Source organism: Dyadobacter sandarakinus, assembly GCF_016894445.1.
GTDB lineage: Bacteria > Bacteroidota > Bacteroidia > Cytophagales > Spirosomataceae > Dyadobacter > Dyadobacter sandarakinus.
In genome coordinates this window covers 2,541,563-2,599,233 of record NZ_CP056775.1, presented here as the reverse complement: position 1 = coordinate 2,599,233, position 57,671 = coordinate 2,541,563, and the positions used below count along the sequence as shown (strand labels likewise).

The window sequence follows — 57,671 nt, the reverse complement described above, 5'->3', positions numbered from 1 at the left end:
CTGAAAAGTGCGGCGGAGCTCCTGGCGGAAAACAAGTACAAGATCAACGAAGTGGCCGATATGGTTGGTTATAACATCCCGACCAACTTCTCCCGCGACTTTCAGAAACAATTTGGCGTGAGCCCGTCGGCCTATGTCAGCCAGCTGCACAAAGGCGTTACATAGGCCGGCAGATTTGTGTGAATCTTACCGCATGATCACAATGCCCTCATAGTCTTCCAGCTCGGAAAGGGAAAGTTTCAGGATGTTCTTTTCCCATTTGAACGGGACCGTCCGCTTGCTCTTCATGGCAAAAACTTTTGAAGGTTTGAAATCTGACTGGATCTCAAAGGTAAGGTCACGCACGGGCAGCGGTTCAAAGTACGTGTTGCCGCTGAAACCTGTCAGGTTGATGAGGTGAAGGATCAATCCCTCCATGGTCTGCTTCTGCTGATTTTCGGGTATATTCCGGGCAAACTCTTTCAAAATCACTTCCACCCTGGCGGGCGCATTGGTACGCAGCTGCCGGGATGCTTCGGGTATGATGTAGTCGATGACATCCAGGAGGATATTTTTATCCTGCTGGTAGCCGTGCATGTAGTACAACCTGCCCAGGTTCATTGGAAGAATGATCGCCTTGCTTTTCGGATGGTTTTTCAATCCCATCGCATAATAGCCCGTCGGCTCATGGCCGCCGATGATCTCGGGCGGACCCGGCCGACCTTTGCCCAGGATCGGCAGGAAGGTCTGGTCGGCGCCTTTCAGGTCGTACATGCCCAGGTTATATTTCCAGGAGATCATTTTTTGTTTTTCAAACCGTTTAAAGACACCCCTGTTGTCGGGCACCAGGTAATTACCGGCCCCGTCATAATCTTTCTTCTCAATTTTCGCCCCGAATACAGCTGCGAGCATTTCGGGATGGTCTGCCAGGGAACGGTTGGTGGCAATGAGGTGTGTACCATTGTCCAGAGCAGCTTTGATGGCCGTAAGCGAGGTGGAGTCGAGCGCTACAATCTCGGGCAGGATGATCGTCTGATAATCTTTGAGCCGCCCGGCCTGGTTGCCCAACTGGGTGTTTTCCATAATGTCAAACGGGATATGCGCCTCCCGGAGCATGAGCTGAATGCCGCGGTACTCCTGAGCCGGCTCGCCATGTGCCCATGAGCCTGGCGATACCACCAGGATCCGGGCTACCGACTTGTACTTACCATAGTATTGCTCGAATTTTTGATGATGTCCGTAAACCTTCTTAAAAACCGGGAAATTCCGCTCGTCTTCATACCCGCGCATATCGCCCATCATGCTCAGGTCGAGGCCCGATCCGTTGGCAATGTTTTCATAAAGCCTGATCTGCGCCTCCACCGGTTCCACCGCATTGTACCTCGATTGAAATGAAAGCTGCTGGATAGAACCATTGCTGATAATATGGTCGGGGTAGGAGTTGCTGGCATTGCCTACATTGTCCGAGGCCGTATATGGCCAGTAGGGCAGGGTGGTATTGCTTTGGGATTCATGGCGGATGATGTCCACGTACCGGTCCATGTAGGTGCAGATGGCTGTTTGAGGGTTTTTTGCCTTGACCATTTCATGCAGCTTTTTCGACCATTGTTCCACGCTGTGCTTTTTAAAGTCCAGGTACTTGCGGTAAACCGGGTCGGCACTGTTTTCTTCCAGCGGCAGTTTCAATCCGCCACTGTATGCGGCAAATGCTTTCTGGTCGTATTCATTCTGGTCAATGCCCTGGTACTTGTCTTCGTACGGATTGCGTACCTGGTACCCCGGCATATTGAGGAAAATGCCGTCTACCGGGAAGGTATCCATGATCTCTCCGATGATCCGGAATGCCCTGTCCTGTACATAGGGTGCATTGATGGAAACCACGTACATGTCCGTATTGATCATCCGTTCCCCTTTGGGCGAAAGGTAACACCAGTCCGGGTGGGCCTTGTAAATGCGCTCGTGCACCCGGCTGAAATCCACCCGCACGATCACCCTGATGTTGTGCTCATGGCATTTGGTGATTACATCTTTCAGCGTATTGGGTTTTGCATACGGGTTCTGATAGTGGAAATCGAGTTTGGTAGGATAAAATGCCATAATACCACCTGCATTGATAATCAATGTATTCGCTGAATATTCCCGGAGGTCGGCCAGGAGTGAATCTGCATTGAGGGTGGCCGCTTCATAGTCGGGCAGGTTGGTCTGGATCACGCGGAGGTTGTTTCTTTTCCACCAGAATCCGCCCTGATCCTGAGCCAGGGTGTGGAGGGTGCTGCCTATGAGGGCCAGCAGTGCAAGCAGTGTTTTTGTCATAAAATAATGGGGGAAATCCTGCATTTTTTTCATCATTAAAATAACCTCAGATATGGCCGGTCTGCCAGAGGAGAAAAGGGCCAGGGCACGGCGGCCAGTATCACGAGCAAAGCCAGCACGTACCAGCGCAGCATGGTTTGGTACTTCTGCCGGTCGGTATCCGCGCGCTTTGCCTTGGCAGAGCCGATCGAGAGCGCAACCACGGCCAGGAACATCAGGCCTGCATGTACGTAGCTGAAAAAGAATTGCTGGTTGCCCAGCCACACGGCATTGTTGCCCGCAGCTTTGATGGAAGTGACCGGACTCAGGGAATAAAGCACAAAGCCCAGCACCAGCTGGATCTCGGTGAGGGTAGCCGCCCAGTGCCGGATGGCATTTGCCCGGGTGGTAAAAGGCCGGTTGCCGGCAACACCCCACATTGCCGTGATCACAGCAGCCAGTAAACCAGCAAGTACCATCCAGCGGAAGCCGGAGTGAAGTGTGAGAATGATCGGGTACATAGCAGGGGATTAAGCGTTGTTTTTTCTTATCTTGGTTCCATATCAATGCTCATCAGGGTCCAAAGCTCACAGCTGAATACAGACGCCAATGAAACACCTCTCCATTGCATTATTCCTGCTGTTCAGCCAACTCGCCGCTCCGGCGCAAGATCGGAAACTCGACAGTATTAATCGGCTTATTACTACTGTAAAGTCGGATACGGCAAAAGTTAACCGGCTTTTGGACAAGATTGGCATTTTAAGTACGTCCAATCTGGATTCCGCTTTGGCGCTGAGCCTTTCTACCATTCAGTTTTCCCGGAAAATAAGCTACACTGCCGGCGAAGGCCGCGCCCGGATGCTCTCGGCAAATTATTACTCCTACAAGGGCGATTTTGAAGCTGCAAAAAATAACCTGCAACTGTCTGAAAAGATTTTTTCAGATCAGGAGAATCAGCAGCAGCTGCTCAAAGTGTACAATGCTTATGGTACCATGTACGGGATGCAGAGCAAGTATGACAGTTCTTTGTCTTTCCTGAAAAAAGCCCTCTCGATTGCAGAAGCCGAGAAGCAGGGCAACATGCTGAGCACGATCTATATGAACATCGGCATTTCTTACCAGATGCTTTCGGACCAGCCGCAGGCACTGGCTTACCAGCAAAAAGCATTGCGGATAGCGGAAGCCGAAAAAGACGTCACCCAGCAGGCTTACTGCCTCGTCAACATTGCCAATACCCTCCGGAATATCGGCGACGTGAAGCGTGCAGAGCAAAGTTTCGGGAAGGCCGTCAGCCTGGCCAGGCAGGCGGACATCAAAAATGTGGAGCTGTATGCCTATACGAATCTGGCCGCCCTTTTTACCGACCAGAAAACCGAGCAAAAAGCCTACGATTATGCCATGAAAGCTGCCGCCCTCGCCAGGCAAATGGGGGACACGGGCATTGAGGCCACCAGTCTTTCGCGTGCTGCCACCAACCTGGCCAGACAGAAAAAGTACGTGGATGCCGAAAAGCTTGCCAGGCAGGCGATCGGCATTGCGGACCGTTCGCAGCAGCCCCTCAATATCCACCAGACTTACTCGGCGATGGGTGTGATCCTCCGTATGCAGGAAAAATATGCGGCCGCCATCCCTTACTTTGAGCAAAGCTTCGAGGCCCTGAAGGATGCCGATATTTACGATGCACAAACCGGTGAAATGTATGCTGAACTCGCTCTTTGCTATGAAAAATCGGGCAACTATCGCAGAGCGCTTGCCGCACAAAAGGTAGCCGCCTCCATTGCCGACTCGGTGCGGGGAAAAGAAAATGTCCGCAAAACGACCGAGCTCAGCATGACCTATGCGTTTGAGAAACAGCAGCAGGCGCAGCAGGTGGAGCAGGAACGAAAAAACACCCTGGCCAAAACGCAGATGGCCACCCTCTCAACCGGCATCATCCTGATGTTTGCGCTGGCTTCCATGAGCTTTTATGCATACCGTACCAAACAAAAAGCCAACAACCTGCTTGAAGTGCAGAAAACCGCATTGCAGGAAACCCTTGAAAAACTGCGTACCACCCAGACCCAGCTGATACACGCTGAGAAAATGGCCTCCCTGGGTGAGCTTACTGCCGGCATAGCCCACGAAATACAGAATCCGCTGAATTTTGTGAACAACTTTTCGGAAGTAAGCATGGAGCTCGCCGAGGAAATGCAGCAGGAGCTGGAAAGCGGCAGTGTGGATGAAGCCAGGGCCATAGCCACCGACATCCGGGATAACCTGCAACGGATCATGCAGCATGGCAAGCGCGCCGACGGAATTGTAAAAGGAATGCTGGAACACTCCCGGAGCAGTACCGGCACAGCGCAGCCTACCGACATTCCGGCCCTGATTGAGGAATATCTCAAACTCGCCCTCCATGCATTCCGGGCCAGGGAGCAGGATTTTCAGCCGGAGATCCATATCGGGCAGGACCATAATACGGGTTTGGTGAATGCCTTTCCGCAGGACCTTGGACGCGTGCTGCTCAACTTGCTTAACAATGCATTTTACGCGGTCAACCAAAAACAAAAAGCCGGTCCCGACGGGTACCAGCCCGTTATTTCCATTCACACCCGCCGCGATGAAAAATTTGTGGAGATCAGTGTTCAGGATAATGGTACAGGTATTTCGGGGCAGTCGGTACAAAAGATTTTTCAGCCATTTTATACCACCAAGCCCACCGGCCAGGGTACGGGACTGGGCCTGTCCATCAGCTACGATATCATTACCAAAGGTCATGGGGGTACATTGGAAGTGAGCTCCATGCCGGGCGAAGGCAGCACTTTCGTGATCAGGCTGCCCGCCTGAAATTGCCCGTTTTGCAGGCTGTATGCCGGTAAGTGCATTCCAGGTTTGTCTTTTAAGCACAGCAGGTTCAGGTGCGCAGCCTGCCAGGTCAGCTATGGCCGGAATGTTTATGTAAAACAAAATTGAAATGACACGTCATGCAATGCTGCTGATTGCAGTACTCCTGTTGGGCTGCCCGCTGGCAGGCCGGGCACAAAACTATGATGAAAGTAAGGCAGGTACCTACGTGCTGCCCGAACTGCTGCAGACAGAAAGCAAGGAAAAAATAGACAATGCAAAGGACTGGGAGACCAAACGCAGGCCCGAGCTCCTGGCATTGTTTGAAGAACATGTTTACGGGCGCATGCCGGCTTCGTATGACAAGATCGGCTTCCGGCTTACCCGGGTTGATCCGGCTGCCATGCAGGGGAGGGCCATTCTTAAGGAAGTGGAGATCACGGTCACCGAGAAGTCCGATTCAGTAAAAATAAACCTGATCCTCTTTGTGCCTGCTGGCCGGAAAAAGCCGGCGCCTGCAATGCTGCTGATCAATAACCGGAGCAGGAGGAACACGCTCGCATCCCGCGACTCAGTCAGTGGTTTCTGGCCTGCCGAGCAGGTGATTGCAAGCGGGTATGCCATCGCTGCATTTCATTATAGCGATGCTGCGCCTGATAACAAGGACACTTACCAGCAGGGCGTTTTACGGCTTTATCCCGAGCTGGCCCGAGCCGACGACGGGATGAAAGCCGTAGGTGCGTGGGCATGGGCGGCAAGCAGGGCCATGGACTACCTCGTGACCGACAAAGACATTGATGCCCGCAAAGTAGGTGTAGTCGGACATTCCAGGGGAGGGAAGGCAACGCTTTGGGCAGCGGCACAGGATCAGCGTTTTGCAATTTGCTTTTCCAATTGTTCCGGCAATACAGGAGCAGCTTTGTCCAGGCGTAATTTCGGCGAAAGCGTTGCGGTTATCAACAGGCAGTTTCCACACTGGTTTAACAACAATTACAAGCAGTACAATGATAACGAACAGGCGCTGCCGGTAGACCAGCACATGCTGATCGCGCTAATGGCACCCCGGCCTGTGTACGCCACCAATGCTACCAAAGACTTGTGGGCTGATCCTACGGGCACTTTTCTGGCCATTAAACATGCCGAGCCTGTTTTTGCATTGTATAAACAACCGTCGCATCTGCCGGCTGTGCCGCCTGCACCTGATACACCTGTCACACGGCCGCCGCTCGGATACCATAACCGTACAGGCGTGCACGACCTTACCTTTTTTGATTGGGCACAATTTGTCCGGTTTGCCGATGCATACTATGCAAAGTGAGGGCGGGATCGAGCCTTTGTAACACCGGCTTCTCTCGGGGCGGGTATCGGAGTTTGCGAAAGAATGTGCCCGCAGCTTGATTTAGGCATATTGTTGTCGCATTTTGGGGGTGAAATTGATTGGAATGCATTTGAATCTGCTGAACAAAGCGCTGTTTTTTCTTACCTGTACTGCGCTGGTGGCTGTGTCGCCGGCCCGATCGCAGCCTGGCGACAGCATCACCATTGCGGCCGGGCCGGCGTATGATCAGGTGAGCCGCCTGCACCGCATATTTCTGGGCAGCCATCACCGGGCAGTATGGGGGGCGCCGGTGAAAATGCGTGTGCTGCATTTATCTTCAGAAAAAGGGGGGCTGAAGATCATTCAGCAGGGAGGCGGCAACCAGACCCGCTCCCTCCGGCTGCAGGATTCCTCCGGCCGGCAGTGGGTACTGCGTACTTTGCAGAAATACCCCGACCGCAAGCTGAGCAGCGAGCTGAAAAATACCCTTGCCAGCGACATTCTGAAAGACCAGGTCTCGGCCACGCATCCTTACAGCTCGCTTGTTGTACCGGTTCTGGCCGCAGCGCTGGGCATACCGCATGCTAATCCCGAGATCGTGTATGTAGCCCCGGACCCTGTACTGGGTGCATTGAATGCTGATTTTGCCGGTCAGACTTACCTGTTTGAAGAGCGTGCGCCTCTGGATGTTGACAAAACATATAATACAGTTGCGGTGCAGGAAAAGATACGGGACGATAACGACAACCGGATCGACGACCGGCTTGTGCTGCGTGCACGTCTGCTTGATATGCTGCTGGGCGACTGGGACAGGCATGAAGACCAGTGGCGGTGGGAGCGGATCAGGGCAAAAAAGGGAGATACTTACCTGCCCGTACCCCGCGACCGTGACCAGGTTTTTTATAAAACAAACGGTATTTTCCCCTTGTTGGTCTCGCACCAGTGGCTGCGTTCCAAGTTCCAGGCTTATGGGCCTGAGATACGCGATATCAAAGGATGGAACCTGCAGAACCAGTCTTTCGACCGATATTTCCTCAACCAGCTGGACGAAAGTGACTGGAAGTCGCAAATTACCCTGGTACAAAATACGCTGACGGACGAGCTGATCACCACCGCCGTAAAAAAGTTACCCGACACCATTTTCAGCATTTCGGGCCGTGAAATCATTAAAAACTTCATAGCAAGGCGAAATCACCTGCCGGTGCAGGCACTGGCATATTACAGGTTTTTGTCCAGGGATGTGGAGGTCCTGGCTACCGACAAGCATGATCATTTTGAAATACAAAACCATACAGACGGATCACTGACTGTGGCTGTAAACAAGATCAAAAAAGACGGAACCATTGATCATGCCACTTACAAGCGCACTTTTCATCCGGAAATCACCCGGGAAGTACACCTGTACGGATTTGGTAACAGCGACGTGTTTTCCATAACCGGCCAGCGGCCCTCGCCCATTACGGTACGTATCATTGCCGGCGGGGGACGCGACAGCGTGCATGTTGCGGCCGGGCTGGACAACAGGCGCCGGATCTACATTTACGATCGTAAAGGAAAAGACAACCATTTTCCATCCCCGTCCAATGCCCGGCTGAGGCTATCCGCTGATTCACTGGTGAATGAATTCGATGGCAGGAGTTTCAGGTACGACCGCTTTGCGCTAATCACTTCGGGAAGTTACGGGGTAGACAAAGGGGTGTCGCTGCAAGGCGGCTTTTCGTATGAAAAACATGGTTTTCGCAAAGTACCGTACGCATTCAGGCATGAGCTGGTGGCTGACTATTCCCTGGCGCGGGAATCGTTCCTGATTACCTACAATGGTGATTTCAAAAGCATTTGGGGAAAAAATAACCTGATGATCAATGCAAGGTCGCGCGGCCCGAATAACGTCAGCAACTTTTTCGGCATCGGCAACAACAGTGTTTTTGTAAATGAAGGAAACAAAAAAATTGACTATTACCGTAACCGGTACGAGTACGTGACAGCCGATGTGAGCCTCTACCGGGACTACGCCAACTGGCGCGTGAGCGGAGGGTTCGCCGGCCAGTTTTACGGAAGCAGCCGGAAAAACAACCTCAACAAGTTTCTGAATGCATACGATCAGGCAAACCCTGACGAAAAGGTTTTTACGGATAAAGGGTACGCCGGCACCCTGGCCAGTCTCACGCTTGATACACGTAACAAAGGCATTGTGCGTACTGACGGCATTTACTGGAATACTTCGGTAGCCGGGTACACGGGCATTGCCGGCAGCAGAAAAAGTTACCTGCACCTCACATCGGAGTTTGCCTTCACGCTTAATCCCGGACGTGACTCGGTATGGACGATCACCAATAAAACGGGAGGAGCAGCGGTTTTGGGCCAGGCTGCATTTTTCCAGAAGGTAAAACTGGGTGGCCTGGCTAACCTGCGCGGCTATAATACCGGCCGGTTTACGGGCGGAACCATGGTGTACAACAACCTTGAAATGCGGCTCCGACTTTTTGATTTCCGCTCGTACCTGCTGCCGGGTTCCATTGGTTTAATCGGATTCGGGGATCTCGGACGGGTATGGGCTCAGGGCGAAGATTCCCGGAGGATACATGCCGGGTATGGCGGCGGGTTCTACTTCATTCCGGCCCGGCTACTGGTGCTGGAAGCCGTACTGGGCGTATCCCGTGAGCGAAGCATTGCATACATTTCGCTGGGCATGCGTTTGAATTAAAGCATACAAACACATCCGAAGCTTGGGCAGGCCGGTTTATCCGGCTAGTCCCTCAGGTTCCTGGCTTGCGCCACTTCTCCTGCACGCACTTCCGACACCTTACCGAACTTGCCGCGCACAAAGGTGCTCACCGCCGCAAGCTGGGCATCGGTCAGAAAGCTGAATGCCGGCATCGCTTCACCCGTCGCTGCCTGCGATCCTTTCAGAATAAACCGGAGCAGCTCCGTTTTATCCCCGGCCACCAGCCTGGAAGCCACCAGTGACGGGAACGAACCCCGCACGCCCTGACCGTCAGCCTTGTGGCACGATTCACAAAAGCTGGCATACAATGCAGCCGCATCTCCGCTTCCGTTGTTTTGTTCTTTTTTAACAATTCTCGCTGCTTTCGGGATGGTACCGGAGCGGCGGATTTGGATAATGCGGTCGTCGGCCTGGGCAGGAAAGCCGGCAGGCGGGTTCCAGTCACGGTTGCTGGTGGAAATGTAGATATCGCCTGAGGGTGAAACGCACACATCGCGGAGCCGCCCAAACTTTTTACTGAATACCACCTGCTCGCCGGTGACTTTTTCCTGCTTACTGTCCAGGCGCAACACGCGCAGGCTCTGGTCTTTCAAGGTTGTCAGCAGCAATGCATTGTTCCATTCCGGGATATTGCCCCGGTAGTAGTCCATCCCTGCAGGGGCAATGGTGGGTGTCCAGGCTTTTACCGGCGCAACAGCCGAATCGGGGCAGTTGCGTTGCTCTTCGGGCAGGTCGCAAAAACCTGCAATCGCGGGCCATCCGTAACTTTTCCGCTTTTGTGCCAGATTCACCTCATCGTCCGTGGCATCGCCATGCTCGGCAATAAAAAGCTTTCCGCCGGCCGTATAGGTCAGTCCCTGCGGCACTCGGAAGCCCATGGCCCAGGCGGCACTGCCGGGATACGGATTATCCTCCGGAATGCTGCCGTCAAGGTTGAGGCGGAGTACTTTTCCGTTTGCAAATGCCGGGTTCTGAATCGTTTCATGTTTTTTCAGGTCGCCCGTCGCCCAGAGAATTTTCCTGTCTTTACTGATCACCAGCCTCGAACCATTATGGCCGAGGTAGCCGGGAATCTGGTACAGCAGCTTTGGTGCCACCAGTGTTTTTCCATTATACGTATAGCGCACGAGTTTCGAGACAATCACCGAGTCGGGCTGCATGTGGCTGTAGTTGATAAAAACGTGCGGGTGCTTCTGCCAGTCAGGATGGAGGACCATACTCATCAGGCCCAGACGCTTGCGGTAGTAATCGTGTATTTGCAAGATATCGACGATTTGCCCGGTTGCTGGATTGAGCCTGCTCACTTTTCCATCCTGATCCGAAAACCAGATCCATTGATCCGGTCCCCAGGCCATATCCCACACGGCATTCAGGTGCGAGGCTATCGTTTCCAGTTTGAGCACTGTTGAGTCGAGCTCGTATCTTTCACTTTCAGATGTTGCAGGAAGGTCGTCCCGGAATGTGCGGTGCCCTGCTGAAAAAGTGCAGGTTGCAAAGATCCCGGCTGCGGCGCAAATACTCCCGATCAGTCTTTTCATCGGCCCGGCTTTTCTTCAAAATACTCATAAAAAACATTCGGGAGCTGGCTTCCAAGCAGCAGCCAGTCTTTTGCGACGGGCGCCTTTTTCAATCCTTCGACCCATTCATAATTCAGCTCGTACACCGCTGCTTCAATGCCGAAACGCTCCATAAAACCCTCACCCAATGTGCCCGGGTTCCGAAAACCCGGCCTGGTTGAGCCTTCCGTAAACCAGGTATGTTTCCGCAGCAGCGAGTCCAGCTTAGCCATGTTCATGAGGTACTTTTTGATGTCCCCGTCGGGCCGGCTCACGTGCAGGTTGCCTCCATTGTCATTATGTACATCCAGGGCGAGGTCGGGCTTTCTGTTTGTGCTCACCATCATGCGCAGCCACTTTTCAAGATAAAAGTTTTCCGGCGCAACCAGCGAGTCGGCGGGTTTGTCCCACTTGCGGTTCAAGTCATATCCGTTTGCATTGAAACGTGTCTTGCCGCGGGCTACACCGTCTTTGTTGGCCATCGGCAAAATGTACACACAGTATCTTTTGAGCCACTTTCTTGCTTCCGCATCATTTTGCAAAAGACGGTCTACGAAACCTTCGAGCGTCCAGTTGCCACCTGCCTCGAATGCATGCGCCCGGCCCCGGAGAAAAAGCTTTTTGGTGGCTTTTTCATTTCCGATGGTAATAATTTCCAGTGAGCGGCCCTCCGAGGTTTGCCCAATCCGACTGACTTTGACCAGCTTATTGTTTTTAATTCTGGCCAGAAACCGATCCAGATCACTGATCCGGTAAGGCTCAATGCTGGCAATGTACACGCTGGGTCCGGACATCTTCAGTTTGATCTGCAGTCGGTTATCGGGTAGGAATTCCGCCGGGCGCGTTTCCCAGGTTTTGTTATCAAAAGAAACCACAACAGGCGATTGCTTCGAGATCGGGCTTGCGTGGGTATTGTTCCAGATGTTGTCAAAGTTTTGCAGGATGATGGTCACGTCCGTGCCTGTTTGCGCCTCCACTTGAAAGTGCCAGTGGTTATTGGCGCGGTTTTGCGCAAAGCGCTCGTGATCGTATATCAGGCTGCCAATTACCCGGCCTTCGGCATCTGTGTCCCAGTTCATGGGCGAAGCGTTTTCAAAGCCCGTGTTAATAAATACTTTGGGTGCAGCTACCGTGTCGGCCGGCGCGGTCCGGGCGGCTTTCCCCGCATGGTCAGCCAAGGAAAACCGACCGGAAAAGGCCATCAAAACCAGCAGCAGTATGCGGAGTAGTGCATTACTGTTCATCATATCAGTTTTTGTTTTTTTATAAATCATCAGAAAGTATAGCCCGGATTTTGCCTGATGCCCGCGGGGTTTACATCGATCTGCGTTTGGGGAATGGGAAAAACAGCATTGAAGTCGGCTACGACCGGCGCTTTGAAATGCGCGTTCATCACGGCCACTTCACGGCCGGTGCGCACAAGGTCAAACCAGCGGTGACCTTCAAAAGCCAGCTCCACCTGCCGCTCGTGCTCCACAGCCAGGGCGAACGCACTTTTTGAAAGTCCTGCCGGCAATACTGCCAGCTTCGCGCGTTTTCTGACGGCGTTTATGGCTGCGTATGCTTCGGCGGTAGGCCCGTTACTTACTTCATTGGCCGCCTCGGCGTACATCAGGAGTACGTCTGCATACCTGATTACCACCCAGTTGTTGTCTGCATCAGCTTCGGCAAAAGGCGTGTCGCGGTACTTCAGGGTATAGGGATCGGCCACAAATTTGCCCGTGATATTGTCGGTGTAACCCTCTGCGAGTGAAGCCGCTTTCCTGGTATCTGCCGGCTCATATGCATTGATCAGGTCGGTTGTGGGAATGTTGCGCCCGCTTGCAAACCCGACCTGGATGACGGAACTTCCGGAGTTGCGCGGGGCAAAGTTGTTGTAAAAACTGCTTCCCGTGCCCGTGCCGCCTTTTTTAAACTGTACCTCGAAAATCGATTCTTCATTGTTGGCATTCGCTGCGGGCCACAGTGCGGCATAATCATCCAGCAGCTTGTAGGTACCCTGATTGATCACTTCTTTGAGCGTTGCGCTCGCTTTGGTATAATCATGCGTAGTCAGGTACACTTTTCCGAGCAGCGACTGTGCGGCGCCCCGGGTTGCCCGGCCTACATCCGCGCCGGTGTAGGAAGCCGGCAGTTTGACAGCTGCATCCGCCAGGTCGGCGATGATCTGTGCATATACTTCCGCCTGCGGCATGCGCGCCTGTCCGTAACCTTCGTCTACCGATTTGGTCTCCGACAAAACCAGCGGCACATCACCGAAGGTACGTACCATGTTGAAGTACATCAATGCACGCAGGAACTTCGCTTCCCCTATAAACCGCTGGCGCAGGGCATCGTCCATCTGTGCATTCCCGATGTGGTCCAGCACAGCATTGCAGGCCAGTATCCCCCGGTAGGTATCCACCCACATCAGCCTGATGATTTCGTTGGTTGACGACATTTTAAACTGGTCGAGCTCCGCGTCGGGCAGGTTGCCGCCACCTTCCCAGTTCATGGTATTGTCCGACCGGACTTCGGACACGTTGTAGTAGGCATAGCCATATTCGCCAGGTGCGGCGAGCATGCCGTAGGCGGCCGTCAGTGCAGCCTGCATGTCCGCTGCATTTCTGTAAAAGTTACCTACGTTGGCCGCATCTTTGGGTGACAGGTCGAGGAAATCGGAGCAGCCGGCCGACAGGGCGACCAGGGAAGCAAGTGCTATATTTTTGAGTTTCATGGGTCAGGTGCAGGGTTTGGTTAAAAGGTCAGGTTTACGCCCAGGGTGTAGGTTCGGGCAAGCGGGTAGCCGTTAAAATCCACGCCGGGTGTCAGTGAGCTGCTGCCGTTCAGGCTCTGCTCGGGATTGTAGCCCCTGTATTTGGTAAATGTGAATGCATTCTGAACAGAAAGCGTCACACTGGCCTGCTGCATAAAAACCGATCTGGAAGCTTTTTCCGGCAGGGCGTATCGTAGGTTGATGTTGCGTATTCGGAAGAACGATGCGTCTTCCACAAGCAGGCTGGATACGTAGCTTACATTACCGCCGGTGGGTGCCACGTTGGCGCGGGGCGTACGGCCGTCGCCGGGGTTTTCGGGAGACTGCCAGCGGCCCAGCACATCTTTTCTGCTGTAACTTCCATTCACCAGCCCGATGTTCCGCCGTGCACCGTTGAGCAGCTGAACCCCCTCCACGCCGTCGGCCAGGATGCTGAGATTGAACCTGCCGTAGCTGAGGTTATTGGTGATGCCATAGAAAAAGTCAGGGCTGTTGTTACCGATGATCGTTACATCACTCGGCGTGATCACACCGTCGCCGTCGATGTCGCGGAATTTAAGATCGCCCGGACGCGAACCCGTACTTCCCTGTACGACGGGGCTGTTTTTTACATCCTCCGCATCGCGGTACACACCGATGGCATCGTAACCCCAGAAGCTGCCGATGGGCGAGCCGATTTTAGTAATATGTGTATTGGGACTGAATGACGGGCTTTTTGAGATGATTGCATTACCCGATGGACCGAGTTTGACTACTTTATTTTTGTTAAAAGAAATATTGAAGTTCGTTGACCATTTGAATGCACCCGTCAGGTTTTTGGAACTCACGCTGAACTCCCATCCGCGGTTGTTGAGCTTGCCGATATTTTGCAATGCAGTTTCGTAGCCGGTGGAGGCAGGTACCGGCACATTCAGCAGCAGGTCGGTGGTGTTTTTATTATAATAATCAATGGTAAATGTCAGCCTGTTGCGCAGTAAACCGAAGTCGAGGCCAATATCCAGCTGGTGCATGACCTCCCAGCCAAGCTGTTCATTGCTGATCGATCCGGGGTACAATCCGTAGGCTACTGCGCCTGTACCCGCACCCAGGCTGTACCGGCGGTTGGCAAGCAGCCCGATGTGGTTGTAATTCCCAATCGTGTTGTTACCCGCCAGACCGTAGCTGGCACGCACTTTCAGGGCGGATACTGCCTGCTGGCCCTTCATGAAGTTTTCCTCCGACAAGTACCAGCCTACTGATGCCGAGGGGAAGGTACCCCACTTGTTCTGCGCGCCAAAGCGGGAGGAACCATCACGGCGGACGGTAGCCGAAAGCAGGTATTTTCCAGCATAGGTGTAGTTGACGCGCCCCAGGTATGAGAGCAAAGACCATTCCGAAATGCCTGTACCGCCGGAAGTTACCTGGCCTGCATTCAATGTCGGTACCAGGTCGGTCGGGAAATTGGTGGCCGCCAGCGAAGTGTATTCAGATTTGGCTTTCTGGGAGGTGAAGCCGGCCAGCAGGTCAAACTCGTGCTTTTCCGCGAATGTATGCTTGTAGGTCAGGATATTTTCATTGAGCCAGTTGAGATCGCGACCATTTGTTGCACTGGCACGGGCCTGTACCGGTGCAGGAACACCGTTCCAGCCCAGGTCGGAAGGATAGTAGGCACTCTCCCGCGAGTCTGCATAATCCAGTCCGAATGAAGTACGGAATTTAAGCCCGCTGAGGATGTCGAGCTCGGCATATACATTGCCCAGTGTGCGGAAAAACGACTTTTTGTCCTTGATCTTACTGGCAATCGCCACCGGATTGTCAATCACCCCAATATTGTAGGGCGACGGTCCGAGGAGTGTGGTAAAGGAACCATCCGGATTATAAACCGGGACGGTAGGAGGGAGTGAGAGGGCCGAACCAAGAATACCCCCCGTAAAAACCTGATCTTCCACGGGCAGCAGCTTGTTGGATGAAAACGAAGGTGAAAGGTTCAGGCCGATCTTGACATGTCTGGAAGCACGGTGGTCTACATTGACGCGCGCCGAGTAGCGGTCGAAGCCTGTGTTCATGACAATCCCATCCTGCCGGAAATAGGCACCCGACATAAACAACTGCGTTTTGTCGTTTCCGCCCGAAACAGAGAGCTGGTAGTTCTGAATGGGAGCCGTTACAAAAACCTCGTCCTGCCAGTCGGTCCCTTTGCCGAGCGACTGCGGATTCTGGAACATTTCGGGGATCTGCAGGTTGGCCGGGCGGGCACTGTTCGGGTCGCTTGCATTGCCACCGCGGTCTGTCCAGGCATTGTTGCGGGCTTCGGTATTGTAAATCGCATATTCCTGCGCATTCAGCATGTCTATTTTATTTGCCACTTCCTGTACCCCGAAGTAGGCGTCCAGCTGCGCGGTCGACTTGCCCGATTTGCCGCGCTTGGTCGTTACCAGTACCACACCGTTGCTGCCCCGGGAACCGTAAATGGCAGCGGCAGAGGCATCTTTCAGGATTTCAATGGATTCGATATCACTCGGATTGATGGTCGACAATGCATTGAAGCTGCTGTTGAAATCTGCCGAAACCGGGAAGCCGTCAATTACATACAGGGGTTCGTTGCCTGCGCCTATGGAACCGGTACCGCGTACCCGTACGGAAACACCGCCGCCCGGCGCGCCTTTGGTCTGCGCAACATTCACACCCGCAATCTGACCGCCCAGCGCCTGGTCGAGGCTGGTAATCGGCTGGCTTGCCACATTCTTCATCGGAAGCGAGCCCACTGATCCTGTAATGCTGCTCTTGGTCTGAGTACCATAGCCAACCACCACCACATCATTCAGCGATTTGGTATCGACTGCCATAGCAAAAGTGATCTCCTGCCGGTTGCCCACCGCAATTTCCTGGCTTTTATATCCCACAAAGCTGGCGATCAGGATGAGCTCGCCCGGTGCTGCCGCATCCGGCAGGCTCAGGCTGAATTCTCCGTTTGCGTCCGTAGTGGTACCAGTTTGTGAGTTCTTTACCAGGATACTTACACCGGGAAAGCCGCTCCCGTTCTCGTCGGTCACCTTTCCGCGCACGATCCGCTCCGCACCGGGCGCCGGGCCTTCAATGCTGCGGTAGTTGAGCAGCGGGCCGGGTTTGATCTCGGGGGTTTTTACAGGCTGAACATGCTCATTGGGCAGTGTCCTGTTGCTAACCTTTTTCAGGACGATATTTTGATTGAAGATCTTGTAAGAAACCGGCATATCGCGAAAAATTTCGCCCAATGCATGGTCTATATCCGCATTTTTAACGCGCACAGATACTTTCTGCGATGCCGGCAGATCCAGCCTGTCGTAGAGGAAAAGGTAGCTCGTCTGCTTTTCGATGGTTTTCAGCACATGCGAAAGCGGAACATTCCTGGCATGCAGTGAGATCTTCTGACTGAATCCGTCGGCGGCGACGTGTGCGAGTGTTACCAGCAGCAGGAGCATTATCCGGGTCATTGCCATCAGTATTTTTGCAGCAAGATAAGGCCGCTTACAGCCTGCAGAGCAGGGTAAGTAGTTGTTTTTCATAAAAATTAAGGTTTAGGAATCGTTTAACGCAATGCTATATACGCTCTCAGGGCTCCACCATGATCTGCTTGTCCTGCAACCGGCAATTCACCCCTGCAAAGCGGAGCATACCGGTGATTTCGGATAAGTTGACCTGGCGTGAAATACGGCCGGTAAACTGTTTCAGCGGAATTTTGCCCTCATAGCTGATCTGTACATCATACCAGCGCGACAGCTGCCGCATGACTTCTTCCACACCCGCATCCTGAAAGTAGAACTCGCCATTTTTCCAGGCCAGCGCTTCTTCCACGGGCGTGTACCTGGTTTTGATCTGTCCCGAAGAAAGTACTGCCGCCTGCTGTCCGGGTTTCAGCTGGGCTTTCCTGCCTACGTGCCTGATCGAGACGGAGCCTTCCACGAGAGTGGTTTTCGAGATACCTTCCTCGGGATAGGCCATGATATTGAATGTCGTACCGAGTACCAGTACTTCCGACTGGTTGAAACTGACCCTGAAAGGCTTGGATTTATCCTTCGCCACTTCAAAGTATGCTTCACCTGTAATTTCAACCTTCCGCTCTTTTCCGGCAAATACGGACGGGAACCGGATGGAGGATGACGCATTGAGCCAAACCTTGCTGCCGTCGGGCAGCTGCACCTGGTACTGTCCGCCTTTGGGGGTCGCGATTTTGTTCATGCTCAGCTTATCGGAGCTGCCCGTCGTTCCGGCATGGTAAACGAATATACCATCCTGCGCCTTGCTGATCTCGGCATTGCCCTGCCGGGCCACAAAGCCGCTTTTTACTTTATCAAGCGCAATTGCCGAACCATCGGATAAGGTGAGAAGTGCCTTGTTACCACCTGGTTTTACGTCAGTAACCCTGGCTACGCGCAGCTCGCCGGTGACCGGATTTTCACTTTTCCGCACATGATACCACAGGCCCAAACCGGTGAGTACGAGCATTGCAGCAGCAGCATACCTGGCCCAGTTTAGGTTGAAAACCTTTGCGGAGGAAGCAGGTTTTTGCCGGGAAGCCTGCAAAATGGAATCCAGGATAGCATTGCTTTTCTCATTTGAAAAAAGCTCGCTGCTTTCCTGCGGATTCATCCAGCTGTCTTTCAGCCATTCTTCAAGAAGCGCATCGTACTTTCCCGTACGCACCAGGGACATAAACTCCTCCTGCTCAGCCGCCGAGGCTGTTCCCTGGTAATAGCGATTAAAGAGATGCTGTAACCGGTCTTCGGGCTTGTTCATGCGGACAGTGACTGGTGAATTTCACTGTCAGGACAAAACGGCCTTGTAAAAAGGGGGTATTGTTTGAAGATTATTTTGTAAAAAAATATTGGGCAACAATCAGGCAGCTCATTACCAGCTTTTTACGGATATATGAAGAGATAGACTTCGTGGCAATCTGAAGGTATTTTTTGACACTCTCTTTCGAGAGGTCCAGCTGCATTGCGATCTCTGCATACGAAAGCCGCTCATGCCGGCTGAGGAGGTATACCTGCTTTTGACGGGGCGGCAGCTGATCAATCGCTTCGTCGATGAGCAGGTAGCGGTGATCTTCCTCGCTGACCTCGGCGACCATGGTTTCGAGGTGGAGGTCTACATCTTCAATCCTGGCACTTTCATGCGCTGCTTTTTTCAGACAATTCAGCGCCGCATTCCTGGAAATGACATAGAGGTAAACCGGAAAGTTGTCCACGGTCGCCAGCAGCTCCCGGTTCATCCAGATTTTTAAAAACACATCCTGCACCACCTCCTCAGCCAGATCTTCCGAGCGGGTGATTTTATAAATGTGCAGCCCGAGCCGCTGGTGATAGTGATTGAAAAGCGCCGCAAATGCACGCTCGTCTCCGCGGGAAACCTGCTTCAAAATCTCGCTTTCCCGATGCATAGCAATGAGGTAGGACATTCTGGTGGCTGGCGTATGGTTATTTTGAAAGATCGGGTCAGTCCGGGAAGTTAAATAAAGAGCAGTGATTTTCCATTCTACTGCATAACCGGTGCCGGTATAAATCAATGCCTCTCCCGTTTCCGGAAGAGGCATTGCATATGATCGCAAGGCGATTTTACCGTGCAGCACTCAATAAGGTTTTGCCTCGCGTGACACAGCCTCGGCCTGTTCCACAGCCTTGTGCGAGTCGGTAGAACCGATCGGACCCGGATCGATGGTCTGTGAAGCCGCCGCCTGAAGACCTTCGGCCACCCTTCTTCCGTACTCCTCGTCGCACTGCGTAAACAGCTCAACCATCTTGTCCTGAATGTGCTTTTTGGCAGGGGCCAGCGTATTAACCAGGTTGGTAATCAGGTCGTCCCGTTCCCAGTCTTCGAAATTCCGGTAGGTATCGCCTGCCTGTTTGAAGTTGTTCTGGCGGCTGATTTTTTCCCTCACCAGTGCAGCCTGGTACATAGGCGTATGCTCCTGGCCGGTTCTGGGTGCCTCTTTCAGTCCGCCCATGGTTGACGGTTCATAGTTCACATGCGGGTTCAGACCTTCCACAATGTCCTGGCGATAGGCCATTTGCCCATCGCGCTGGTTGGAGGCCACGGCCTGTTTCGGCGCATTGATCGGCAACTGCAGGTAGTTGGTACCCACCCGGTAACGTTGCGTATCCGAATAGGCGAACGTACGTCCCTGCAGCATTTTATCATCTGAAAAGTCCAGACCATCCACCAGTACGCCCGTACCGAATGCAGCCTGTTCAACCTCTGCAAAGTAATTGACAGGGTTTCTGTCCAGTGTCATTTTTCCGACGGGCAAGAATGGAAACTGGTCTACCGGCCATAATTTGGTATCATCCAGCGGATCAAAATCAAGCTCAGGATGCTCTCCGTCGGGCATCAGCTGCACACACAGTTCCCACTGCGGAAACGCTCCGCGCTCAATGGCTTCGTACAGGTCCTGGGTTGCGTGGTTAAAATTCTTGCCCTGGATCTCCTCGGCCTGCTGCTGGGTGAGGTTACGGATTCCCTGCAAGGGTTCCCAGTGGTACTTCACAAGCATTGCCTCGCCGTCTGCATTGACCCATTTATAGGTATTCACACCCGAGCCCTGCATCTGGCGGTAGTTGGCAGGAATTCCCCAGGGTGAGAACAGGAACGTGATCATGTGCATAGCTTCGGGCGTACCGCTGATGAAGTCGAAAATACGCTCCCCATCCTGGATATTGGTCACAGGATCTGGCTTGAAGGCGTGTACCAGGTCGGGGAACTTCATGGCATCCCGGATAAAGAATACTTTCAGGTTATTACCCACCAGATCCCAGTTACCGTCTTCGGTGTACATTTTCACTGCAAAACCACGCGGATCGCGCAGGGTTTCGGGTGAGTGCCCGCCGTGGATCACACTGGAAAACCGTACGAATAGGGGCGTCTTTTTACCGGTTTCAGTAAACACTTTTGCCCTTGTATATCTGGATACGGGTTCCCCGTTGATTGTTCCGTAAGCTTCAAAATGGCCGTGGGCGCCTGCACCCCTCGCGTGCACCACCCGCTCAGGAATGCGCTCCCGGTCGAAATGAGACATTTTTTCAAGAAAGTGGTAGTTCTCCATGGTGACAGGTCCACGGTTTCCCACGGTACGGGTATTCTGGTTGTCATAAACCGGATGTCCCTGCCGGGTCGTCAGAATGTCTGAACCCTGAACCTGGGGATTTTGTCCGTCAGCAGGGATCGTCTGCGACTTTCCGTTGCCGTTTGATTCTTGACTCATGATGAATGTAGTTTGGTGAATTAGAAAAGCTGAGCCTGTTCAACCTAATATCAGGTCGCGTTTGCTGATGTACTTTCAGGCACCCTGACCGAAAAAGCCGTGCCAAACAGACTGTTTCCAAAAGGCGTAAACAAGTAGAATATATTCGCTCCGACAGAAATTAAATGAAAATCCGATCATAATCATGCAAGACGGCACTGATCAGGATGTTACCCCATTTCCGGACAACCTGAATTCCCCCGTCAGAAGTGAAATGAATACAATGCAAAGCATGCTGCCTGGTGGCACTTTCTGACTTAGCGGTTTGTAGATTCGCGCACAATGAGCTCGCAGGAAAGGGTGAGTTCTTCGGGTGTGAAATTGCTTTTGCGGATGTGTTTGAGCAGCAGCTGGCAGGCCGTTTTCCCGATTTCGCAGGCAGGCTCTGCGATGGTCGAGAGGGAAGGGGAAATGATTTCCGAAATCGGGTCATTGGTAAACCCGATCACACCCACTTCTCTGCCCACTGTAATGCCGCGTTTTTTCAAAGCCTGTATTGCACCAATCCCTTTGCGGTCGTTGACGGCAAAAATGGCGTCGGGCTTTTCCCCCGGATTGTCAAAAAGCCGCGCTACATCGCGCTCACCGTCCTGCTGCGAAAATCCGGAATGTACGAGCAGCTCCGGAATTGCCGGCAGATCATGTTTTTCAAGTGCTTTATAGTAGCCGCTCAGCCGGTTTTCGGTCAGGAGCAGCTGCTTGCTGCTGGTGATATGGGCAATTTTGCGGTAGCCCCGTTCAATCAGGTGCTCTACCGCGGTGAAGGCTCCATTGTAATCGTCCTGCATGACCTTGGAGGTGCGGACCGATCTGGCAACCCGGTCGAAAAAAACCACCGGAAGACCGTCCCCGATCATTTCCTCGAAGTGCGGGTAATCATTTTCGCGGGGGGCCACACAAGCGAGAATGCCGTCCAGACTACTGCCCGAAAGGTTTTGTGCGATCTTCATTTCAACCTCGGGGAGGTCATTTGTAATATATAGTACAATATTGAAATTACTCTCCCAGGCCACTTCCTGAATACCGGTGATGACCGACGAAAAATAGTAATTGGTAATAGTAGGTATGATCACGCCGATATTATGGGTGCTCTGCTGTACAAGCCCCGTCGCGTTGAAATTGGGCTTGTAGTTCATCTGGCGGGCTACTTCCAGCACACTTTCACGGGTAGCAGCACTCACGTCATATTTATCCCGCAGTGCCCGCGATACCGTCGCCACGGAAATATTCAGTGCTTTTGCAATGTCCTTGATGGTGGTGTAACGTTTGCGCACGGGTCTGGTGGGTTTTAAATGAAGCCTTTTTACAAGATAAGCTGCTGCCGGGACGATTTACCGGGTTCTGCGCTGTTTTCCGCCTTTTCTTTCCGGAATTTCATCAAAACTAGTTTGAAAACGTTATCGTAAACGTTCTCGCTACTATTCTTTTCGTAAACGTTGGGTACGTACACGAAAGCTCGTTAAATTGCTGAAAGGCCTAATTTAATATGGTTAAGGTTCTTTTTGCCGGTATTGTATTCCAGTTTTTACATCACTAACGGAATTCACCGGTTTGTTAGCTGCATCGCAGCAGTACCAATTTAAGCATCACCTAAACATCCTTATATGATTCTTCAGCTACCTTTTATCCGGGCGGTTTCGGCCTGCTTACTGCTTTTCGCCCTGTATCTTCCGGCTCGCGCACAGCGCCTCAGCGAGGTGCACGGCACCGTCCTCGACAGTCTGGCCCAGACCGGCCTGCCCGGCGTCACGGTTATCGTCAAGGGTACCCAGCGGGGTACCACTACCAATGCAGGCGGCCAGTACAGCATTGAGGCTGCGTCTACCGATACCTTATCGTTCAGCTTTGTAGGATACGGCCTGAAAGAAATGCTGGTAGGGAACAAAACGACCATTGACATTGCATTGCAGCCCAGTGAAAATGCCCTCAACGAGCTGGTGGTCGTAGGGTATGGTACCATGAAAAAGAGCGATCTCACGGGTGCAGTGATCCGGCTGGATGCCAAAACTTTCAAAAACCAGCCCATGACCCAGCTGTCGGACATGCTCACCGGCACTGTTGCGGGTTTCAACGCCAACCAGAATCCCAGTGCCGCGGGCGGAAGCAGCCTGCAGGTGCGTGGTCCCAAATCGCTGAATGCCTCTACCAACCCGATGGTGGTTGTGGACGGGGTGATTTTCAACGGGAGCATTGCTGATATCAACCCGGGCGATATTGAAACCATGGACATCCTGAAAGACGCAAGCTCTGCGGCCGTGTTCGGCGCGCGGGCAGCGGGTGGGGTGATTTTGATTACCACTAAAAAAGGCACTACCGGCAAGCCGGTGATCAGTGTGTCGGCTAATGTGGGGGTAGCCACCACAACCGATGAATTCAAGGCATTTGATAAGGATGGCTACCTGGTTTTCAGGCGGGATGTGCTCCGTGCCACCAATCCCGACCGGCCCGGTTTCTACTACGATAATCCTTCCCAGCTGCCTTCGGGCGTGAGCATCGACCAGTGGCGGCAGGCCAGTAACAATCCGCAGGCGGACAATACCCAGGAGTGGCTGAGCCGGCTGCGGTTTTTTCCCATTGAAACACAAAACTACCTGGCCGGCAAAACGGTAGACTGGTATAAGGAAGTAATGCAAACAGGCCTGCGGCAAAACTATGACGTGAGCATTGGGGGAGGAGCCAAAAACATCACCTACTACTGGTCGCTCGGTTACCAGAACAATGAAGGTGTGATCCGGGGTGACAAGTTCGGGACGATCCGCTCGCGCCTCAATGTGGATTTCAAAGTAACCGACTGGCTGAACGTGGGCGCCAATACCCAGTTTGCCGACCGGGACGAAAGCACGGTGCCGGCCAACCTGGGGGCCATGTACCAGATGAGCCCTTATGGCTCCATGTTCGACGACGCGGGCAAGATTATGTGGTACCCCAATTCTTTTACCTCGGTAAACCCGCTGATCAACTATTATGGTCAGGACCGCTTCCGCAAGATCAACAGTCTTTTTACCTCCATTTACGGCAAGCTCAAACTTCCTTTCGGGTTCGACTACAAGCTGTCGTACCAGCCGCGCTATGAAGTGATCAAAGATTATAATTTCTGGTCGTCGGCTACGCTGGAAGGCGGGGCTACCCGTACCAACGGATACGGTCTGCGGGAGGATACCTCGACTTTTGAATTTATACTGGACAACCTGCTGCACTGGAACCGGGAATTTGGCGTACATCATTTTGACGTTACGCTGCTTTACAGCGCCGAGCGCAACCGCGGCTGGTCATCGACTATGACCAACCAGGGCTTTGTACCCAATCAGAACCTGGGCTCGCATGGGCTTCAGTATGGAACAAGTCCCTCGGTTACCACCGACGACACCCAGCTGACGGGTGATGCAGCGATGGCAAGGCTGAATTATACCTTGTTTGACAAATACCTGCTGACGGCCTCCATCCGGCGCGACGGCTTCTCGGCTTTCGGTACGAAGCAGCCGAGGGCATTCTTTCCGGCTGCGGCACTGGCCTGGAAAATTTCGGAGGAAAAGTTTTTTAACCTCGATTTCGTGAGCCAGATGAAGCTGCGCCTCTCGTATGGGGTCAATGGAAACAGGGACATCGGGGCGTATTCGGCTCTGGCACAGCTCACATCCACCCAGTACTACAATGGGACCGGGGTGCAGGTGGGGGTATTCCCGACCACCCTCGCCAATCCCAACCTGATCTGGGAACGCACGGAATCCATCAATGTAGGCGCAGACATGAGCTTCCTGAAAAACCGGCTTGATGTAAGCGTGGAGTACTACGACATGACCACCTCCAACCTGCTCATGCGCCGACTCCTGCCGGAAATTACGGGTTTCAAGAACATTACAACCAACCTGGGTGAGTTGGGCAACAAGGGATTTGAGATGACGGTGAATACGGTAAATACCGACAGGCCAAACTTCACCTGGCGGTCAGGAGTTGTATTTTCATTTAACCGTAACAAAATAAAAAGGCTTTTCGGTGATTACAGCGACCAGGTAGTTGATGGTAAAACTGTCCGTACGGAGCTCCCGGATTATACCAACCAGTGGTTTCCCGGCCAGGCGCTGGACAGGATCTGGAATTATAACATCACGGGGATCTGGCAAACAAGCGAAAAAGATGCAGCGGCGGTTTACAAGCTGTCTCCCGGTGATTTCAAGGCCACCGATGTGGACGGGAACGGCAAGTATGAGGCTATCCAGGACAAGCAGTTTATCGGGTACCGGCAGCCGCGCTTTCGCATCGGTTTCCGGAATGAATTTACATTTTTTAAAAACCTGACGGCAACCGTGTTCCTGCGGAGTGAGCTGGGTCACAAAGCTCCGTTTGCCGAGGGGCTCCGTACCGGCGGATCGGATACTTACGACCGGAGGAATACCAACGATTTCGCCTACTGGACACCCGAAAACGGGATCAATGATTATCCTCGCCTGAATAACAATACCAATGTTTTTGGCGGAGGGATTCAATTTTACAAGCCGCTTTCGTTTGTGCGGTTGCAGGACGTGAATGTGGGCTACTCGCTGCCTGCGGCTTTGGCTTCCAAGCTCAGGCTGGACAACCTGCGGATCTTTGCGTCGGCCAGAAACCTGCTCACTTTTACAAAATGGCCCGGGTGGGATCCCGAATCATGGGACGAAGACGGCCTGAATGTGCCTATGCCCAAAAACTTCACCATCGGCCTCAACCTTTCCCTTTAACATGCATATCAAAGAAACCGTCATGAAACGTCCGCTTCTTACCATACCTGTTCTGCTGCTCCTGCTGCTGGCCTCCGTGTCGTGCGATAAGGACTGGCTCAAACCGCAGCCGCTCAGCTTTTTCAGTCCAGAGAATGTATTTACCGATAAAGCCGGGTATGAGTCTTTGCTGATCACCATGCGCAAGGATCTGAAAAATGAAAATACCGGTACCATGCCGAACCTCGTGATGGAGTTTGCTGCCTCCGACCTGGCTTCACCCTGGTCGCAGCTGGACTTCTATAATCTCACACCCAATACCGACCAGTACTATCGTTTTCTGACCATGTTCACGCAGATATACGGGTCTGTGAAAAATGCGAATGTATTGATTTCCAGGATCGACGATATTCAGTGGGCATCAGAAGCGGAACGCAATGCGATCCTGGCAGAGGCTTTGTGGCACCGGGCGTACTGGTACTACCGGCTGGTGAATTCGTACGGGGATGTACCTTTTATCAATGAGGAAATTGAAGGTGCCAAACTTGATTTCCGCTCGCACAGCCGCTGGACGATCCTGAGCAAGATCCAGGCAGACCTGGAATATGCTGCGCAGTGGCTGCCCGTAACAGCTGGTCCGGGTGTAATTTCAAAAGGTGCGGTCGGGCATTTGCTTACGAAGGTTTACCTGGCAAACCTCGAATTTGATAAAGCGATTGCATCTGCTACCGAGGTGATCAACGGGCCTTATGCGCTCGTAACCCAGCGGTTTGGCATTGATGCGGCCAAAGCGTACCGGAATGTGATCTGGGATTTGCACCGCTCCAAAAATTTCAGCAGCAGCCAGAATACCGAAACCATCCTGGCCTCCATTGACCGGTACGAAGCGCCTCCCGGGGCACGTTCGGCAGGCTTGTATACGATGCGGATGTACAATGCGCAATGGTTTCAGCCGCAGGTGCTCGACAGTCAGGGCAAGCCGGGTATGGTGGCAAGCGGACCTATGTACGATTCCCTGGGACGCGGCAATGCCAATGTGCGGCTGACAGGCTACTACCAGTACGACATCTGGGCATACAAAGGGCAAACGTGGAGGAACACGCAGGACCTGCGCCGGGCCGATATCAACTGGGTGGATATCCACGAGCTGAAATACAACAATCCGGCGTCGGCAGATTTTGGCAAACCTTTGAACATCAACTTCCTGGCTGCCAAAGTGGACACCTTCAAGCATGTATATGCCATGCCGCATTACATTATGTACAATCCGCAGGATGATCCCGGAGCAGTACCCATGGGCGGGAATGGTGACTGGTACATTTTCAGACTGGCAGATACCTACCTGCTGAGGGCGGAAGCTTATTTCTGGAAAAACCAGACTGCACTGGCCGCCGCAGACATTAACAAAGTGAGGCAACGGGCCAATGCATTGCCGATTGCGCCAGCAGAAGTCACCATCGACTTTATCATGAATGAGCGCGGCCGCGAGCTATTTGCGGAGGAACCCCGGCATTCGGAGCTTGTCCGCGTGTCCTATATACTGGCAAAACTGGGCACCGGCGGTTACAGCCTCACGAATTTCAGTGAAAAGAACTTCTTCTTTGACCGGGTCAGCCGCTATAACAATACGTACGAGAAGAAAATACAACTGCTCGGAAACACAGCGAATATGGCGCCTTTTCACGTGCTGTGGCCCATTCCGTCCAATGTGATTACAGCCAACACGCAGGGCGTCATCAACCAGAATGCCGGCTACGACGGGGCTGACCGGAATGTCCCACCTTTGACGGTGATTGAGTAAACCTGACTTCCGGGAGCAGCCAGCCCGGTAAGCCCGTCCTCATGGACGGGCTTACCGGGCTTTTTTTGTTTTAGGTAAAATAGGATGTACGGGCTGCATGTGGCAATACTACCGTTTGATCATTCAAAGCAGCAGCTTGCACATTTTATTTTACATGTATTACTAAAATTAGTTACTGTTGGAAGTCGCATCTTTTACAATGAACAATCTTTTCCTATATTTCAAAAATCAATTCCTATGCGCATACTTTTTGATATTCAATTGATTGTGACAGGGTTGTGGGATTTGTGAAAAATGTGGCGCACTGTCAGGTGCTGTTGCGGTCTAGAAGTAATTGTGTTTGATCATAGGATGTCGTTTATGGCTCAGGAAGAAAAACCAGGCGAAAAAGCAACTCATCTGATGCGTTTCAGGGAACTGGACGCACTGAGAGGCATGGCTGCCATAGCCGTGGTGATATTCCATTTCACCATGAACGACAATGCAAAGCTGCTTGGGTGGGACTTCAGATATGGGGTCACTGCGGTTGATATATTCTTTATGATCAGCGGATTTGTCATTTATCTGATGACAAACAGGATCAGGTCGTGGCAGGAATTTCTCGTTTTCCGTTTTGCCAGATTGTACCCGGCATTCTGGTACTGCCTGCTGATTACTTCGGCTTTTGTCCTCATTTACAATCCGCGCAACTTCGATCCCGTGCAGGTACTTGCCAATACGACCATGTTTCCGGTGTATTTCGGGATTGAAAACCTGGACGGTTCCTATTGGACGCTGCTGGTTGAGCTGGTGTTTTACCTCTGGCTTTTTCTCATTTTCCTTTTCGACCGGAAGAACGATGTCGAGCATGTGGGCGCGTTTACGTTAGGCGCAATCCTGCTGTTTCACGCACTTCACTTTCTGTACCCGGTGTTTTATGAAGTGGCTGTCCGTAAAGTAGAGCTGCTCAACCACTTTCCGCTTTTTTATGCGGGCATCCTTTTTTGTCTGCTCACGATCCGGAATTCCCGATCACCCAAAACATTTGCGCTGATCCTGGTGGCCCTGCTTTCGGCTTGTTACCTCCACGATAAAGGCGGCCGCTCCATGTACCACATATCTGCCCGGGAGCATTACCTGATTCTCGGCGGCTATTTTACGATCTTCTTCCTTTTTGTTTTTAACAAATTGTCATTTATCAATAATCCCATACTGCTCTTTCTGGGCCGGATATCCTATTGTCTGTACCTGATCCACCAGTACATTGGGCAGCAGCTTATTTCAACCCTCTACCAGCGGTTTGATATGGACGCAAATCTTGCTTTGAGCATTGCCGTGGTAATCTGCATTGTGCTGGCGCAGCTGATTACAACCTTCGTGGAGATCCCGGCCAACCGCTATATCCGCTGGCTGTTCAAGTCCTGGGACGAGCGCAGGCACGATCGCGGCAAGCGCGGGCTCATTATTCAGTGAGCTTTCGGAGTGCTTAACAATACCTTAACATTGGAGAAATATGGGAGTAATGTGACCGTCATAGTTTTGTGTCGAAATTTTGACACCTTATATGAAGATCACTTTATCCATTCTCCTCCTGGCTTTTACCTCCCTGGGTATGGCCATCGCCGGTCCCGGCACCGTTCGCGGTACAATTAAAGATGCAAAGACCAAAGATCCGCTCATAGGCGCGACGGTACTGGTGGAAGGTACTGAAATCGGCGCAGCAGCCGAAGTGGACGGCAGTTTTGTCCTCAACAATGTTCCTGCCGGTACGCACAAGGTTATTATTTCATTTGTTTCCTACAAAACCAAAGAGATTCCCGAAGTACGCGTGGAATCGGGCAATACGACGGTCATTGAAACCGAGCTTGATGAAGAAGGTACCGCATTGCAGGAAGTAGTGGTGCGGGGTGCCAAAGCAACCAACACCGAGGTGGCGGTCATCAGCGAAATCAAGCAGATGAAGCCGATTGCGGTAGGTATCTCGGCCCAGCAGATCCAGAAATCGCAGGATCGTGACGCTGCGGCGGCTATCCGTCGGGTACCCGGCGTGAGCATTGTGGAAAACCGTTTCGTGATGATCCGTGGACTGGGTTCACGCTATAATTCGGTTCTGATCAATGATGTAATTACGCCATCGTCTGAGGTAGACACCCGCTCATTTTCATTTGACCTCGTCCCCAGCAATATTATCGACCGGATGATCGTGTACAAATCGGGCTCAGCAGAGTCACCGGGTGATTTTGCAGGCGGTATTATCAAGATTTATACAAAAAGACGCCCCGACCAGAACTTTACGGAAGTAGCGCTCACAGGAGGCTACCGTGCCAATACCACTTTCCAGAATGTGACTACGCATGAAAGAAGCGGGCTTAATTTCCTAGGCTTGTGGGGTGCAGACCAGACTTTGTCAAGTGCATTCCCGAAGAGATCGGCGGATTTCAATACACTCAGCAACGTAGAGCGTGCGGATTTCGGACGTCTTCTTCCCAATTCCTGGGCAACCAGGCAAACCACCGCATCGCCCGACCTGCGCCTGGCAGTAAACCTGGGCCGTCGCTTTGAAATCGGCAATGTGGACGTGAGCAACCTGACCAACATCAACTACTCGCTTACCAACCAGTACTCCGAAATCGCCCTGAAATTGTACCAAAATGGTGATGTGGCCAATGATGTGTTCGAAAGATACACGGATGCGAACTATGCACGCCAGTCGCGCATTGGTGTGCTGCACAACTGGACTTTCCGCTTTTCACCGGTTTTTAACCTGGAATGGAAGACTTTGTTCAACCAGCTCGGCAACACTGAAACCGTCGTACGCGACGGCCAGCGCGTGGTGGACGGCTATGATGTAAGAAACTATTCGGAGCGGTTTGAAAACCGGAGTATCGTAACTACCCAGGTTTCCGGTGAGCACAAGCTTTCGGATCTTACCAAACTGAACTGGATCACAGGCTTCGGATACACAGGCCGCTGGGAACCGGATTGGAAACGTATCCGCTTCCAGCGTCTCACACCGACAGGTTCGGAGGCCCCGGCTGCGTTCCAGGCAGTAGCACCAAATGATCCCAACCCGATCGACCTGGGCCGCTTTTTCTCAAAATTGAACGAGCGCGTACTGACGCTTGCAGTAAATGGTGAGCATGCACTGGGTAACCCTGCCGACAGGGAGCCTAACCGGATCCGCTTCGGGGTATATGGTGAGCGCAAGGACCGCGACTACTCGGCACGTTTTTACGGGTACAACAGTGTAGGAAATGCTTCGGCGATCCTGCGCGGCGACCTGGGGACTATTTTTTCACCACAAAACCTGACAGGAAGAACCGGCGGGCTGACCATTAAGGATGGTACCAAAGATCTTGATTCATACCAGGGGATCAACAATTACTATGCGGCTTACCTGAGCGGTGATGTGAATTTTGGTTCGAAAGCAATTATGACCGTCGGTTTCCGCGGCGAATTCAACAACCAGCAGCTGCACTCTTATGTAGTTAACGAGAAAAAAGAACTGGTTAACAACAAACTCTTTATCCCGCTGCCTTCGCTGAACTTTACCTACAAGGTGTCGGAAAAACAGAACCTGAGGCTTGCCTTCTCGTCGACATTGAACCGGGCTGAGTTCCGCGAGCTGGCGCCATTTACCTACTTTGACTTTAATTTACAGGCAGATATCCGCGGGAACACTGCACTCAAAACAGCTAAAATTCAGAACCTGGATGCAAAATGGGAGTATTACCCGTCTCCAAATGAGCTGATTTCTGTAACCGGATTTTATAAGTATTTCAAAAATCCGATCGAGACCTTCCTGCTGCCGACGGGTAACGGACTGGCTTACACCTTTATCAATGCAAACAATTCCACGAACTACGGTCTGGAACTTGAAGTCAGGAAAGGCTTCCCGAATGCAAGCAGCACGTTCCTTCAGAACCTGAGCGTAGTAGGTAATGCTTCCATCATTGCGAGCAGCGTAAACCTGGGGCAGTTTGTTCAGGGGCCCGACCTGAGCGGTAACAATGTGACTTACGACCTCACGGGAGTTACTGATACCAAACGTCCGATGGCAAATCAGTCGCCGTACCTGGTGAATGCTGGCCTGTACTATGCGGGACAGAGCGACTGGTCTTTCAATGTACTTTACAATGTATTTGGTCAGCGCATTTTTGCAGTGGGTAACCTGGAGAACCCTACGGTTTACGAAATGCCACGCAATGTGGTAGACCTCAACATCAGCAAGAAATTCAAGAACAACCTTGAAGTACGGCTCGGCATCCAAGATCTGCTGAACCAGCCGGTTCGCTTCTCGCAGGACTTCAACCGGGATGGTAAGGTAGGTAAGGATGTGACTTCACGCGCTGCCAATGCTGACCAGGATATCCGCAAGTTCAGAAGAGGAAGCTACTTCACACTCACGGCAGCCTACGTGTTCGGCAAGCGTACCATCATCCCTTAATACGACGATTCACCACTAGCTGAATATAAATCTTTCTTATTAAACAACCAGATTATGAACTTGTTAAAACACAAGCATTACCTTCTTCTGCTGATGTTGCTCGGTGTGTTCGCCATGGTGACTTCCTGCAAAAATGATGATGAACCTACACCGGCTGAGCCTGTACTTGCCATTACCACGCTGACCCCGGCAACTGGTCTTCCCGGCACGAAGGTGGTTATTACAGGTACCAAATTTGATGCAACTGCTGCCAACAATAAAGTAAAGTTCAATAATGTGGATGCGACTGTTACGGCTGCAACGACCACGGCTCTTGAAGTGACTGTTCCTGCGAATGCTACAACAGGGAAAGTAACGGTAACGGTAGGTTCGTCTACCGCAACGAGTGCGCAGGACTTTACAATTTCCTCCCGTGCCACACAGGATGTGGTAGGCGAAATCACTGCCAATACAACCTGGACGAAGGATAAGGTTTATATCCTGAAGGGTTTTGTATATGTAAATTCCGGCGTCACCCTGACCATTCAGCCCGGAACGATCATCAAAGGTGCCCCGAAAGAGCAGGATCCACTTGCATCCGGCCAGGGTGGTACGCTGATCATTGAAGCAGGTGCCAAAATCAGTGCTGCGGGTACCGCCACTGAGCCCATCGTATTTACATCCCTGAAAGATGCAGGAAGCCGCAGCTATGGAGACTGGGGTGGTGTGGTACTGATTGGAAAAGCACCTCACAACCGTCCCGGTGCAACAGCACCCGAAGGCGGCATCCGCGGCGGAAAAGATAAAGCAGGTCTTGGAACCGCCGGTATCGCTGACGATAATTCAGGAACACTTCAGTATGTACGTATAGAGTTTGCAGGTATCGCCCTCAGCAATACGGCCAACTCTGAGATAAATGGTCTTACGCTTTATGCAGTAGGTTCAGGAACTACGATTGACCACGTGCAGGTATCCTACAGCGGCGACGACTCTTACGAATGGTTTGGTGGAACCGTGAATGCAAAATACCTGGTTGCTTACCGTGGATTTGATGATGACTGGGATACGGACTGGGGCTTCACTGGAAAAGTGCAGTATGCATTGTCCCTGCGTGACCCAGAGTACTCCGATCAGTCCGGATCGAATGGTTTTGAGTCCGACAACTTTAATGGAAACGGTGAGCCTGCTACCGGCCCGAATGCTGGTATGCCTTTGACAGCGCCTGTATTTGCAAACGTAAGTAACTTTGTTTTCGGCGGTACCCCTAATACCAATACCAACTCAGGCAGCGGTCCTTACCAGTCGGCTATGCACCTTCGCCGAAACACCGATATCAGCATTTACAACACCTTGTTGGTAGGCTATCCCGAAGGATTTCGTCTGGATGGTGCCAATACACTGGCGCATGCAACTGCCGGAACGCTTGATCTGAAAGGAATTGTCCTGGCAAATGTGACAACACCCGTACGTGGCGACCGCGCTGCGACCGGCGTGTCCGATGAGCAGGCTACGGCTTACTTCGGAGCAGCTGCCCGCAAAAACACGATTGTTACTACCCTTGCTGACCTGATGCTGAATGCTAACAACTTCAACCTGGCTGGTCCGTCGTTCCTGCCGCAAACAGGTTCACCGGTGCTGACAGGTGCTGTATGGGAAGGCAAAGGTGCTGATGCATTCTTTACAAAAGAAACTTTCCGCGGTGCTTTCGGAACTACCGACTGGACGCAGGGCTGGACCAACTTCGATCCGCAGAATACGCAATACAAATAAACAAGAACTTATAATTGGTGTCAGAATTAGAAAGACCGGAGGCATTTGCTTCCGGTCTTTTTTTGTTTAAATGGGGTAAAATGTGGTTTCTTGCAGCGTCAATCAACTGGTACTATAAAAACAAGCATACATGATTTCAATGCGTCGTGCGTCCGGCTTTCTGCTGATCATTTTCCTTCAAATGGCACCAGCAGCATTTGCGCAAAAATTTACTTTCAAAAACCCGATCCTTGAAAATGGGGCAGATCCCTGGATGACGAAAAAGGACAGCCTGTTTTACTACTGTTACAGCGAAGGCAATGCCGTGCGCGTGCGCGCAGCCAGGTTTGCCCACGACATGGATGAGGGACGCGAAATTACATCATGGTCGCCGCCGGAGGGTAAGGCATACTCCAAAGAGCTGTGGGCTCCTGAGCTGCACTTCCTGCAAGGCAAATGGTACATCTACGTCGCAGCAGACAATGGACAGAACGAGCATCACCGCATGTACGTGCTCCAATCCAGGACGGCAGAGATCAGCTCCGGGTTTGAGATGGCAGGGGAGCTTCAGACCGAAAAATGGGCGATTGACGGAACACCCCTGGAACTGGGCGGCAAGCTGTACTTTATCTGGTCGGGATGGGCAGGAGATGCGAACGAGGCACAGAACCTGTATATCGCACCCATGCAGTCGCCGGTGCAGGTCAGCGCAGGCCGCGTACTGATTTCCAAGCCAGAGTATGAATGGGAAAAGCGGGGTTCAGGAAATGGTTTGCCTACAATCAATGAGGGACCGCAGGTGCTGCAGCACGATGGCAAAACCTTTGTGATCTACTCCGCTGCGGGCAGCTGGTCGGACTATTACTGCCTCGGACAACTGCAACTGACCGGCACTGATCCGATGGACCCCGCAAGCTGGACTAAAAAGCCAGAGCCTGCATTTGAAAGTGCGCGGCGGGTGTACAGCCCCGGCCATGCGTCGTTTCTGAACATTAAAGGACAAGACTGGATCATATATCACTCAGCCAAAACCAAAGGTTCGGGCTGGAAGCGGAAGGTGAACATGCAGCCATTCAGCTGGAAACATGGCGAGCCCCACTTTGGAAAACCGGTTCGCGTGAAGAAGAAGCTCATAATCAGTTACTAACAACTAATATACGGCTGCGTGCCGGATTTCCTAATTATAATTAGTCCAGATAATGAATTTTGACCTATTTTTGTGAACGATAAACGAACATAGGCTAAAACATCTGTTAAACGTGTCTCTCAAAAAAGCGGTTGGTTTTCTCCATCTCTGGCTCGGCCTGATTTCCGGTATCATCGTTTTTATTATTGCCATTACAGGCTGTATGTACGCCTTTCAGGCAGAGATACAGGATGCTACCCAGCCCTACCGCTTTGTGGCCGCTGAGAACCGCAACTTTCTGCCACCATCCAAAATCAGGGGGATTGCAGACGCAGCTTTGCCTGGCCGGCATTTGCATGCTGTTTTGTACGAAAGCAAGACCGATGCAGTGCAGGCGATTTACTACCAGTTTGAGGAGTATTACAATGTAGTGTATATCAATCCGTACTCGGGTAAAGTGTTGGAGGTAAAGGATATGGAGGCGGGTTTCTTTCCCTTTATCCTTGACGGCCACTTTTACCTTTGGCTGCCGCACGAAATCGGTCAGCCGATCGTAGCGGGCGCGACGCTTGTGTTTTTTGCGATGATGATCAGCGGCATCGTACTCTGGTGGCCCAAAAACAAGGCGGCAGCCAGGCAGCGCTTCTCGATCAAGTGGGATGCGCGCTGGCGCAGAAAAAATTACGACCTGCATAATGTACTTGGTTTTTATGCATCGTGGCTGGGGATCATCTTTGCGGTTACCGGGCTCGTATGGGGCTACCAGTGGTTTTCGAGTGCCTGGTATGCCACCACTACCGGCGGTAAGGAGTTCGTTCCGTACTATGATCCGGGTTCTGATACTACTGCTCAGGCCAGCCTTGCCGTACCGGCCATCGACCAGATATGGCTGCGTATGCTGAAAGAACATCCCGATGCGGAGTCCATTGAAGTGCACATTCCGGACACTAAATCGGCTTCCGTCAATGCCAATATCAACCCTGATGCGTCCACCTACTGGCAGATCGACTACCGGTATTTTGACCAGTATACCCTGAAAGAACTTCCCGTAAAGCACGTATGGAACCGCTTTGACAAAGCTGGGCTGGGTGACAAGATCATGCGCGCCAACTATGATATCCATGTAGGCGCCATACTCGGGCTGCCGGGGAAAATACTGGCGTTTTTTGCAAGTCTGATCATCGCCTCCCTGCCCATTACAGGGTTTTACATCTGGTGGGGCCGGCGCAACAAGGAGAAGAAAGTTATGCATTCGCTTGTCAAAAATCCTGTCCGCGCGAAGCCTGTTCTGGCTCGCTCCTGAAAATTTACTTTGTAGAAATTATTGGACAAATGCAATGATTTGGTGTGCAGCGCCATGTCTTTGCAGGTATAGTTCAATATGCCGGTTTCGCAGTTGAAAATTTTCTCCAAAATCTTTAAAACCAATCAATCTTTTTCCTGATAGTCAGCGTAGATATGGGCAAATCATTATTTGCTCAATAAAACTTCTAATACGACTACCGTGATGGAAAAAAACTTACTGACAAATGCCGGTCCTGTGCTGGAAAAAGTAAACAGACGTTACTTTTTAAGATCAGCAGGAGTTGCCGCAGCTACAGGGGCGTTCATTATGTCCTGCACACTTGAAGATCACGAGGTTGACAGCCAGGTAGTGGATCTGGGAACCGGAGATGTCGGTATCCTCAACTATGCCTACGCGCTGGAACAACTGGAAGCTGCCTTCTACACTCAAGTTATTGCAACCCCTTACTCCGGCATGACTGCCGAAGAGAAAACAATCCTGACGGACATCATGTACCATGAAATCATCCACCGTCAGTTTTTCAAAGCAGCACTGGGCGGTGCTGCGATCAAGGGCCTGACCCCCAACTTTGCCGGCATTAATTTCTCAGACCGAGCGAGTGTACTGGGTGCAGCGAAGATTTTTGAAGATACCGGCGTATCTGCCTACAATGGTGCCGGTAACCTGATTACCGATGTTAATTATCTGTTGGTTGCAGGTAAAATCGTGTCTGTGGAAGCACGTCACGCCTCAGCGATCCGCGATTTGCTGAACCCTAACTCTGCCGACTTCGCAGGCGACGATATCATCGACGCAAACGGATTGGATCTTGCTTCGAAGCCGGGTGTAATCCTGCCAGCGGTACAGCCATTTGTGGTTAACAAAATCAGCGGAAGCGGCCTTCCTCAATAATCATTAACCTTTTAACATCGGAACAAAATGAATTTCTTCAATATACTTGATAGTCTTGAAAAATTTGACGGCGATGCAGTTGGCCGGATTGAGCACGCATCACGTCGTTTTTTCCTGAACCGCGTAAGCCGTAAAATGGCTACTATGGCTGCTCCGGCCGTGCTGGCAACTGTGGTGAACAAAGCCTACGCACAATCCGACGCCGCGATCAACGTACTAAACTATGCGCTCACGCTGGAATACCTGGAAGATGAATTTTATCAACTTGGAAACGCAGCTACCGGTCTGATCCCGGATATGTACAAGCGTGTGTTCACACAAATCGGCAAGCACGAAACCCAGCACGTTGCATTTCTGAAAACGGCATTAGGTGCAAAAGCAGTAGCCAAGCCTACATTTGATTTTACCGCAGGCGGCACGCTGGCTCCATTTACCAACTTTGATACCTTCGTTTTCCTTTCGCATGCATTTGAAGATACCGGTGTGAGGGCTTACAAAGGCCAGGCAGGTAACCTGCAGGCGGCACAGGACAAGCCGTATCTTCAGGCTGCCTTGCAGATCCACTCGATTGAGGCGCGCCATGCATCCATTTCAAGAAGGATTCTGGGTAAAATCAGAAATAATGCAGCGATCAAAGGCTGGATTACTTTGGACGAAGGTTCTCCTGAGGCAGTTTATAAAGGTTCAACCAGCGAGTCGACGGTTGTACAGGCAGGTATTAATCTGGTCGGACTGGATGGTCTGGAAGGAATTCCAAGCGATGCAGTATTCAAGGCAGCAACAGAAGCGTTCGACGAAATATTGACTATGGACGAAGTACTGGCAATTGCCACTCCGTTCATCAAAAAGTAAGAAGTTTAATTGGTGTAGAGTGAGTATGGTTGTGAAAGGGTGGCTTGTTTTTACAGGCCACCCTCATTTTTTTACCAGCCTATGCCGTAATCTTCTCCATGGTTGCTGGAACCTCCCCAAAAGCTTCCGTGCTGCCAGTCAAAATAAATGGCGTTGATGGGCCCGCTGGTGCGCGGCTGGTACGAGAGCTTGTAACCCATGCGCGAAAGTTCCTTACGTGTCCAGTCCGGCATGGACTCGTTGAGGATCAGTCCGCCGGGATCTTTCTCATGTGCTCCGAAACTGGCGTACATCTGCAGCGTTTTAAAGCTGGGAGCCTCCGTAGCTTCCTGTACCGTCATACCAAATTCCACCATGTTCAGAAAAAACTGAAGCAGGAGCTGGTCCTGCTCGTCACCCGCCTGCTTGGCAAATGAAACAAATGGTTTCCCGTCTTTCAGCGCCAGGCTGGGCGTAAGTGTTACCCGCGGGCGCTTGCCGGGCTCTACTACATTGAATGGGTTTTCGCGCGCATCCAGCACGAAAGACTGCATCCGCTGGCTCATACCAACCCCTGTGTTCCCCGCAATGCAAGCAGGTATCCAGCCCCCGCTGGGTGTGATGCTGACTACCCATCCCTCTTCGTCAGCAGCCTCTACCGAGGTCGTGCCGGCTGTAAATTCTTCCATAAACTTGTCGTTCAAACCATCGGCATTGCGGTGCACCGACGCCTGAAAGTTACCCCAGGTTTTCAGCTGCTCGGTATAGGGGTTCTTTTTGCCTTCAAACGGATAAGGATCTCCGGGCAGGGTCCTGGTATCATTACGTTCCCAGTTGATCTGTTTAATGCGCTCTTTGGCGTAGGCTTTTGACATAAGTCCCTGCATGGGCTCCTCCGGCTGAAATGCCGGGTCGCCATAGTAAAAGTCGCGGTCGGCAAAAGCGAGGTTCATAACCTGGTACAAAGTATGCACATACCTGGACGAGTTGTAGCCCATGCCTTTAAGATCAAAGTTTTCGAGCATGTTGAGCGCCTGCAGCATCACCGGACCCTGTGTCCATTGCTGCATTTTGTACACGTCGATACCGCGGTACGTGGTCATCAGCGGCTCCTCGATCTTCACCTTCCAGCCCGCCAAGTCCTGCTCGGTAATAAGGCCGCCCTGTTCCTGGCAGCTGCGTGCAATTTCCCGGGCAATGTCACCTTTATAAAACCGGTCATATGCCGCATAGATCGCCTCCTTCCGGTTTTTGCCTTTTTTCAAAGCTTGCTGCTCGGCATCTACCAGCTTTTGCAGCGTCGTATGCAGATCTTTCTGTACAAAGATTTCGCCTGCATCGGGAGCTTCCCGCTGCTGTCCCAGGTGCGGCAGAAACACCTTTGTAGAGTAGGGCCACTTTTTGATCTCATCTTTTCCACGCTCGATGGCATTGGCCGTCTGGGCTTCGATAGGGTAACCTTCGGCCATCTGCATGGCAGGTGCGAGTACATCTTTGAGACTCATTGTGCCATACTCGGCCAGCATGGTCATCAGTCCGCCCGCAGTTCCCGGTGTTGTGGCAGCGAGCGGCCCGTACTCGGGTGGATATTTCATGCCTTTGTTTTTGAAAAAGTCGGCCGTGGCGCCCGTCGGGGCCACACCCATTGCATTAATTGCGATGACCTTTTTTGTTTTCGGGTTGTAGATCAATGCCTGCGTTTCTCCGCCCCAGCTCAGCACGTCCCACATGGTGCAGGTAGCAGCGAGCATGGCGCACGAAGCATCCACAGCATTGCCGCCTTTGCCGAAAATGAGCGCACCCGCGGTAGCTGCCAGTGGTTTTCCCGTGATGCCCATCCAGTGCTTCCCATGCAGCGGCGGCTTTTGGGTGGTTACCGGGAAGTTGTTGAAAGATTGGGCGGACAAGCTGCTCTGCACGGCAGTCAAAAGTAATGCGGTAAGTAGATGTTTTATTTTCATCAGGTATTGGGTTAAAGGAATGTTTTTCGGTGCCGGTATGATACGGGTATTTATTTAAATTTAGGTAAAAACCCTTTGCGATGAAATATGCATGGATATTCCAAATAATTCTTAATTTGAGGTGGACTAAAATATGACGTCATGGCCAGATTTCGAAACCTGTCTTCCAATTTCCGCGTAAGCACCATGGTGGAGGAGGGGACCCTCACTTTCTTTCTTGATGGGACTGCGGTGATTTCTGCCCGTGATTCCATCGACAGCATTGAGCGGGTACTGCCGGCGGGCAACCACGAGTACCAGTGGCAGGTGAATGGCAAAGACGGCATCACGCGGTATTCGGTGCGGGTGACCAGCAATGGCGTACCGGTACCCGGCAGCAATGTAAGCCCGCGGACGCTGAAGGGCGGTGACACGGATTTCAGCGGGGGAGAGTTTCAGGTCAACCAGCAGCTTGTATGAAAAGTAAATTTCTACTCAATAGTTTACTGGTACTGGCTTTAATCCCGGCAGTCGTGCGGGCACAGGAGCAACAGGATTTCTCCCGTGAAAAGACGGAAATTACGCGCAAAAGCACCGAAGAAAAACTTCAGTCCAACAATGTTACGGCTACCTCCGCGGCCACCAGCAACTTGTCTTCGGTCAGCGTTACATCCCTGTTTTCGGATACGCAGGCGGAGGCCAGGTTTGCGTTCAATGCAGGCAAGAGCTTGTTTAGCATTGGTCTCGCCCAGTCATTTTCGAGCCAGCCGGCATCCGTGGTCCTGCTGGATCAGGATGGAATTACGACCGGTACAACGCTATCCGTAATCTGGCAGACGAATTTGGGGAAGATGCCCATTCCGGACATGTTGCCGATCAGGAATATGCGTAAATACATGGAGTTGAAAGATCAGGTGCGCGCAAGAAAAAACATCCCCGCCGAAGATGATGTCACTTTCCTGGATATGTACGACGAGGACCGTCTGGCATTGATCAACGCAGGAGCTATTGAGCTTGATGCGTTCAAAACACCCTGGTTGTTGTCCGTAAAGCTGAGTGCGACCAGGTCCAGCTTTGACTATATCACTGACTCTTTGTCAATGCGGCCGCTTAATGATCAGAAGGTTGGGAAAACAGTGGGTTTGTCTTTATCTAAATTCAAAAGCCTCGACCTTTTTTATGCATTTACGTACAATCTCTGGGTAGATTACGCCAGCGGCGACGAGGTACTGAACTATACTTTTCCCGTAGGTACGGGCGGGTTGGCATTCAACAAAGACGTGACCATAGGCACACCGTCCCGCATCATCGACTCCCGCCTGAAAGCGGAGATACGGAGGTTGTTCCGGAGCCGGAATGTTCCTTTTCTGGGTATAAATCCATCCGTATCGTGGCTTGTCAGGCAGGAGCGGGTTAACATCGATTTGCCGGTTTACTTTTTGACAAAACGGGAAAACGGAGAATTCAATGGATTGCAGGCTGGTATTAAGGTGGGCTATACCAGCGCGACGGACAGTACATTCTTCCATGATATCTTTAATCTCAAATCAGAGAAGATGTACTTTGGCCTTTTTATCACCAAACCTTTCTCCATTAGACAATAGCTAGCACATTTCGCCGAAAATAGAAGTTTGTACCAGGCGTTTGGCGGGCATACCGAGCAATGGAAACTTTGCCACTGTCTCAAATGGTGAACCTTTTACGAGAGATCTCCTGAGCAGCAGCATTTCATTTACCTTGAATTCCATATTGAACTCCCGATTGTACCAGTCGCGGGTAGCCAGCGACATCTGGCTTTCAGTCATATTTCTGGCGATGGTATAATTCGGATCTGTACAGAAGCGATTTTCTGCAGGAGCCCACTTCCGCACATGTTCTCCGGCTTCGCGCTTCAGTATTTTCACCATATCCAGCACCGACTGTGACGCGGTGTCTTCAAGATCAATATAAAAAGTCCCGTTTTCGTACTTGGCATAGCGGGTAAGCTGCATGGTAAATGGAGAAACCTGCCCGGCCACCTTGCCGAATGCCTTAATCATGGGATCGACCTTGTTTTCATGCATGATGCAGTCAAAAAGTGTCAGGTGTGCTTTACGCTTTGCTGCATTCCGGCAGCCATAATTATCCTCAAAATACCTTTTTACATTATGAATGACTGCTTCGGTCACCGTGTCGCAGGAAAATACAAGCTGATATTCGAACATATGGTGACGTATGTTCGTGAGGGTGTTCAAATGATTGTTGTTGACATGTACGCTCTTCATAGTTGCCTGAACCTTAAAGTGTAATATGAAAGTAAATTTATCAATGTAATTTTAAATATCAAAATATTGATCCTATTGATATCAAAAATATTGACGTACATTACGGTGATTATTCATAGAATCCCTGGTTGCGCCCGCAACTTGGATTTCGGTCACTCGCAGGGGCAGGTACAGGTGAGCGGAAGGCCAGCAGGTGACCTGCGGCATGAAGCTGATTTTAGATATAAAGAATTTGTTCGTCAGCAGAAAGTGACGGAATGGTAGCGAATGAAGTACCCGAAGCGTGCAGGGCTTTGGTCAGGAAAGCGAAAGAATAGTGATGCTGTACAAAGCGGTAATGGCAGCTACGGGCAGGTATCTCGCCCTAGTCAGCGCCTGTTTGGAAAATAATAAATAGCAATGCATTCAGAACCAGGCTCCCAATGCAAATTCATTGCCGGAAACACCAAGGAAAGGAAGTCGCTCGACAACTTCGTATTTGCCGTTTTTGGAGGATTTTTTCAGCAGTACAATTTCATCCGACTGAAAGCGAGCGTCGAAAGGTTCATTTTCCCACTGCGGCCAGCCCGTGCGAACCTGCTCCCACAAATAGCTGAATGAAAAACGAAGGCCCGGATTAAGGCCGAGCGTAGCTTCAAGCTGGTATGGTCTCCACTGATCGGCCCTCCTGAAATGATCCATCCTGTCTGCTGTTGGTTTGAAATACGCTTCTAAACAAATCTAATAAATGTAAGATCATAAACAAACTTAAACCGGCCCATGAGCTGCTAACCTCCCTGCAAAAATAAAATGCGTCTCAGCCATGCATTTCATACAGTTGGATCTGTCTTTGGGGTGGAGTAAAAAGTATGAGGTATTTCCAAAAGGTAGTAAGTACAAAAACAAGAAAAGCGCCGGAAATACATTCCGGCGCCTGTGCGTGTGTGTTTTTTAATGATCAGATCTTGAAGCCAAGTGTGGCCCGCAAGATGTTATTTTTGATATCACTGTTTTTAAACAGGTTGCTCATTCCCCACTCGTGAGACAGGTCAATGGTAATAAAACCGAATTCAAGACCAATACCTCCGTTCAAACCGTAGGAGTATTCTTCCAGGTTATCTTTGCGGAACCGGCTGTCAACACCTTTGTCCACGGCAAGCAGGTAATTACCAACCACACCGCCTTTGATGTTAAACTTGAAGAATGCTCCCTGTTCTTTGGTCAGGTACACACCGATCATCAAAGGTACTTTCAGCATGTGAATGCGCGGGCCGTGCAGCAGGGGAGCATTACCCAGACTGTCTTCACTGGTAACCTCCGTAGTCGAGCTGAAATAATGCGCACCCGGCTGAATGAAGAACCGGCGCACATGGATCCTGAAATCCAGACCGGCATTCCATCCCGAGCGGCCTTCGGCAGTTCCGTCTTTCAGGTTTGCATCAAAGTTTGAAGCATGGATACCCGCCATAGGAATCACCCAAATACCTGATTTCCGTCTTGTTCTTTCGCCAAAACGCTCTTTGAACGTCAGGTGATCCTCGGAGTAACCTTGTGGTGCAGGACCGGTAGGGTAGGCGCTTGCATCCGGTCTGTGCTGGTAGTTGTTCACCTGCTGACCGCGTCTTTCTCTCTGCCAGTTTTTGTAATCTTCAAATTCCTGGCGATCCTGAGGCGACATATTGAAGTTCTGACCGCCGGCCATATTCGGGCGCTGTCCTTCCTTATTATAGTCAGACGGTACGATGATGTTGTTGATGATGATCGCAGGCTGTCCGGATTGCTGCCCGAATGACTTGTAAGTTTGTTCTACCACGCGATTTGCAATCATGTCGGCATTTTCGGTGCCGTTTGCAGAGTAATTGCGGGTTTGTACCTGATTATTGGAAGGTTGCTGGTAATTCTGCTGCTGATCCTGGTTTTGATACACCGGCTGCTGCTGGCCTTGTGGCTGGTAAACGGGTTGCTGCTGTTGCTGCTGAGCATACTGTTGCTGAGCTGGCTGCTGCTGCTGTGCCTGTTGCTGGTAAGATTGCTGTGTATTCTGCTGCTGGGAAGGTACGGTAACTGCCGCGGTCTGCGTGCCTGCTGCACCGGAAGTGGATCCGCCTGCTGCACTGAAAGCAGTACCCTGCATGCCATTCAGTTTTTGCTCTTCTTCTGAAATCTTGCTTTCCAGAGATGCAATGTCCTTCTGGAGATCTACCTGGCTATCCAGTGCTTTTCTTGCAGACTTCGCATCACGCTGGGCTGCCTTAGCCTTTTTGTTGGCATCGTTCGCCAGCTTTTTATCCTGCGGATTGCCGGTCAGCTGGGTGGCGGCGATGGTATTGGCGCTGGCAGATTGCTGTGACTTGGCAGATGCCTCCGCTGCCTCTTTTTCTTTCTCTCCAAGCTTGGTTCGTAGTTTCGCCAGTTCGGATTTGTGCTCGTTCAGCTTTTCGCTGAGTTCAATAACTTCTTTTTGTCGCTGCAGATTGTTAATCGAGTCCTGCGATACAACCTGAGCAGACAGCGATAAAGAAGCCAGCGTCATGATGAATGTGTATCGAATGTAATGCATTATGGTTTTTGTTTAGTTGATGCGTATGATCGTTAAAGGATCATGCCAAAGGCGAAAAACGCCTAAAAAGTCATTTTGGCAAGACTTTTGTTGATTTCAGACCAATAACAATCGCTTCTCCTATGAATTCTTCTGAACAAAAAGACTTTGAAAATGTAAGTCCCACCATTGATGATATCGAGGCCACAGCCGCACAGTTGCAGAAAGACTATGCAGAAAAATCAGCTACCCGGCAGGAGGATGCTTTTGAGGAGGGATACCATGAAGCATTGCGCATTTTGGTACACCGGGTACAGCAGTACACAGACATCTCTCCGGCACTGAAATCAGATGCGGGAAAAGCAGTGGCAGTGATGGCAGTTAATTACCTCAATGGGGAGTGTAGTCGAGAAGCCTTGCTGGCAGGCGCGGAGCGTCTGCTTTGAAAAATGTAACCCGGCGTACCTCCGGATACTCTTTTATTTCAGGCCGGAGCTGTCCGGATTCTTACCTGCATTTATGAAAAACTGGCAGGTACGTAAATGTTTGAAATGTTCAATTCACCACCACTATAAACACAAAAAAATAAAGCCGCGTAAAAGAGCTTCTACGTGGCTTATAAATGTATTTCTCAGTAACTTAGCGGAATTTGTTTATACAAAAAAAAATTGTTAAAACACTAAAATCAGAACCTAAATACTCGTACGTTTACAATGTTTTACGCTTGTCAATCGCGAAGTTGACGCGTTTAATAGTCATGAATGTAGGAAGAGGAGATCTTTTTAAGGTCTCCCCTTTTTTTTGCTTAGTGGGTTAAGACTAACCTGATATGCAAAATATTTATGCCCTTCGATCTTCCTGCCCCCAATTCCTTCAAAATTAATGCCTATTTAGTTGATAGTAAGTGACATAGCTATTATGCATATCCCTGCAATCTTGGACTGAGCCATAACAAAGTTGTAGGATTAGGTTTCATATTGGGGTATTTTTCAACGTTCATCTGCTTATTCCATTGGATTTGTGCACTAGTAAAAGTGCTTTATAATCCATTAAAGCGGCACTTTGGGCTATTTTGCCACTGCTGCACTTCGTTGTAAAAATCTTACCGTTAAATCATCGTTCCATGAAACCGCAGCTTTCCAGAGTAAGGTGGTACCGCATTATTCCTATTGTATTTATTACCTATAGTCTGGCTTACCTGGACCGGGCCAATTTCGGGTTTGCAGTAGCCGGAGGGATGGCTGATGACCTGCATATTACGCCGAGTACTTCAACCTTGCTGAGCTCCCTGTTTTTTCTTGGATATTTCTTTTTTCAAATTCCCGGAGCACAGTATGCAGCGCACCGCACAGCCAAAAAACTGATTTTCATTTCCCTGATTTTGTGGGGAGCACTGGCTACTGCGACCGGCCTGGTACACAACACCACTACGCTGATAATTATACGTTTTATGCTGGGTGTGGTGGAAAGTGCCGTCATGCCTGCCATGCTGATCCTGCTGAGCCAGTGGTTTACCAAAGAAGAACGCTCGCGGGCTAATACTTTCCTGATTTTGGGCAACCCCGTCACCGTACTGTGGATGTCGGTTCTCTCTGGCTACCTGATCGACTCCATGGGCTGGCGGTGGATGTTTATCCTGCAGGGAGCACCGGGAATTCTGTGGGCATTCATATGGTGGAAAATGATCGACGAGCGGCCCAAGGAGGCGAATTGGCTGTCGGAACAGGAGAAGATGGACATTGAGGAACAACTCGCAGGGGAGCAGGTGGGGATCAAACCCGTGAAGAACTACGCAGAAGCATTCCGGTCGCGAAAGGTGATCCTGCTTAGTCTTCAGTATTTGCTATGGAGTGTGGGCGTTTACGGATTTGTGATGTGGCTCCCCTCGATCATCAAGGCAGCACCCGACATGAATATGGTGACCACGGGCTGGCTTTCGGCTGTGCCTTACCTGCTGGCTGCTACGGGTATGCTGGCCGCTTCTTATTTTTCTGACAAAATGGGCAACCGAAAAGTGTTCATCTGGCCTTGCCTGCTGGTTGCAGCCATCTGTTTGTACGGCACCGTCCTTCTGGGACCGGATCATTTCTGGTTTTCCTACGTGTTGCTTGTGATTGCGGGCGGTGCTCTGTATACTCCCTACGGACCGTTTTTCGCAGCTGTCGCTGACATCCTGCCCAAAAATGTAATGGGCGGGGCAATCGGGCTGATCAACAGCCTGGGCGCATTGGGTTCTTTCGCGGGTTCTTACCTGGTAGGCTATCTCAATGGTGTTACAGGCAACTTTAATGCATCGTACGTGCTGATGTCCGTAGCGCTCGTACTCTCTACGGTAATCACCCTGATCGTCATTCCTTCACCCCGGAAAGTACAGCCGGCTCACGCGGACTAACTGTTTGCACCTGAAAGAGTCAATTTTATTTCTTATTCCTGTTTGCAGCACGGGATGAGCAAATGCAGAGACAGTAGGGTAGGTCAGGCGTGGGCGGGTGCATGTTCTACTTGCACCAAAGAGCAGCTTTTACAGAATACCTTCTTCACAATGTTTTTGCAAAATACAGGATACCCTCATGAGGATTAACATTGTAGGCCGGTATCTCCTGGAAACTAAAGGACCTGTAAAGGTTGACAGCAGCGGGCATTTTTGGCCCAAGCGTATCGAGCTTAACGGTTTTGTATCCCAGCTTTCTGGCAATATCAATCAATGCAGTCATGAGCGCGTTGCCCAGCTTCAGCCCGCGGAATTCAGGGCGGATATACATGCGCTTGATCTCGCAGGTCTCATCGTTTTCAATCTGCCGGAGGCCTGCAACACCGGCAGACTGGCCACTTACCTGCACGATGAGCAATGCGCCGCGTGGCGGCCCGTACATCTGGGGCAGGATCGTCAGCTCATTGTCGAAATTCTGGAACGAAAGGGTGAAATCAAGCGAGTCGGCGTACTCGGCAAACAGGCATGCGGCTGTGGCATAGTCTGCATCCGTACTGGCCTGCACGATTTCAAATGGAGTACTACTAAGGGACATTTTGCAAAATTGTGAAAAAAAAAATGAGCAGGCGGTCGGCCTCTTCATGCAGAAACCTGAATGCTGCTGCCGACCACCTGTGCGAAAATGGTACTACTTCTTAAAAATGCGGTATAGTCTTCCCTGATCGGTTACTGCATACAGCGCACCATCCTTTCCCTCCGTAACATCCCGGAAACGTTGATTTTCGTCTGCAAGCAGTCTTTCTTCACCCACTACCTTGTTGTTTTCAATCACGAGGCGCACAATGTGCATGCCACTCAGACTGCCGATGAAAAGGTTATTTTTCCACTCGGGTATGCTGTCACTGCCATAAAACGTGATCCCGCTCGGTGATACCACCGGATCCCAGTAATATACTGGCTGTTCCAGACCTTCCTTCTGCTGGATGGCACCGCCCACTTTTTTACCACTGTACTCAATGCCGTAGGTGATGGTCGGCCAGCCGTAATTTTTACCGGGCTCAATGCGGTTGAGCTCGTCACCACCCCTCGGGCCAAATTCCACCTCCCATAAATCACCCGTAACCGGATGAAAAGCAAGTCCCTGAACGTTGCGGTGCCCCAATGAATACAGCTCCGGCCTGGCGTCACCTTTCCCTTCGAACGGGTTACCTGCTGCCGGTTTACCATCCTTGGTAATACGCACGATTTTGCCGAGGGCAGAGTTCAGGTGCTGGGCCTGAGGCCTGCTGATCGTGTCCGAGCGTTCACCGGTACTGACGATCAGATTATCATTTTTATCAATCAAAATACGCCCGCCGTAATGCAGCGTACTCGGAAATGCAGGAGTGGCTCGGTAAATAACCTGCGCTCCCTCAATCGTTTTTTCGTCAGCCGAAAGTTTCCCTTTGGCCACCGCAGTGAGCGTACCTTTCGGCTGATTGTCAGAAAATACCCAGTAAACCATGCGGTTTTTATCAAAATCAGGATCTACCCGGATGCCCAGCAAGCCACCCTGACCATCACTGTTGACCGCCGGAATGCCCGTGATAGGCGCACTTACCTCGCCGGTAGGCTTGGCAATGCGCATGGTGCCCGCCTTTTCCGTGATGAGCAGCCGGCCATCAGGAAGGCTGGTGATGCCCCAGGGATTTTTCAGGTCGCTGAAAAGCACCTTACCCTCATAATTAGTTTCTGACTTAATACCACCAATGCGGGTCTGGCCGGCAAAAGCGGGTTTGTACTCCGAGTTTGCCGCTTTGGTTTCAACGGGAGCAAGGGTACTGTCGGCTTTGGCAGCCTGTGAGCCGTCGGTAGCCTTTTTTTCGCAGGCAGCCAGTGCAAAGGCGGCACCCGCCAGGGTCAGAAGAATTCGCTTTGTCATTGTGTAAAGGTTTGTGATGTTAAAAAAACAGAAAAGGGATGCCTGCGTGCTATTCCGGTAAAATCCGGTACCCGGGATCCCGGCTGGCCGCTGCATTCCCGTTTGTTAAATGTACAAAGAAAGCCGCCCGGAGCCACAAGGACAAACGGGCAGCTTTCTTTGTAACTGCGGAATTTCTGAACTTCTATGATCCGGGAGTTGAATACTGCTCTGCGTCGTAGCCCTGACAATCCGCCCCGGATCCCGGCTAGTTCCCGGTTTTCTTTTTTTCGCCCTGCGGTGCCTGCTGCTTGGCAGAGCCGGTTGCTTTGCTGCTGCTGCCCGATGTGGCGGCATCTGATTTTCCCTGTTTTGCACCGGTGCTTTGAGGATTCAGGCCGCTGGTGCTTTTAGGCTCAATGTGGGTTGGCGGACTGCCCGGCGTAGCCTGGCTCTTGATGCTTCTGGATCCGTCTCCGTTACCGGAAAGCGGACTTTTTTGCGGATTTTTGACACTGGCGTCCGCACCGGCGTTTTTAGTGGTGCCTTGTTTGGATTTGTCCTGGCCCGCGGTCGATTGGGCATACAGGGAGCTTCCTGCCAGTAGCAGCAAGGCAGCTACGAATGTTGTCAGCTTTTTCATAGATTCTAAAATGTTGATGAAAATAAATTCACAGGCAATCCATCCAAAGAGGATTCATTGTTTGTGGCCTGGTTTATAAAAATTCCGTTCCACAGTCATCCTGTTTACCAATACCTTCGAAAGATCCGCTCCGGCACGATCAAACCGCCAGTTCCTTCGACTTCAAGAAGCCGCTTGTGAAATAGGATGAGCGGTTTCTTCCCTTGCACGCCTGAGTTGAAATAGCAACTTTTTAAAAATGTTTCCGCCTTATACCAGTATCTTCCCCAACCTTGTGTCTAATAGTGAACATACGCTCATTTTAAATACTCAACAACTAGTTACCTATGAGACGATCTCTGCTTCGCTTACAAATTTTAATTATCTGCCTTGGCTTGTCAGCAAGTCTGTTTGCACAGCCGACTATTCAATGGGACAAAACCATTGGCGGAAACAATCAAGACCGCCTGAATTCAGTCCAGCAAACCCTTGACGGCGGATACATCCTTGGCGGAACTTCTTTCAGCGGAGTTTCGGGGGAGAAGTCCGAATCGGCGCGTGGTCTTGGGGACTATTGGATCGTCAAACTAGCCGCCGACGGAACCAAGCAATGGGATCGGACCTTCGGCGGGACCGGGAGAGAGACTTTTTACGCGATCCGTCAGGCAAGCGATGGCAGTTACTTCGTTGCCGGGCAATCATACTCTGATATCAGCGGGGATAAAACGGATGCCAGTAATGGAGCAGGCGATCTCTGGATTATCAATCTGGCCGCTAACGGTACAACTAAATGGCAAAAAACGATTGGTACGGAAAATAATGAGTTCTTGAGTGATATGGAGGTTACTCCCGATGGAGGACTGGCAATCGCTGCGGCTTCTTCTCCAATTGGCCCTACAGGCTCCGGCAATAACCACGGGTGGTTTGTAAAACTGAGTGCATCCGGCGACCTGGAATGGACCAGAGACTACTATGTTAACTTTAATACCATGCGCCTAGCAGCCGTGACGCTTGTTCCCGGGGGAGGTTACTTGCTTGGTGCGGATACCAGCGGTGGAGAAGACATTGGTGGTGCCTATTATCTGATCAGGGTATCCGCTGAGGGTACTACACTTTGGACCAAAGAAATAAGGGGCGTTAATGGTGGTAATAATGGTAACAGCGCACTCCGGTCTATTCTTGCTACTCCGGATGGCGGGTTCCTGGTGGGCGGACTTTCCCGCGACCAGGCAGGAAATGATAAATCCGAAGATAGTTACTATGGCGACTATTGGGTAGTGAAAATCACTGCAAATGGAGTCATCGAATGGGACAACACAATTCAGGCAAACGATTTCGAACGATTTGCAGGTATGCAATTGAGTGGTGACGGCGGCTATTTCCTTTGGGGTGATACTCAGTCGGCGATAGATCTTGACAAAACAGATGCCAATTCAGGAGTAGTGAATGGATGGCTGGTCAAGTTGGATGTAAATGGAAAACAAATCTGGGATAAAGTTATTGGTAGTGCATCAGACATTTCATTCGACTCTGCCACCGATTTAGTACCAACCAATGATGGTGGCGTTCTGCTGGCCGGATTCTCTGATGCACCGGCAGGGGCCGACAAGACTGAGTCCTCCCGCGGGGCAAATGACTATTGGATCGTCAAACTTGCCCCGGAATCTCCGCTGCCCGTCAGGCTCGCAAGTTTCACAGCCCGAAAGGAATTAAGTAGCACAAGTCTTTCCTGGCAAACCACCTCTGAAACCAACAGTGACCATTTTGAAGTACAGCATAGTCTACATGGAAAAGCATGGACAAACCTGACTACAATCCATGCACAAGGGGAGAGTAATGAGTTGAACGTTTACCACTATACACACACTACCCCTGTGTTGGGATCCGATAACCTGTACCGGCTCAAAATGGTCGATGCGGACGGATCATTTACTTACAGTAAGATCCGGCATGTGAAGTTTGAGGAGGAGTTTACAGTATCCGTTTATCCCAATCCGGCAGCAGAGACCATTCATTTGAAAGCGGCAGACTGGTCGAAAGTAAAAGGCCTGCAAATTCTCAACAGCCAGGGCAAAGCACTTTATACCTCAGGAACAAAACCTGCTCAGGATATCAGTGCGAGGTCGCTGAAACCAGGATTGTATTTTATCAAAGTAACCCTGACCGACGGCACGGAAGCGACGCGGAAAGTTGCGGTGGGCCAGTAAAGAAATAAGGATGCCGGCGTGCAAATGGGTTTCAGCATGTACACACGCTGAGCAGCGATGAGCCTGGAAAGTTGGAAATGGTTAAATGAGGATTGGTGGAATCAGGCTGGTATATGCGGCTTATGTTCACTTTCTGCCACCAATCCGCTTTTCAAGCTGATCGATTTGCTCAGCTACAAGTTGAATTCGATGCTGTGTGGTAAAAAGATTTTCCGCATATACCTCGATATTCCCGTTGATAGCACCTTTGCTTTTTATCCGGGCAAGTTGATCCTGATGATGCGTGAGCAAGATTCGCTTTCCACAGAGCTGTGCATCAAGCCCATTCTTGAACAACTGAGCTTCCAGCTTTAAGGCTGCTCCTTCTTTGTGCTGACGAAGAGCCTGCTGGTATTGCCGGAGTGTGTCGGTCGTATCTTGTTGGTCAGTCATAAAAAGTAAAAATGCGCAGCAAGGTTACAACGCATGATGTGAGCAATAAATGCCGGTGGAATTTCCTTTTGGATCGGAGCGGAGTAAAAACGAGAAACGTTTAAAAGTTTTTCCAACTTCAACACAGTTGATTTCTAACTTTATCATGGGATCAACAAATGGGCAAAAAAAAAGCGCAAGTAGTTGAAATCAACCGCTTGCGCTTTCCTTCATCCCAGCTAACAAACTAAATGCTGGTTCAGTGACAGACTATTGCATCATTCTACCGAAGGTTTCAAAACCGTATATTTCAAATTATCAATTGTAATTCCCGAAACAGATTTAATGGACAGTTTGGACATTGGCGTTTCAGGAAAGAAAATATCGGTCATTACGGTCAGTCCATTATCGGCAAACAGCTCCACCGATGCTACGTCAGCAATCAATGTTAATGGAATGTTGCTTTCTATTGCGAACCTGGGTGCAATGTGTTTTTCTCCAAAACCCTTTTCAAAGTCAATTTTTCCGGATTTAGAACGGTCAATGTAATATTGATTTTTGGCTTTGTCGTATCCGATGATCAGTTCATTGCCTGCTTCGTTGGCCAGTATGATGGAGAAATCGGCTGTGTTTTTGGTCGTTAAGTCCAGGCGGAATAAGCCGGTTTTGTTTTTTGCTTTGTCCGTCAGATCCAGCTGATCTTTCACCTTTACATTTTTCATTGAAAAAGTCGTGGTGTTCAGCGCATCCAGCTCTTTAACGGGGACGGAAGTTAGGTAAGTTTCTTTCCCAACTGTTTTCAGTGCCAATTCACGGGCGATTGTATTGGCGCTTCTCCACGGATCAGTCGGAACCTGATTCGCGTATTGCCAGTTGCTCATCCATCCCATCAGAATGGTACGGTTGCCGGTGTTGGCGAATGTTACGGCAGCATAATTATCGGTTCCGAAATCCAGCCATTTGGTTTCTTTCGAATTAGAAGTGAATGTCTTGCCATCAAAATCTCCCAGGAAATATTGACCAGCCGAGCCCTTGTTTGGGCCACCCGGGTTAATGTTGACGATCAGCACCCACATATCTTTTCCTTCGTGTTTGATCGGAAAAAGATCAGGACACTCCCATACGCCGCCATGGCCGCCTTCATTTGCTCCGAAATCACTTTCACGCGTCCATGATTTGAGGTCGGGGGACGAATAGAATGTAATGCGGTCTTTGGTAGCCAATGTCATCACCCACTTTTTCTGCGCCTCAAACCATCTTACTTTGGGATCGCGGAAATCGGTGATTCCCGGATTCTCAAGTACAGGATTTCCCTTGTATTTTGTCCACGTTTTGCCGTCGTCCAGACTGTACGCAATGCTTTGCGTTTCGTGTTTGCCCGTTTTTTGCTTTTCCTGAACCGGGTCATGATGCGTGAAAATGGCTACTAATGCGTCCTTCCCGAATCCTGCCGTGTTATTCTTGTCCACAACCGCGCTTCCCGAAAAGATGTAACCCAGACTGTCCGGATACAAAGCAATCGGCTGCTCTTTCCAGGCGATCATATCCTTGCTCGTGGCGTGTCCCCAGTGCATGGGTCCCCAGATTTTGTCGTCCGGATAGTATTGATAAAAGAGATGGTAAATCCCGTTGTGATACACCATGCCATTCGGATCGTTCATCCAGTTGGCTTTTGGCGTGAAGTGAAATTGCGGACGGTATTTTTCCTTAAATGCCTGAGCAATGGCAGTGGAGCCGGTTAAGGCGCAGGTAAGGAGTAGGGCGATGGTTAGTTTTTTCATATCACTTTGGCAGTCGGCTTTCGGCAGTCGGCTTTTTACAATCGGCTTTTTGCAGTCGGCTTTTTGCGTTTTTGTCTAAATGTTAATTGCTGAAAAGTTTGTGTCTAAAATCGTAGATCTAAATTATCTAACTTGTTTTTAGCCGACAGCTGACCGCCGACCGCCGAAAGCCGCCCCCCCGACCGCCGCTCTACCATCCCGCATTCTGCTTATACAATCCACTGCTGAAATTGATTTGATTTAAAGGGATTGGAAGATATTCATCCCGACCGGCGGTAAACCGGGCATCTCCTAAATGGGTCGCCCTGGTTTTTTCAACCTGGAAATAAGCATTAATTGTTTGAGCGGCAACGCCCCAGCGAACTAAGTCAAAGAAGTGGTAGCCTTCGCCTGCAAATTCAAGTCGTCGTTCCCAGCGCAGGGCCATTCTTGCATAGTTCTGTGTCCAGTCTGAACTTTTAACATATGGTTTTATCCTGAAATTAGCCGTAGGTTTTCCATCCGCTGCAATGAGCAGACCTGTACTTGCGGCTGCACGGTCGCGTATCCTGTTGATCAAAGGAAGTGCTTCGTCGGGTCTACCCAGTTCGATCAATGCTTCCGCTTTCCAGAGCAATACATCGGAAAACCGGATAATCTGCCAGTTTTTGGAACTGGACATAAAAGGCGGCACTTTTTGGAAGGACGGGTCCGTAGGTAAAACCACTTCTTTAATGCTGGCAAAAGCGCCGTAAACCGCCGGGGCACGCGCCCAGGATTTTTGGAATACATAGCTTTTTCCATATTTGTAAGGAGCATTTGGCCTTGCTACGGTGTGGTCCAGCCGCGGATCGAAGGAGCTGGTCTGGAAATCGAGGGATGCGGCCACGTCATTCGCAGCATAGGTTTGGAAAAGCGGCAGTCCGTCCGCGTTGGTTTTGAAGGAATTGATCAGGTCATGGCTCGGAACGTGGAAGCCGCAGCAGCCGTATTCCTGGTTCATGGTATAATTCAGCGCATGTCCGTAATCCAGTCTGCCGAGCGGTGTGCCGTCGTTTTTTGAGTACTGGATTGCAAATACGGACTCAGGACCGTTCTCAGTTGCTGTTAAAAAGTTGTCAGCAAAATCAGCGCTCAGGTTGTACTTGCCGGAATTGATCACCTCATCACAAAGTGCGTTAACTTCTGTCAGCACAGCTTTATTGATGCTTACTACGGCATTGGTTTCGTTTTGTTCATAAGCTTTGTACAAAAGTGTTTTTGCCAGATAGGCTTTTGCTGAAAATTTGTTAGCCCGGCCCTTGTCGCTCTGGTTGTCTGGTAAACTCTCAGCAGCACTTCGGAAATCGGCTTCAATTTTTGACCATAGTTCAGCATTTGACAACTTGTCGTTTGAAATGGTCGGATAGTCGGTTTTGGCGATCGTTTCGTCCAGGTAAGGAACATATTTGAACAAGATTTTCAGCAAAAAATAGAAGTGCCCTCTCAGGAATTTCAGTTCACCCATACGCACTGCCTTTTGCGGATAATCTGCCTCGGACATGGCGCTTACTCTTCGCAATGCATCATTGGTCCGGCTGATGCCCACGTACAATCTGAACCAAACCTGGTCAATCAATCCATTATCAACCCTGTTCAGCGAAAATGTTTCGAACAAATGGAATTCAGACAAATCGCCCGGTCCGTCCCCACCTTTGTACATATCGCCTCCGCGAATGCTTCCATAAGCCCACATGCTCGAAAAAGGGGAGGTGTAATGGTCGTTTCCAAGCGCGGAGTAGGCTGCTACCACCATCTTGTCCACATTTTCAGGCGTATTCAAATCTTCACCCGAAATGACACCTTGGGCAGGTTCTACCAGCGCGTCGTTGCAGCCTGTGAAAAGCACCATGAGCAATGTCAGAGCGTATATTATTTTTTTAGTGATCATGATTTCAGAATTTAGAAAGTGACGTTCAATCCGATGGTTCCTATGACGGGTATGGGGAAAGCGAAGTTGGGGATCTCGGGGTCGGGACCTGTGAAGGATTTACTTTTGATAGTAAATAAATTACTCCCTTGCAAATAAACTCTTGCGCTTTGAATTTTCAGGCTGTTCAGACTTTTGAAATTGTAGCCGATCTGTGCGTTTCTCAATTTTAAGTATGAACCGTTTTCAATAAAGTAAGTCGAGAAGCGGCCTTCGTTATTTCGGTCTACTAATGTCAATGCTGGAATGTTAGAATCTGTGTTTTGTGGCGTCCATGCGTCCAGCGTCCTGTCGCCCCAGTTGGTGCCTGTCCAGAGTGAAGAGAAATCGGTGTAGGTTTTGAATTCGTTCTGAACCTTTACATTGATGCCCTGGAAGAAAAAGCTCAGGTCGAAATTTTTCCAGCTCACGGAAGTATTGAAGCCATACATATATTTCGGCGTGCTGTTTCCAATAAAATCCCTGTCCTGTGCATCAATGGTGCCGTCTTTGTTTAAATCCGCATATCTGATCCGCCCAATGCCTTTTCCGGGCTGCGCTGCAGCATTGTCTACTTCACCCTGATTCTGGAATATCCCGTCGGCCACATATCCAAAGAATGAGTTAGCCGGGCGGCCAAGAATAGTCTTGTCCGTTCCATTCCCAGGATAGGATGCGATGACCTCTTTGGGCAGATAAGTGATCTTGTTGCGATACAGGGAGAAGTTACCTGTAAGGTTAATCCTCAGATCATTACCCACTTTGGTGTCATAGGAAAGCAATGCTTCAAAACCACTGTTTTTCATCGAAGCGCCGTTGGTAAACCTGTTTCCACCGTCGCCGATCACAGCCAGATAAGCCGGACTGATCAGAATGTCGGAAGTTTTCCGCTGGAAATAATCAACAGAACCGGTCAATGTGTTGTTCAGGAACCCAAAATCCACACCAAAATTCGATTCTGCCAGCGATTCCCATCTCAGCGCATCATTGCCTTGCTGGATCAATGTAAATCCGGACGGAAGCTGGCCCGTGCCGTTTCCACCAATGTCGTAGGCACTGCCGTTATCAAAATCCCAGGTAGGATCGCTGCCGTAAATGGCTGAGTATAAAGATTGCGTAGCATTATTCGGAATTTCCTGGTTACCCGAGCGGCCCCAGCCATATCTAAGTTTCAAGTCAGATATAAATGGAATGTCTTTAATAAATGCCTCTTCGCTCAACCGGTAACCCAAGGAAAATGCAGGGAATGTTCCGAAACGGTTTTCTTTTCCAAAACGCGACGAACCATCGCGGCGAACTGTTGCCGATGCCAGGAATTTGTCAGCATACGTGTAATTAACCTTTGCGAAATAGGAGAAAAGCGAATTGGCACTGCCGCTGCCGCCATTGTTAATGTTATTGCTCCCTGCGTTCAGATAAGAATAATTGATATTTTCCAAGGCGAGGCCTCGTCTGCTTGCCGAAAATTCCTGGGAAATGTATCGGATGCTTTCCTGTCCGACAACGATGCCGATCTGGTGCTTGCCCGTTTGCATGTCATAGTTCAGTGTGTTTTGCCAGATCGAATTGCCCGAGTAGTCCTGGAAGTTGGAAACCTGGTTGGTTGGATCAGACAAGAAACCTGAGGTGTAAGATTTCCGCAGCAATCTCTTGTAACCACCGCTGTAATCAATTCCGTAGCTGGTTTTTAAATGCAGTTTTGGGATAATTTCCAGGTCGGCAAATACATTACCGAACAGCCGGTAAAAGTTGCCTTTATTCTGCCTGTTGTCCTCGATAAGCCTTACAGGATTTTGACGATCCGTCATTCCCGATGCAGGGCCGCCCCAGCCGCCAGCCTCGGTGTAAACCGGCACGACGGGTTGCGAAACCAGCGCGGCAAACAATATATCGGCCGTCGGTGACTGCACATCCTGGATGTAAGTAGCAGAGAGGTTTTCGCCGATTTTCAGTTTTGATTTAAAAAGCGAGAAATCCGTATTCAGCCTCGCCGTGTACTTTTTATTGTGCGTCGATTTTACAACTCCCTTATTGTCATAGTAACCCAGCGAAAACATCGTATTTCCTTTTTCAGACCCATTGGAAATAGACATGTCATACGATTGGATGATGGATTTTTGTGAAATCTCATCATACCAGTAAGTGTTCGCAGGCTTCATTGTTT

At 50.8% G+C, this 57,671-nt stretch carries 40 protein-coding genes (2 of these 40 running past the window's edge); 19 read left to right on the top strand and 21 right to left on the bottom strand.

Features of this window, described 5'->3' with window-relative positions:
* Nucleotides 1–165: the final stretch of a hybrid sensor histidine kinase/response regulator transcription factor gene (locus HWI92_RS10430; protein WP_229249290.1), read on the top strand. Its footprint begins 3,783 nt before the window's first position; 165 of the gene's 3,948 nt are visible here — the last part of the coding sequence; its start codon lies beyond the left edge, outside the window; the stop codon is at nt 163–165.
* 21 nt (nt 166–186) lie between these two features.
* Here the strand turns inward: HWI92_RS10430 and HWI92_RS10425 are convergent, their stop codons facing one another.
* Together HWI92_RS10425 and HWI92_RS10420 are read right to left on the bottom strand one after the other, a co-directional pair.
* Nucleotides 187–2,292: an alpha-amylase family protein gene (locus HWI92_RS10425; protein ID WP_204663451.1), complete on the bottom strand. Its 2,106-nt coding sequence runs from the start codon at nt 2,290–2,292 to the stop codon at nt 187–189.
* Between the two features lie 35 nt (nt 2,293–2,327).
* Nucleotides 2,328–2,792, bottom strand: coding sequence for a hypothetical protein (locus HWI92_RS10420; RefSeq protein WP_204663449.1), 465 nt, complete (start codon nt 2,790–2,792; stop codon nt 2,328–2,330).
* An 88-nt stretch (nt 2,793–2,880) separates the two neighbouring features.
* On the opposite strand from HWI92_RS10420, the gene HWI92_RS10415 reads away from it, so the two are divergent.
* From HWI92_RS10415 to HWI92_RS10405, 3 genes are all read left to right on the top strand, one after another.
* Nucleotides 2,881–5,097 (top strand): tetratricopeptide repeat protein, encoded by a 2,217-nt coding sequence (locus HWI92_RS10415; protein WP_204663447.1) that lies wholly within the window; start codon nt 2,881–2,883, stop codon nt 5,095–5,097.
* 127 nt (nt 5,098–5,224) lie between these two features.
* Nucleotides 5,225–6,412, top strand: a complete 1,188-nt coding sequence (locus HWI92_RS10410) for a dienelactone hydrolase family protein (protein ID WP_204663445.1) — start codon at nt 5,225–5,227, stop codon at nt 6,410–6,412.
* A 124-nt stretch (nt 6,413–6,536) separates the two neighbouring features.
* Complete coding sequence (locus tag HWI92_RS10405) at nt 6,537–9,116, top strand: BamA/TamA family outer membrane protein (RefSeq protein WP_204663443.1); 2,580 nt, start codon at nt 6,537–6,539, stop codon at nt 9,114–9,116.
* Nucleotides 9,117–9,160: 44 nt separating this feature from the next.
* Here the strand turns inward: HWI92_RS10405 and HWI92_RS10400 are convergent, their stop codons facing one another.
* The 8 genes from HWI92_RS10400 to HWI92_RS10365 all read right to left on the bottom strand — a co-directional run bounded on the left by HWI92_RS10400 (nt 9,161) and on the right by HWI92_RS10365 (nt 21,977).
* A complete protein-coding gene (locus HWI92_RS10400; RefSeq protein ID WP_204663441.1) occupies nt 9,161–10,675 on the bottom strand; it encodes a PQQ-dependent sugar dehydrogenase in 1,515 nt (504 codons plus the stop codon).
* A complete protein-coding gene (locus HWI92_RS10395) occupies nt 10,672–11,940 on the bottom strand; it encodes a M14-type cytosolic carboxypeptidase (protein ID WP_229249280.1) in 1,269 nt (422 codons plus the stop codon). Before HWI92_RS10395 ends, HWI92_RS10400 begins: the two co-directional genes overlap by 4 nt.
* Before the next feature lie 26 nt (nt 11,941–11,966).
* Nucleotides 11,967–13,409 carry a RagB/SusD family nutrient uptake outer membrane protein gene (locus HWI92_RS10390; protein ID WP_204663439.1) on the bottom strand — a complete coding sequence of 481 codons (1,443 nt, stop codon included), beginning with the start codon at nt 13,407–13,409 and terminating at the stop codon, nt 11,967–11,969.
* A gap of 20 nt (nt 13,410–13,429) precedes the next feature.
* On the bottom strand, nt 13,430–16,972 hold the full coding sequence (locus HWI92_RS10385) for a TonB-dependent receptor (protein ID WP_204663438.1): 3,543 nt from the start codon (nt 16,970–16,972) through the stop codon (nt 13,430–13,432).
* Nucleotides 16,973–17,018: 46 nt separating this feature from the next.
* Nucleotides 17,019–18,203 (bottom strand): FecR family protein, encoded by a 1,185-nt coding sequence (locus HWI92_RS10380; protein WP_204663435.1) that lies wholly within the window; start codon nt 18,201–18,203, stop codon nt 17,019–17,021.
* A 70-nt stretch (nt 18,204–18,273) separates the two neighbouring features.
* Nucleotides 18,274–18,999: an RNA polymerase sigma factor gene (locus HWI92_RS10375; protein WP_229249279.1), complete on the bottom strand. Its 726-nt coding sequence runs from the start codon at nt 18,997–18,999 to the stop codon at nt 18,274–18,276.
* 36 nt (nt 19,000–19,035) lie between these two features.
* Nucleotides 19,036–20,664 (bottom strand): catalase, encoded by a 1,629-nt coding sequence (locus tag HWI92_RS10370; protein ID WP_204663433.1) that lies wholly within the window; start codon nt 20,662–20,664, stop codon nt 19,036–19,038.
* 296 nt (nt 20,665–20,960) lie between these two features.
* Nucleotides 20,961–21,977: a LacI family DNA-binding transcriptional regulator gene (locus HWI92_RS10365; RefSeq protein WP_204663431.1), complete on the bottom strand. Its 1,017-nt coding sequence runs from the start codon at nt 21,975–21,977 to the stop codon at nt 20,961–20,963.
* Between the two features lie 330 nt (nt 21,978–22,307).
* On the opposite strand from HWI92_RS10365, the gene HWI92_RS10360 reads away from it, so the two are divergent.
* The 9 genes from HWI92_RS10360 (at nt 22,308) to HWI92_RS10320 (ending at nt 37,527) form a co-directional block, all read left to right on the top strand.
* A complete protein-coding gene (locus HWI92_RS10360; protein WP_204663429.1) occupies nt 22,308–25,418 on the top strand; it encodes a SusC/RagA family TonB-linked outer membrane protein in 3,111 nt (1,036 codons plus the stop codon).
* A 1-nt stretch (nt 25,419) separates the two neighbouring features.
* Nucleotides 25,420–27,198, top strand: a complete 1,779-nt coding sequence (locus HWI92_RS10355) for a RagB/SusD family nutrient uptake outer membrane protein (protein WP_229249277.1) — start codon at nt 25,420–25,422, stop codon at nt 27,196–27,198.
* Between the two features lie 360 nt (nt 27,199–27,558).
* Entirely contained in the window at nt 27,559–28,650 is a 1,092-nt protein-coding gene (locus tag HWI92_RS10350; protein ID WP_204663426.1) for an acyltransferase family protein, read from the top strand.
* 91 nt (nt 28,651–28,741) lie between these two features.
* A complete protein-coding gene (locus HWI92_RS10345; RefSeq protein ID WP_204663424.1) occupies nt 28,742–31,624 on the top strand; it encodes a TonB-dependent receptor in 2,883 nt (960 codons plus the stop codon).
* A gap of 54 nt (nt 31,625–31,678) precedes the next feature.
* Nucleotides 31,679–33,373 (top strand): IPT/TIG domain-containing protein, encoded by a 1,695-nt coding sequence (locus HWI92_RS10340; RefSeq protein ID WP_204663422.1) that lies wholly within the window; start codon nt 31,679–31,681, stop codon nt 33,371–33,373.
* Nucleotides 33,374–33,503: 130 nt separating this feature from the next.
* The gene (locus tag HWI92_RS10335; RefSeq protein WP_204663420.1) at nt 33,504–34,499 is read left to right on the top strand and encodes a glycoside hydrolase family 43 protein; all 996 of its coding nucleotides are present in this window, start codon (nt 33,504–33,506) and stop codon (nt 34,497–34,499) included.
* Between the two features lie 112 nt (nt 34,500–34,611).
* Nucleotides 34,612–35,781 (top strand): PepSY-associated TM helix domain-containing protein, encoded by a 1,170-nt coding sequence (locus tag HWI92_RS10330; RefSeq protein WP_204663418.1) that lies wholly within the window; start codon nt 34,612–34,614, stop codon nt 35,779–35,781.
* 204 nt (nt 35,782–35,985) lie between these two features.
* Complete coding sequence (locus HWI92_RS10325; RefSeq protein ID WP_204663416.1) at nt 35,986–36,675, top strand: ferritin-like domain-containing protein; 690 nt, start codon at nt 35,986–35,988, stop codon at nt 36,673–36,675.
* A 27-nt stretch (nt 36,676–36,702) separates the two neighbouring features.
* Entirely contained in the window at nt 36,703–37,527 is an 825-nt protein-coding gene (locus HWI92_RS10320) for a ferritin-like domain-containing protein (protein WP_204663414.1), read from the top strand.
* 71 nt (nt 37,528–37,598) lie between these two features.
* Here HWI92_RS10320 and HWI92_RS10315 read toward each other — a convergent pair whose 3' ends face one another.
* Nucleotides 37,599–39,467 (bottom strand): gamma-glutamyltransferase family protein, encoded by a 1,869-nt coding sequence (locus HWI92_RS10315; RefSeq protein ID WP_204663412.1) that lies wholly within the window; start codon nt 39,465–39,467, stop codon nt 37,599–37,601.
* 141 nt (nt 39,468–39,608) lie between these two features.
* On the opposite strand from HWI92_RS10315, the gene HWI92_RS10310 reads away from it, so the two are divergent.
* Together HWI92_RS10310 and HWI92_RS10305 are read left to right on the top strand one after the other, a co-directional pair.
* Nucleotides 39,609–39,926 carry an Ig-like domain-containing protein gene (locus tag HWI92_RS10310; protein WP_204663410.1) on the top strand — a complete coding sequence of 106 codons (318 nt, stop codon included), beginning with the start codon at nt 39,609–39,611 and terminating at the stop codon, nt 39,924–39,926.
* On the top strand, nt 39,923–41,050 hold the full coding sequence (locus tag HWI92_RS10305; RefSeq protein ID WP_204663408.1) for a hypothetical protein: 1,128 nt from the start codon (nt 39,923–39,925) through the stop codon (nt 41,048–41,050). Before HWI92_RS10310 ends, HWI92_RS10305 begins: the two co-directional genes overlap by 4 nt.
* On the opposite strand, the gene HWI92_RS10300 is transcribed toward HWI92_RS10305, so the two are convergent.
* The 3 genes from HWI92_RS10300 to HWI92_RS10290 form a co-directional block, all read right to left on the bottom strand.
* Nucleotides 41,051–41,710, bottom strand: a complete 660-nt coding sequence (locus tag HWI92_RS10300) for a 2'-5' RNA ligase family protein (RefSeq protein ID WP_204663406.1) — start codon at nt 41,708–41,710, stop codon at nt 41,051–41,053.
* Nucleotides 41,711–42,115: 405 nt separating this feature from the next.
* Complete coding sequence (locus HWI92_RS10295) at nt 42,116–42,391, bottom strand: hypothetical protein (RefSeq protein WP_204663404.1); 276 nt, start codon at nt 42,389–42,391, stop codon at nt 42,116–42,118.
* A 256-nt stretch (nt 42,392–42,647) separates the two neighbouring features.
* Nucleotides 42,648–44,249, bottom strand: a complete 1,602-nt coding sequence (locus HWI92_RS10290; RefSeq protein ID WP_204663402.1) for a porin family protein — start codon at nt 44,247–44,249, stop codon at nt 42,648–42,650.
* A 122-nt stretch (nt 44,250–44,371) separates the two neighbouring features.
* On the opposite strand from HWI92_RS10290, the gene HWI92_RS10285 reads away from it, so the two are divergent.
* Nucleotides 44,372–44,674, top strand: a complete 303-nt coding sequence (locus HWI92_RS10285; protein ID WP_204663400.1) for a hypothetical protein — start codon at nt 44,372–44,374, stop codon at nt 44,672–44,674.
* Between the two features lie 677 nt (nt 44,675–45,351).
* Entirely contained in the window at nt 45,352–46,620 is a 1,269-nt protein-coding gene (locus tag HWI92_RS10280; protein ID WP_204663398.1) for an MFS transporter, read from the top strand.
* A 145-nt stretch (nt 46,621–46,765) separates the two neighbouring features.
* Here HWI92_RS10280 and HWI92_RS10275 read toward each other — a convergent pair whose 3' ends face one another.
* Both HWI92_RS10275 and HWI92_RS10270 read right to left on the bottom strand, forming a co-directional pair.
* Nucleotides 46,766–47,254, bottom strand: a complete 489-nt coding sequence (locus HWI92_RS10275; protein ID WP_204663396.1) for a GNAT family N-acetyltransferase — start codon at nt 47,252–47,254, stop codon at nt 46,766–46,768.
* Nucleotides 47,255–47,347: 93 nt separating this feature from the next.
* Complete coding sequence (locus HWI92_RS10270) at nt 47,348–48,580, bottom strand: PQQ-dependent sugar dehydrogenase (RefSeq protein WP_204663394.1); 1,233 nt, start codon at nt 48,578–48,580, stop codon at nt 47,348–47,350.
* 38 nt (nt 48,581–48,618) lie between these two features.
* Here HWI92_RS10270 and HWI92_RS10265 point away from each other — a divergent pair, with 38 nt between their 5' ends.
* Entirely contained in the window at nt 48,619–48,801 is a 183-nt protein-coding gene (locus HWI92_RS10265; RefSeq protein WP_204663392.1) for a hypothetical protein, read from the top strand.
* Between the two features lie 26 nt (nt 48,802–48,827).
* Here the strand turns inward: HWI92_RS10265 and HWI92_RS10260 are convergent, their stop codons facing one another.
* Nucleotides 48,828–49,202: a hypothetical protein gene (locus HWI92_RS10260; protein WP_204663390.1), complete on the bottom strand. Its 375-nt coding sequence runs from the start codon at nt 49,200–49,202 to the stop codon at nt 48,828–48,830.
* Between the two features lie 326 nt (nt 49,203–49,528).
* Between HWI92_RS10260 and HWI92_RS10255 the strand changes: the two genes are divergently transcribed.
* Entirely contained in the window at nt 49,529–51,388 is a 1,860-nt protein-coding gene (locus HWI92_RS10255) for a T9SS type A sorting domain-containing protein (RefSeq protein WP_204663388.1), read from the top strand.
* Nucleotides 51,389–51,514: 126 nt separating this feature from the next.
* On the opposite strand, the gene HWI92_RS10250 is transcribed toward HWI92_RS10255, so the two are convergent.
* The 4 genes from HWI92_RS10250 to HWI92_RS10235 form a co-directional block, all read right to left on the bottom strand.
* Nucleotides 51,515–51,820, bottom strand: coding sequence for a hypothetical protein (locus HWI92_RS10250; RefSeq protein ID WP_204663386.1), 306 nt, complete (start codon nt 51,818–51,820; stop codon nt 51,515–51,517).
* Between the two features lie 257 nt (nt 51,821–52,077).
* On the bottom strand, nt 52,078–53,580 hold the full coding sequence (locus tag HWI92_RS10245) for a glycoside hydrolase family 32 protein (RefSeq protein WP_204663384.1): 1,503 nt from the start codon (nt 53,578–53,580) through the stop codon (nt 52,078–52,080).
* 190 nt (nt 53,581–53,770) lie between these two features.
* On the bottom strand, nt 53,771–55,489 hold the full coding sequence (locus HWI92_RS10240; RefSeq protein ID WP_204663382.1) for a RagB/SusD family nutrient uptake outer membrane protein: 1,719 nt from the start codon (nt 55,487–55,489) through the stop codon (nt 53,771–53,773).
* Nucleotides 55,490–55,500: 11 nt separating this feature from the next.
* A protein-coding gene (locus tag HWI92_RS10235; protein ID WP_204663380.1) for a SusC/RagA family TonB-linked outer membrane protein crosses the window boundary here: on the bottom strand, nt 55,501–57,671 show its 3' portion. It continues 907 nt past the right edge of the window; the window shows 2,171 of its 3,078 coding nt (coding positions 908–3,078); the start codon falls outside the window, past its right edge — the gene reads right to left on this strand; it ends in the stop codon at nt 55,501–55,503.

What these genes read in the sequence shown, in the direction of transcription:
- HWI92_RS10415 (WP_204663447.1), top strand. Translation starts at nt 2,881, where the DNA reads ATGAAACACCTCTCCATTGCATTATTCCTGCTGTTCAGCCAACTCGCC.
- HWI92_RS10315 (WP_204663412.1), bottom strand. Translation starts at nt 39,467, where the DNA reads ATGAAAATAAAACATCTACTTACCGCATTACTTTTGACTGCCGTGCAG.
- HWI92_RS10250 (WP_204663386.1), bottom strand. Translation starts at nt 51,820, where the DNA reads ATGACTGACCAACAAGATACGACCGACACACTCCGGCAATACCAGCAG.
- HWI92_RS10350 (WP_204663426.1), top strand. Translation starts at nt 27,559, where the DNA reads ATGGCTCAGGAAGAAAAACCAGGCGAAAAAGCAACTCATCTGATGCGT.
- HWI92_RS10305 (WP_204663408.1), top strand. Translation starts at nt 39,923, where the DNA reads ATGAAAAGTAAATTTCTACTCAATAGTTTACTGGTACTGGCTTTAATC.
- HWI92_RS10270 (WP_204663394.1), bottom strand. Translation starts at nt 48,580, where the DNA reads ATGACAAAGCGAATTCTTCTGACCCTGGCGGGTGCCGCCTTTGCACTG.
- HWI92_RS10385 (WP_204663438.1), bottom strand. Translation starts at nt 16,972, where the DNA reads ATGAAAAACAACTACTTACCCTGCTCTGCAGGCTGTAAGCGGCCTTAT.
- HWI92_RS10255 (WP_204663388.1), top strand. Translation starts at nt 49,529, where the DNA reads ATGAGACGATCTCTGCTTCGCTTACAAATTTTAATTATCTGCCTTGGC.
- HWI92_RS10295 (WP_204663404.1), bottom strand. Translation starts at nt 42,391, where the DNA reads ATGGATCATTTCAGGAGGGCCGATCAGTGGAGACCATACCAGCTTGAA.
- HWI92_RS10390 (WP_204663439.1), bottom strand. Translation starts at nt 13,409, where the DNA reads ATGAAACTCAAAAATATAGCACTTGCTTCCCTGGTCGCCCTGTCGGCC.
- HWI92_RS10320 (WP_204663414.1), top strand. Translation starts at nt 36,703, where the DNA reads ATGAATTTCTTCAATATACTTGATAGTCTTGAAAAATTTGACGGCGAT.
- HWI92_RS10375 (WP_229249279.1), bottom strand. Translation starts at nt 18,999, where the DNA reads ATGCCTCTTCCGGAAACGGGAGAGGCATTGATTTATACCGGCACCGGT.
- HWI92_RS10345 (WP_204663424.1), top strand. Translation starts at nt 28,742, where the DNA reads ATGAAGATCACTTTATCCATTCTCCTCCTGGCTTTTACCTCCCTGGGT.
- HWI92_RS10360 (WP_204663429.1), top strand. Translation starts at nt 22,308, where the DNA reads ATGATTCTTCAGCTACCTTTTATCCGGGCGGTTTCGGCCTGCTTACTG.
- HWI92_RS10335 (WP_204663420.1), top strand. Translation starts at nt 33,504, where the DNA reads ATGATTTCAATGCGTCGTGCGTCCGGCTTTCTGCTGATCATTTTCCTT.
- HWI92_RS10310 (WP_204663410.1), top strand. Translation starts at nt 39,609, where the DNA reads ATGGCCAGATTTCGAAACCTGTCTTCCAATTTCCGCGTAAGCACCATG.
- HWI92_RS10420 (WP_204663449.1), bottom strand. Translation starts at nt 2,792, where the DNA reads ATGTACCCGATCATTCTCACACTTCACTCCGGCTTCCGCTGGATGGTA.
- HWI92_RS10290 (WP_204663402.1), bottom strand. Translation starts at nt 44,249, where the DNA reads ATGCATTACATTCGATACACATTCATCATGACGCTGGCTTCTTTATCG.
- HWI92_RS10380 (WP_204663435.1), bottom strand. Translation starts at nt 18,203, where the DNA reads ATGAACAAGCCCGAAGACCGGTTACAGCATCTCTTTAATCGCTATTAC.
- HWI92_RS10325 (WP_204663416.1), top strand. Translation starts at nt 35,986, where the DNA reads ATGGAAAAAAACTTACTGACAAATGCCGGTCCTGTGCTGGAAAAAGTA.
- HWI92_RS10245 (WP_204663384.1), bottom strand. Translation starts at nt 53,580, where the DNA reads ATGAAAAAACTAACCATCGCCCTACTCCTTACCTGCGCCTTAACCGGC.
- HWI92_RS10410 (WP_204663445.1), top strand. Translation starts at nt 5,225, where the DNA reads ATGACACGTCATGCAATGCTGCTGATTGCAGTACTCCTGTTGGGCTGC.
- HWI92_RS10285 (WP_204663400.1), top strand. Translation starts at nt 44,372, where the DNA reads ATGAATTCTTCTGAACAAAAAGACTTTGAAAATGTAAGTCCCACCATT.
- HWI92_RS10240 (WP_204663382.1), bottom strand. Translation starts at nt 55,489, where the DNA reads ATGATCACTAAAAAAATAATATACGCTCTGACATTGCTCATGGTGCTT.
- HWI92_RS10300 (WP_204663406.1), bottom strand. Translation starts at nt 41,710, where the DNA reads ATGAAGAGCGTACATGTCAACAACAATCATTTGAACACCCTCACGAAC.
- HWI92_RS10265 (WP_204663392.1), top strand. Translation starts at nt 48,619, where the DNA reads ATGCCTGCGTGCTATTCCGGTAAAATCCGGTACCCGGGATCCCGGCTG.
- HWI92_RS10280 (WP_204663398.1), top strand. Translation starts at nt 45,352, where the DNA reads ATGAAACCGCAGCTTTCCAGAGTAAGGTGGTACCGCATTATTCCTATT.
- HWI92_RS10260 (WP_204663390.1), bottom strand. Translation starts at nt 49,202, where the DNA reads ATGAAAAAGCTGACAACATTCGTAGCTGCCTTGCTGCTACTGGCAGGA.
- HWI92_RS10405 (WP_204663443.1), top strand. Translation starts at nt 6,537, where the DNA reads ATGCATTTGAATCTGCTGAACAAAGCGCTGTTTTTTCTTACCTGTACT.
- HWI92_RS10400 (WP_204663441.1), bottom strand. Translation starts at nt 10,675, where the DNA reads ATGAAAAGACTGATCGGGAGTATTTGCGCCGCAGCCGGGATCTTTGCA.
- HWI92_RS10425 (WP_204663451.1), bottom strand. Translation starts at nt 2,292, where the DNA reads ATGACAAAAACACTGCTTGCACTGCTGGCCCTCATAGGCAGCACCCTC.
- HWI92_RS10395 (WP_229249280.1), bottom strand. Translation starts at nt 11,940, where the DNA reads ATGATGAACAGTAATGCACTACTCCGCATACTGCTGCTGGTTTTGATG.
- HWI92_RS10370 (WP_204663433.1), bottom strand. Translation starts at nt 20,664, where the DNA reads ATGAGTCAAGAATCAAACGGCAACGGAAAGTCGCAGACGATCCCTGCT.
- HWI92_RS10275 (WP_204663396.1), bottom strand. Translation starts at nt 47,254, where the DNA reads ATGTCCCTTAGTAGTACTCCATTTGAAATCGTGCAGGCCAGTACGGAT.
- HWI92_RS10355 (WP_229249277.1), top strand. Translation starts at nt 25,420, where the DNA reads ATGCATATCAAAGAAACCGTCATGAAACGTCCGCTTCTTACCATACCT.
- HWI92_RS10340 (WP_204663422.1), top strand. Translation starts at nt 31,679, where the DNA reads ATGAACTTGTTAAAACACAAGCATTACCTTCTTCTGCTGATGTTGCTC.